The organism is Haemophilus sp. HMSC61B11, from assembly GCF_001838615.1.
GTDB classification, from domain to species: domain Bacteria; phylum Pseudomonadota; class Gammaproteobacteria; order Enterobacterales; family Pasteurellaceae; genus Haemophilus_D; species Haemophilus_D parainfluenzae_AD.
On the sequence record NZ_KV837996.1, the window covers coordinates 1 to 42,048 of the forward strand.

Annotated in this window: 28 protein-coding genes and 1 riboswitch; of the genes, 14 read left to right on the forward strand and 14 right to left on the reverse strand. The window is 38.4% G+C overall.

Annotated elements, in window-relative coordinates; all coding sequences use genetic code 11:
* Positions 1 to 79: 79 nt before the first annotated feature.
* The 4 genes from HMPREF3263_RS08000 (at position 80) to mfd (ending at position 7,420) form a co-directional block, all read left to right on the forward strand.
* Positions 80 to 1,846 (forward strand): ATP-binding protein, encoded by a 1,767-nt coding sequence (locus HMPREF3263_RS08000; RefSeq protein ID WP_005697283.1) that lies wholly within the window; start codon positions 80 to 82, stop codon positions 1,844 to 1,846.
* A gap of 3 nt (positions 1,847 to 1,849) precedes the next feature.
* Positions 1,850 to 3,694, forward strand: a complete 1,845-nt coding sequence (locus HMPREF3263_RS08005; RefSeq protein ID WP_032803870.1) for a tRNA(Met) cytidine acetyltransferase TmcA — start codon at positions 1,850 to 1,852, stop codon at positions 3,692 to 3,694.
* Complete coding sequence (locus tag HMPREF3263_RS10760) at positions 3,691 to 3,864, forward strand: DUF5363 domain-containing protein (RefSeq protein WP_005697264.1); 174 nt, start codon at positions 3,691 to 3,693, stop codon at positions 3,862 to 3,864. Before HMPREF3263_RS08005 ends, HMPREF3263_RS10760 begins: the two co-directional genes overlap by 4 nt.
* 118 nt (positions 3,865 to 3,982) lie before the next feature.
* Entirely contained in the window at positions 3,983 to 7,420 is a 3,438-nt protein-coding gene (gene mfd / locus HMPREF3263_RS08010) for a transcription-repair coupling factor (RefSeq protein ID WP_032803875.1), read from the forward strand.
* A gap of 50 nt (positions 7,421 to 7,470) precedes the next feature.
* On the opposite strand, the gene gltS is transcribed toward mfd, so the two are convergent.
* From gltS to queC, 7 genes are all read right to left on the reverse strand, one after another.
* Positions 7,471 to 8,685 (reverse strand): sodium/glutamate symporter, encoded by a 1,215-nt coding sequence (gene gltS / locus HMPREF3263_RS08015; RefSeq protein WP_005697247.1) that lies wholly within the window; start codon positions 8,683 to 8,685, stop codon positions 7,471 to 7,473.
* Positions 8,686 to 8,721: 36 nt separating this feature from the next.
* The gene (parC, locus tag HMPREF3263_RS08020; RefSeq protein ID WP_070853179.1) at positions 8,722 to 10,977 is read right to left on the reverse strand and encodes a DNA topoisomerase IV subunit A; all 2,256 of its coding nucleotides are present in this window, start codon (positions 10,975 to 10,977) and stop codon (positions 8,722 to 8,724) included.
* Positions 10,978 to 10,988: 11 nt separating this feature from the next.
* Positions 10,989 to 12,182 carry a copper-containing nitrite reductase gene (gene nirK / locus HMPREF3263_RS08025; protein ID WP_070853180.1) on the reverse strand — a complete coding sequence of 398 codons (1,194 nt, stop codon included), beginning with the start codon at positions 12,180 to 12,182 and terminating at the stop codon, positions 10,989 to 10,991.
* 16 nt (positions 12,183 to 12,198) lie between these two features.
* A complete protein-coding gene (gene parE, locus HMPREF3263_RS08030; RefSeq protein ID WP_005696352.1) occupies positions 12,199 to 14,097 on the reverse strand; it encodes a DNA topoisomerase IV subunit B in 1,899 nt (632 codons plus the stop codon).
* 164 nt (positions 14,098 to 14,261) lie between these two features.
* Entirely contained in the window at positions 14,262 to 14,891 is a 630-nt protein-coding gene (locus tag HMPREF3263_RS08035) for a 7-carboxy-7-deazaguanine synthase QueE (RefSeq protein ID WP_049380355.1), read from the reverse strand.
* A gap of 5 nt (positions 14,892 to 14,896) precedes the next feature.
* The gene (gene queD / locus HMPREF3263_RS08040) at positions 14,897 to 15,322 is read right to left on the reverse strand and encodes a 6-carboxytetrahydropterin synthase QueD (protein ID WP_049357348.1); all 426 of its coding nucleotides are present in this window, start codon (positions 15,320 to 15,322) and stop codon (positions 14,897 to 14,899) included.
* A complete protein-coding gene (queC, locus tag HMPREF3263_RS08045; RefSeq protein ID WP_070853181.1) occupies positions 15,315 to 16,001 on the reverse strand; it encodes a 7-cyano-7-deazaguanine synthase QueC in 687 nt (228 codons plus the stop codon). The genes queD and queC overlap by 8 nt, the downstream gene beginning before the upstream one ends.
* A 1-nt stretch (position 16,002) precedes the next feature.
* Positions 16,003 to 16,047, reverse strand: a riboswitch (PreQ1 riboswitch).
* A 122-nt stretch (positions 16,048 to 16,169) separates the two neighbouring features.
* Here queC and HMPREF3263_RS08050 point away from each other — a divergent pair.
* A complete protein-coding gene (locus tag HMPREF3263_RS08050; RefSeq protein ID WP_032822400.1) occupies positions 16,170 to 16,313 on the forward strand; it encodes a hypothetical protein in 144 nt (47 codons plus the stop codon).
* Between the two features lie 44 nt (positions 16,314 to 16,357).
* On the opposite strand, the gene ribA is transcribed toward HMPREF3263_RS08050, so the two are convergent.
* The gene (gene ribA / locus HMPREF3263_RS08055) at positions 16,358 to 17,005 is read right to left on the reverse strand and encodes a GTP cyclohydrolase II (RefSeq protein WP_070853182.1); all 648 of its coding nucleotides are present in this window, start codon (positions 17,003 to 17,005) and stop codon (positions 16,358 to 16,360) included.
* A gap of 66 nt (positions 17,006 to 17,071) precedes the next feature.
* Between ribA and HMPREF3263_RS08060 the strand changes: the two genes are divergently transcribed.
* From HMPREF3263_RS08060 to HMPREF3263_RS08075, 4 genes are all read left to right on the forward strand, one after another.
* On the forward strand, positions 17,072 to 17,812 hold the full coding sequence (locus HMPREF3263_RS08060; protein ID WP_005696346.1) for a phosphatase PAP2 family protein: 741 nt from the start codon (positions 17,072 to 17,074) through the stop codon (positions 17,810 to 17,812).
* A gap of 248 nt (positions 17,813 to 18,060) precedes the next feature.
* Positions 18,061 to 25,719, forward strand: coding sequence for a YadA-like family protein (locus HMPREF3263_RS08065; protein ID WP_083327601.1), 7,659 nt, complete (start codon positions 18,061 to 18,063; stop codon positions 25,717 to 25,719).
* Positions 25,720 to 25,903: 184 nt separating this feature from the next.
* Positions 25,904 to 26,821 (forward strand): N-acetylglucosamine kinase, encoded by a 918-nt coding sequence (gene nagK, locus HMPREF3263_RS08070; protein WP_049370490.1) that lies wholly within the window; start codon positions 25,904 to 25,906, stop codon positions 26,819 to 26,821.
* A gap of 135 nt (positions 26,822 to 26,956) precedes the next feature.
* The gene (locus HMPREF3263_RS08075; RefSeq protein WP_070853183.1) at positions 26,957 to 28,396 is read left to right on the forward strand and encodes an alanine/glycine:cation symporter family protein; all 1,440 of its coding nucleotides are present in this window, start codon (positions 26,957 to 26,959) and stop codon (positions 28,394 to 28,396) included.
* Positions 28,397 to 28,475: 79 nt separating this feature from the next.
* Here the strand turns inward: HMPREF3263_RS08075 and HMPREF3263_RS08080 are convergent, their stop codons facing one another.
* The 4 genes from HMPREF3263_RS08080 to HMPREF3263_RS08095 all read right to left on the reverse strand — a co-directional run bounded on the left by HMPREF3263_RS08080 (position 28,476) and on the right by HMPREF3263_RS08095 (position 32,793).
* Positions 28,476 to 30,002: a catalase gene (locus tag HMPREF3263_RS08080; protein WP_049380332.1), complete on the reverse strand. Its 1,527-nt coding sequence runs from the start codon at positions 30,000 to 30,002 to the stop codon at positions 28,476 to 28,478.
* Positions 30,003 to 30,254: 252 nt separating this feature from the next.
* Positions 30,255 to 31,454, reverse strand: a complete 1,200-nt coding sequence (locus HMPREF3263_RS08085) for a Bcr/CflA family multidrug efflux MFS transporter (RefSeq protein ID WP_005697286.1) — start codon at positions 31,452 to 31,454, stop codon at positions 30,255 to 30,257.
* Position 31,455: 1 nt separating this feature from the next.
* Positions 31,456 to 32,154, reverse strand: a complete 699-nt coding sequence (gene rsuA, locus HMPREF3263_RS08090) for a 16S rRNA pseudouridine(516) synthase RsuA (RefSeq protein WP_049370486.1) — start codon at positions 32,152 to 32,154, stop codon at positions 31,456 to 31,458.
* Positions 32,155 to 32,163: 9 nt separating this feature from the next.
* The gene (locus HMPREF3263_RS08095; RefSeq protein ID WP_005696338.1) at positions 32,164 to 32,793 is read right to left on the reverse strand and encodes a DUF1919 domain-containing protein; all 630 of its coding nucleotides are present in this window, start codon (positions 32,791 to 32,793) and stop codon (positions 32,164 to 32,166) included.
* Between the two features lie 201 nt (positions 32,794 to 32,994).
* On the opposite strand from HMPREF3263_RS08095, the gene HMPREF3263_RS08100 reads away from it, so the two are divergent.
* Both HMPREF3263_RS08100 and HMPREF3263_RS08105 read left to right on the forward strand, forming a co-directional pair.
* Positions 32,995 to 34,269 (forward strand): malic enzyme, encoded by a 1,275-nt coding sequence (locus tag HMPREF3263_RS08100; protein ID WP_005697259.1) that lies wholly within the window; start codon positions 32,995 to 32,997, stop codon positions 34,267 to 34,269.
* 134 nt (positions 34,270 to 34,403) lie between these two features.
* On the forward strand, positions 34,404 to 36,341 hold the full coding sequence (locus HMPREF3263_RS08105) for an LTA synthase family protein (RefSeq protein WP_070853184.1): 1,938 nt from the start codon (positions 34,404 to 34,406) through the stop codon (positions 36,339 to 36,341).
* Between the two features lie 69 nt (positions 36,342 to 36,410).
* Here the strand turns inward: HMPREF3263_RS08105 and ytfE are convergent, their stop codons facing one another.
* Complete coding sequence (gene ytfE, locus HMPREF3263_RS08110; protein ID WP_005696334.1) at positions 36,411 to 37,085, reverse strand: iron-sulfur cluster repair protein YtfE; 675 nt, start codon at positions 37,083 to 37,085, stop codon at positions 36,411 to 36,413.
* Between the two features lie 210 nt (positions 37,086 to 37,295).
* On the opposite strand from ytfE, the gene HMPREF3263_RS08115 reads away from it, so the two are divergent.
* Positions 37,296 to 38,147 (forward strand): endonuclease/exonuclease/phosphatase family protein, encoded by an 852-nt coding sequence (locus tag HMPREF3263_RS08115; RefSeq protein ID WP_070853185.1) that lies wholly within the window; start codon positions 37,296 to 37,298, stop codon positions 38,145 to 38,147.
* Between the two features lie 59 nt (positions 38,148 to 38,206).
* Here the strand turns inward: HMPREF3263_RS08115 and HMPREF3263_RS08120 are convergent, their stop codons facing one another.
* Positions 38,207 to 39,682, reverse strand: a complete 1,476-nt coding sequence (locus HMPREF3263_RS08120) for a leucyl aminopeptidase (RefSeq protein WP_070853186.1) — start codon at positions 39,680 to 39,682, stop codon at positions 38,207 to 38,209.
* Positions 39,683 to 39,786: 104 nt separating this feature from the next.
* On the opposite strand from HMPREF3263_RS08120, the gene lptF reads away from it, so the two are divergent.
* Positions 39,787 to 40,878, forward strand: coding sequence for an LPS export ABC transporter permease LptF (lptF, locus tag HMPREF3263_RS08125; RefSeq protein ID WP_005697287.1), 1,092 nt, complete (start codon positions 39,787 to 39,789; stop codon positions 40,876 to 40,878).
* 11 nt (positions 40,879 to 40,889) lie between these two features.
* Complete coding sequence (gene lptG, locus HMPREF3263_RS08130) at positions 40,890 to 41,963, forward strand: LPS export ABC transporter permease LptG (RefSeq protein ID WP_176747775.1); 1,074 nt, start codon at positions 40,890 to 40,892, stop codon at positions 41,961 to 41,963.
* The last annotated feature ends 85 nt before the right edge of the window (positions 41,964 to 42,048 follow it).

Here is a 42,048-nt window from a genome sequence, read left to right on the forward strand (position 1 = left end):
AGAGCTTGGGGTTTTTGTTTATGGATTTTTATTAAAAATTATATAGAATGATCTCAATTTTTATTTCTCAATATAAACAATGAAAAACTTTAGATATTTTGCGCAACGTTATGTTGATTGGGTTATTCGATTAGGTCGAGTTCGCTTCTCTTTACTTGGTATCGCTATTCTTGCTATTTTAGCTATCTGTATACAAATCCTATTAAGCACGCTCCTTAGTGATGGTATTCACTGGAGTGACATTGCTCGCTCAATTACTTTTGGTTTATTTACCGCTCCTTTTGTTATTTATTTTTTTACGCTGCTTGTTGAGCGACTAGAACGTTCCCGTTTAGAGCTGTCTAAAACGCTTGCTCGATTAGAAAAAAATAGTCGTGATAAAAGTACCTTACTGGCAACAATTAGCCATGAGTTACGTACACCTTTAAATGGGATCATTGGTCTAAGCCGAATTTTATTGGATGATAAATTAACAGAACAACAACAAAATTATCTTAATACAATTAACCTAAGCGCGGTCAGTTTAGGCCATATTTTTAGTGATATTATTGACCTAAATAAAATCGACTCCAAGCGCATTGAATTGAATATTCAACCCTGCGATTTCCATTCATTACTTAATGATTTTTATAATTTTGGTACCTTGATGGCAGAACAAAAGGGGCTAAAATTTTCTTTAAAACAGGATGAGAATTTACCTAATTGGCTTTATCTCGATCGTGCTCGCCTTAGCCAAATTCTTTGGAATTTAATTAGTAATGCCGTCAAATTCACTGAGAAAGGTGAAGTTATTCTAAGAGTGCAGAAGATGCAAGATAATCACTATCAATTTAGTGTTACTGATACGGGAGCCGGTATTGCGCCTTGTGAATTAGATAAGATTTTTACCATGTATTATCAGGTTAAAGATAATATTCATCGTTCCGCAGGGAGTGGCATCGGTCTTGCGATTTCTAAGAATCTTGCGCAGTTAATGCAAGGGGATTTAACGGTTGAAAGTGAATTGGATAAAGGTTCAACCTTTTACTTAACGATTATTGCAGATCAAGCTCAAGCTCATGATGGAAACGTTGAAAAAGCCATGCAGCATCTTTCTATTTTATTAGTAGAAGACGTTGAATTGAATGTGATTGTAGCCAAAAGCATTCTTGAAAAGCAAGGTCATTATGTTGATGTTGCGATGAATGGTGAAGAGGCGATCCAATTATTTGAGAAAAATACTTATGATATTGTTTTTCTTGATATTAAGTTACCAGATATGTCAGGTTTTGATATCGCATACTATTTACGTAAAAACTACGAAGAAGGGATTTATGATTTTCTTCCACCTTTAATTGCTTTTACGGCAAATGTGATGCACAGCGAAGAGGAATATCAAAATCAGGGGATGGATGGCGTGTTGCGTAAGCCTCTTTCTCTGACGGAATTACGTCAGTGTTTTAAAACCTTTTTAGGTGATGATATCGAGATTACCTCTGATGAAGAAGATCTCCCTCAAGTTCAAGAAGGTATTAATATTTCACTTATTGAGTTAATTGGAAAATCACAAGCTAAAGCTAATATAGAGTTATTCAAACAGTGGATGCCAATTTATTTAGATGAATTAGAAACAGCGTATGGCGATTATCTTGCAAACGCAGATATGCAACAAATGGTGTCAGATGTGGCACATAAAATAAAAGGCGCGGCAGCATCAGTGGGGCTTGTTAATGTTCAAAATATCGCAAAACAGGCTCAAGATACCTCATTATCAAATTGGGTATCCGATATTGCTTCATGGATAAAGCAACTCAGTAATGAATGGCCTCAAAATGTAGCTGAATTAGAAGCGTATTTAGAAAAGTAATTCATGACACGACATTTTCAAATTTTAGTCAGTGAGAATATGCCGTCTAATTTGCCGGCAAATACCTTGATCATTAATGAGTTTTCTAAAATTCAAAATCTTCTAGGGCAAGAGTTTGAGATTATCTTGTTTGATGCGCGGAAAGGTATCCATTTAGAGGCGCTCGCCATTGCGGCCGGTACATTGAAAATGAATGGTACCTTAATTGTCTTGCTATCAAATTGGGAGAAACTTCATTCTCAAATAGACGAAGATAGTCTTCGTTGGTCAGGTTCGCTTGAGTCAATTACGACGCCAAGATTTATGACATATTTTAAACATTGTATTCATAAATATGGTTTCCCCGTCCTTTATCATCAAAATGATTTAAAATTTGACCGAACTTTTCAGCAGTCATTTGTAAATCACAACGCGACCTTAGATCAGCAGAAAATTATTGAGCAGATCTTACAAAAAGAATCTGAACTTTACTTTCTTACTGCCAAACGAGGAAGAGGAAAATCAGCTCTTGCAGGCTTATTAGCGAGTCAACTGGATACTAAAATTTACCTCACCGCTCCAAATAAAAGTGCGGTCAATATTTTGGCTGAATTTTCACAAAAAGAGATTATCTTTATTGCACCAGATGCGCTTTTCCTTGCTTTGCAAAATGATCCTTCTTTTTCTGAAAATGCTTGGCTTTTTGTTGATGAGGCGGCAATGCTGCCGATTGCTCAACTTAGCGCTTTTTCCCAGCATTTTAAGCATATTTTATTTACGACAACCATTCATAGTTATGAGGGAACCGGGCGAGGCTTTGAGCTTAAATTTAAGCAAAAAATTAACCGCACTTTCTCTGACTTTGAGCTTATTGAACCGCTACGTTGGTCTAAAGATGATGTTTTAGAGGCGTTTATTGATGAGCTTTTATTATTGAATGTAGAGGATGGCTTTAAACAAACACTATACGATAAAAGCAAAATATGCCAAATTACTGAACGCTCACAAGAGGAAATACTTTCGTCATTGTCTCAATTCTATGGCTTGATGACATTAGCCCATTATCGTACATCACCATTAGATCTACGGCGATTGTTTGATGCTAATTCACAGCGTTTTTTTACCGCTGAAAATGAACAAGATTTATTAGGTGCAGTTTGGGCATTAAAAGAAGGCGGGATTGAAGATTCAGCCCTCATTGAAGCGATTCAACAAGGTAGTAGACGCCCGAAAGGCAATCTCGTCCCGCAAGCACTTTGTTTTCATGCGCAGCTACAAAAGGCTTGTGAATTGCATTCTTTACGTATTTCGAGAATTGCGGTTCAGCCTATGTGGCAGCAACATGGTATTGGTAGACAACTCATTGAATATATTACACAAAATTACGATGTGGATTATTTATCAGTGAGTTTCGGTTATACAAAAGAACTGGCTCAATTTTGGCTGAAATGTGGTTTTTCTCTTGTTCATTTAGGCGAGCATTTAGAGGCGAGTAGTGGTTGTTATTCAGCTATTGCTCTAAAAGGGCTTTCTGCACAAGGGATTGAATTAGAAAGAGAAGCAAAGCAATCTTTTCAACGGAATATGCCTTTGTCTTTCCATCCACTTGCTCAGGAATTTAATACCACATCAGTAGATTGGGAATTGCTTGATGAAGATTGGTTAAGCCTAAAAAACTTCGCTTATTTTCACCGCTCTTTAGCTTCCGCTTTGCCGGCAATTCGTCGATTTTTAATGAATTTAGATGAAAAAGATTGTCCTTTAATGCGAGATTATTTCATCACAAAACAGATACCCTATAACAAGAAAAATGGGTTAAAATTATTACGTTCGGAAATTGCACAAAAATTAAAAAAGGAGGCAAGATGAGCGAACAAGAAAAAAAAGGTTGGTTTCGCAAAGCCGTAGATGAATATAATAAGTTTTGTAAAGAGCTTGGTTTAGATAAAGGCTCTTGTAGAGGCTGTATGCCACGTATCGAATTCGATGATGATGGGCATGTAAAAAAAGAGAAACCACTAGAACCACTCAAAAAATAAAAGAAAACAGGGTTAAGATAACCCTGTTTTTTTATACAGATAATTATTGAAAACTAGATTGAATTTGCTAAACTAATCAGCTATTCACACAAAAATGAGATAAAAATTGACCGCACTTATGAAAACAACCTATTTTAATTTTGATATTCCCACTCAGCCAAATGACCACAAAATTCTTGGCAATGTATTAACGGGTGCTGATGCACTTGCTGTCAGTGAAATTGCTGAGAAATATGATGGATTAACAGTGGTTGTGACACCGGATACCAAAAGTGCGGTTCGTTTATCACAAGTTTTACCGGATTTAACTTCTCAACCCGTTCAGTTTTTTCCTGATTGGGAAACGTTGTCTTATGATTCTTTTTCGCCTCATCAAGAAATTATTTCTTCTCGTTTAAGTGCGCTATTTCATTTGCAAAATACTAAAAAAGGTATCTTTGTTTTACCGATTAGCACGTTAATGCAACGTGTGTGCCCGCCGAAATATCTACAGCATAATGTCCTTTTGATTAAAAGAGGCGACCGTCTTGTTATTGAAAAATTGCGATTACAATTAGAGTCAGCTGGATATCGTTCCGTAGAACAAGTACTTGAACATGGTGAATATGCTGTGCGCGGATCACTTTTAGATCTTTTCCCGATGGGAAGTGCGGTTCCATTTCGCTTAGATTTTTTTGATGATGAAATTGATTCGATTCGTACTTTTGATGTCGATACGCAGAGAACGTTGGATGAAATTCAATCCATTAATTTATTACCTGCACATGAATTTCCAACAGATGAAAAAGGTATTGAGTTTTTCCGCACACAATTTAGAGAAACCTTTGGTGAAATTCGTCGTGATCCTGAGCATATTTATCAGCAAATCAGTAAAGGCACATTAATTTCAGGGATTGAATATTGGCAACCGTTATTCTTTGATGAAATGGCAACGTTGTTTGATTACTTGCCCGAAAAAACGTTGTTTGTGGATATGGAAACAAATCAAGCACAAGGTGAACGTTTTTATCTTGATGCCAAACAGCGTTATGAGCATCGTAAAGTCGATCCTATGCGTCCTCTTTTGCCTCCAGAACGTTTGTGGTTAAGTATTGATGCAGTAAATCATGCATTAAAAAATTACCCTAAAATTAATTTTAAAGCAGAAAAAGTGCGGTCATCTGTTCGTCAGAAAAATTTAGTGGTGTCTGCATTACCAGCAGTGACCATTCAATCACAGCAAAAAGAACCGTTATCGCAACTTCGACAGTTTATTGAACATTTCAAAGGCAATGTTTTATTTTCAGTTGAAACTGAAGGACGACGTGAAACTTTAGTAGATTTGCTTTCACCATTAAAAATTAAACCTAAACAGATTAAAACCTTATCTGAAGCCAATCAAGACAAGTTTAATTTGTGGATCAGTCGTCTTGAGCAAGGTTTTATTCTTGATGAGGCCAAATTAGCTGTCATTACTGAACATGAAATTTTAGGCGAGCGAGTACAGCAACGTCAGCGTGATAAACGTAAGGCGGTGAATCCAGATACCTTAGTGCGCAATCTGGCTGAATTAAAAATTGGGCAGCCTGTGCTACATTTAGATCATGGTGTTGGGCGTTATGGCGGCTTAGTGACACTCGATACTGGGGGCTTAAAAGCAGAGTATTTGCTAATTAACTATGCGAATGAATCTAAGCTTTATGTGCCGGTTGGTTCTCTTCATTTAATTAGTCGCTATGTAGGCGGCTCAGATGAAACAGCGCCATTACATAAGTTAGGCAATGAATCGTGGGCGAAAACGCGTCAAAAAGCCGCAGAAAAAATTCGTGATGTGGCCGCTGAATTGCTTGATGTGTATGCTCAACGAGAAGTGAAAAAAGGCTTTGAGTTTAAATATGATCGTGAGGAATTCCAGCAATTTGCTGCAACCTTCCCTTTTGAGGAAACGCACGATCAAGCCATGGCGATTAACGCCGTTATTTCGGATATGTGCCAACCTAAAGCGATGGATCGTTTGGTTTGTGGTGATGTGGGCTTTGGAAAGACCGAAGTAGCAATGCGTGCAGCATTTTTGGCGGTAATGAATCATAAACAAGTCGCCGTATTGGTTCCAACAACCTTGTTAGCTCAACAGCATTACGAGAATTTTAAAGATCGTTTTGCTAATTTGCCGGTTAATGTGGAAGTGCTTTCTCGCTTTAAAACAGCTAAAGAGCAAAAACAAATCTTAGAAAATTTAGCCGAAGGAAAAGTCGATATTCTGATTGGCACTCATAAATTGATTCAATCCGATGTGAAGTTTTCTGATCTTGGCCTACTCATCATTGATGAAGAACATCGTTTTGGTGTGGGACAAAAAGAAAAAATTAAACAACTTAGAGCGAATATTGATATTTTAACGCTTACCGCAACACCAATTCCTCGTACTTTGAATATGGCGATGAATGGTATTCGCGATCTTTCTATTATTGCGACACCACCAGCTCGCCGAGTGAGTATCAAAACGTTTGTTCGCCAGAAAGATGATTTAATTATTCGTGAAGCGATTCTGCGTGAGATTTTGCGTGGCGGGCAAGTTTATTATTTACATAATGATGTGGCGAGTATTGAAAATACGGCTGAAAAACTGACCGCACTTGTACCAGAAGCTCGAGTCGTGATTGGTCATGGTCAAATGCGAGAACGAGAACTTGAACGTGTGATGAGTGATTTTTATCATCAACGTTATAACGTTTTAGTCTGTTCCACCATTATTGAAACAGGGATTGACGTACCAACGGCAAATACAATCATTATTGAACGTGCAGATAATTTTGGTTTGGCTCAGCTTCACCAGTTGCGTGGTCGAGTAGGGCGTTCTCACCACCAAGCTTATGCCTATTTGCTTACACCGCCACCGAAGTTAATGACGAAAGATGCGAAACGTCGTTTAGAAGCATTAGAAAGTTTAGATAACTTAGGTGCTGGATTCATTCTTGCGACGCACGATTTAGAAATTCGCGGCGCCGGTGAATTATTAGGGAATGAACAAAGCGGGCAAATTGAAAGCATCGGTTTTTCACTTTATATGGAATTACTTGATGCGGCAGTGAAAGCCTTAAAAGAGGGCAGGGAACCTTCGTTAGAAGAGATTACACATCAACAAGCTGAAATTGAGCTACGTGTTCCAGCCCTATTGCCTGAGGATTATCTGGGAGATGTGAATATGCGTTTGTCGTTCTATAAACGCATTGCAGCAGCAGAAAGCAAACAAGAGTTAGACGAATTAAAAGTTGAATTAATCGACCGTTTTGGTTTATTACCTGAAGCAACGAAAAATCTTTTACAAATTGCTGAAATGCGTTTAATGGTGAAACCATTAAAAGTACTGAAGATTGATGCGGGAGCTCAAGGAGGCTTTATTGAATTTTCACCTTCCGCAAAAGTTGATCCAGAAAAATTCATCAAATTAATTCAACAAAATCCAATTGTTTATCGTTTTGATGGCCCATTAAAATTTAAGTTTGTAAAAGCCCTTCCAGAAAACAAAGCGCGGTTAGAATTTGTGATGGATTTAGTCAAGACGCTGACTGAGTAGCAAGTAAATAAAAAGGCTGACAAAATGTCAGCCTTTCTTTTTATATTTTATTAGTGAAGGTATTTAACAAGGCTTAAGAACATTTTTAAAATACCATTATTTAATAAGTCGATAAAGAATGCCCCTACCATTGGTACGATTAAGAACGCTTTGTGAGAAGGTCCGAAACGACTAGTAATCGCTTGCATGTTAGCAACGGCTGTTGGTGTTGCACCGAGACCGAAACCACAGTGACCCGCACTTAATACAATCGCATCATAATCTTTACCCATCATACGGTATGTGACGTAGACGGCGAAGAAAGCCATGAAGGCAACTTGAACCGCTAAAATAATGAGTACATCTGCTGCAAGACCTACCAATTCCCAAAGCTTGAGAGACATTAGGGCAATAGCTAAGAAGATAGATAAACCTACACTACCTAATACGTCAATCGCTGAATCAGCGACTTGGAATTTGAATAAATTGGTTAAGCTGTTACGAATAATTACCCCAGTAAATAAACACCATACGAATGTTGGTAATTGCATTTGTGTACCTTTTGTTAAGCCATCTAAATATTGACCGATGAGTAAACATAAAGAAAGCATTGCAATGGTCTCAATGATTGAGCGCGCATTTATTTTACGTTTATAAGTTGGGTGCTCAAATGCTTCTTGTACGTCATCTACTTCATCATTCTCTGGGTTCTCACCTTGTTTTTGATGATTTAATAAATAACGAGATACTGGACCACCTAAGATACCACCAAAGACTAAACCGAATGTGGCACATGCCATGGCGATTTCTGTCGCAGCCGGTAGATTAAATTCTTTAGTGAATGTTTCTGCCCATGCCGCACCGGTACCATGACCACCTGTTAGGGTAACTGAACCAGCAAGTAAACCGTAAGCAGGATCAATGCCTAATAATTCAGTACCTAAGATACCGATAACATTTTGGCAAACAATGAGTATTCCAGCAGCGAATAAGAAGATAACTAATGGTTTTCCTCCTTTAATTAAGCGAGAAAAGTTTGCGCTTAAACCGATAGAGGAGAAAAATACCAACATCATGGATGTTTGTAAGCTTTTCTCAAAAGTAAATGAGGTACCGTTTACTTTATATAAAATTGTTAATGCAATAGCCACAATAAAGCCGCCAACAACAGGCTCAGGGATATTGAATGTTTGTAAAACTCGAATGCGTTTTACTAGAAAATAACCGAGTAATAATACAAAGCTTGCTAAAGCAAGTGTTTGATAAGTATCAAAAACAATATTCACGAAATATCCTCCTATTTAGTTTGGTTCCGAGAATTCTTATGAGTTGTGTTCAGGTTCAACCACCACAATGTCAACATTGCTATGTAATCCACGTGGTAATTGGGAGCCTTTTCTGCCGCGTTCCGCTCGGAATTTTTGCAGATCTTCCGGTTTTAATGTGATTTTTCGTTTACCGGAATGGAACTCAAGGCTGGCTTGCTCTGAAATTAAGAACAATTTCACCAATAATTCTGACCGCGCTTTTGCATTCGCTGCTGGAATACTGATGATTTTGTTGCCTTTCCCTTTTGATAATGCCGGTAAATCCCGTACCGGAAAAATCAGCATTCGACCCGCTGAAGTGAGGGACACAAGAAGTGAGGCCGACTCGGAAAGTTTCTCAGGTTTCAAGACTTTCGCATTTTCTGGCAAAGAAATCAAGGCTTTTCCTGCTTTATTGCGTGCAATTAAATCTTCAAATTTGCAAATAAAACCGTATCCTGCATCTGATGCCATCAATAATTCTTGTTTTTCAGGTTCCATAATAACCTGTTCAATCGTCGCACCGGCCGGTAATGTGAGTTTACCAGTGAGAGGTTCACCTTGTGAACGCGCAGAAGGTAGGCTTAATGGATCTAAAGCATAGCTACGACCAGTACTATCAATAAAGATCACTGGTTGATTGCTTTTACCGCAAGCGTGAGCAAGATATTTATCACCTGCTTTATAGCTTAATCCTGCCGGATCAATATCATGACCTTTTGCACAGCGTACCCAGCCCATTTCAGATAAGATAACAGTGACAGGTTCTGCTGGCGTCATTTCACTTTCAGAAATAGCTTTCGCTTCTTCACGTTCAACTAATTGAGACATTCTAGGACTGGCGTATTTTTTCGCATCTTCTTGAATTTCTTTTTTGATCAAGGTATTTAAGCGACGTTCAGATCCCAAAATTAACTCTAAATTTGACCGCTCTTCTTCAAGTTTATCTTTTTCAGCTTGTAATTGATGTTCTTCTAATTTGGCTAAATGGCGCAAACGTAAGTTTAAAATGGCTTCTGCCTGTTCATCACTTAAGTTAAAACGAGCCATTAAAACTTGTTTAGGTTCATCCTCAGTACGAATAATCTCAATGACTTCATCAATATTGAGGAAGGCAATCATCAAACCATCTAAAATGTGTAAACGAGCGAGTACTTTATCTAAACGATGTTGTAAACGGCGTGTCACGGTAGTACGACGGAATGTCAGCCATTCTGTGAGAACTTGAAGTAAGCCTTTCACGGCTGGTTTATGATCAAGTCCGATCATATTCATATTCACACGATAGCTTTTTTCGAGATCCGTCGTCGCAAATAAATGCGCCATCAAGGCATCCATGTCTACGCGATTTGAACGTGGTACAAGCACGATACGCACAGGATTTTCATAATCTGCTTCATCACGAATATCTTCCACCATTGGCAATTTTTTCGCTGTCATTTGCTCAGCGATTTGTGCAATGATTTTAGAGGGGGAAGATTGATGAGGAAGTGCACTAATGATGATTTCACCGTCTTCTTTATGCCATGTTGCACGCATTTTGATGGAGCCACGGCCGGTTTCGTACATTTTGCGAATATCATCTTTTGGCGAAATAATTTCCGCTTCAGTTGGGAAATCAGGGCCTTGAATGATATTGAGTACATCATCCAATCCAGCTTTTGGATTATCTAATAACAGGACAGCTGCATCCGCCACTTCATTAATATTGTGTGGTGGAATATCGGTTGCCATCCCGACGGCAATCCCCGTGGTGCCATTCAATAGAATATGAGGCAAACGAGCTGGCAAATATTGTGGTTCTTCTAAAGTACCATCAAAGTTTGGTTGGAAATCAACAGTACCTTGACCTAATTCAGATAATAGAATTTCAGAGATTTTGGACAAGCGAGATTCTGTATAACGCATCGCCGCGAATGATTTAGGATCATCTGGCGCCCCCCAGTTTCCTTGGCCATCCACCAAAGGATAGCGGTAAGAAAAGGGCTGAGCCATTAATACCATGGCTTCATAACAAGCGGAGTCGCCATGCGGATGGAATTTACCTAACACATCACCGACGGTACGGGCGGATTTTTTAAATTTCGCCGCAGCATTTAAACCTAATTCAGACATTGCATAGACAATACGACGTTGAACAGGCTTTAATCCATCGCCAATAGAAGGCAAAGCACGATCCATGATGACGTACATTGAATAGTTAAGATAAGCCTTTTCTGTAAAGGTGCGAAGTGGCATCTGCTCGATGCCTTCGTAGTTAATATTGCTCATATTCTTCTAATTTATTTTCTTGTTGCACCGGAATTCGCATCAGACTGTTCGTGATGAGAATGTCCCATATCCATTCCTTTGTGACTATCAATTTCGTAAGGAACGGGTTGTGGTTTTTGTGGGTTAGCTTCTTTAAAGGCTTCGTTTTTTAGTTTTCCAGAATAAATATTCGAATTTTTTTCACCTTCAACCACAATATGTCCCATTGTGCCTTTATTTACTGCGCGGAAAATGGAGTGATCCATAAAGACATAAGTGCCAGGTACATCAATTCGAGTTTCCACCATGGTGGCGCTACCGGATGGAATCAATGTAGTTTGAACATTATGATTAACAAGCGTACCACCTTCCACATATACATTGTCAAATACTGCACCGATTAAGTGGAAAGAAGAGCATAAATTCGGTCCTGCATTTCCTACGAATAGACGAATGGTTTCACCGGTTTTCGCTTTTAAGGCATTTTCATCCATGGTTGAACCAACTTTGCCGTTGAAGAGGACATATTCAGGGCGCTCATCAATGGCTTTTTTCATACTGAACGGTTGCAAGCCAGGATCGCCAAATTCACCTTTGGTATAGAATTCACTTTGCATAATGTAAAATTCACGATCTACTTTTGGTAAGCCTTCTTTCGGCTCAACTAAAACTAAACCATACATTCCTTTAGCAAGGTGAATATCCACAGGCTGGCTACCGCAGTGGTATAAATAAATACCCGAACGTAGTGCTCTAAATTGGAAGGTGGATGTCCGAGTTGGTGGGGTTTCACTTGCCATTGCCCCTCCCATTGGTACAGGTGCTGCATGGAAATCAAGACTATGTGGCATCATGGAACTTGCTGAGTTGGAAAGTTGAACTTCTACCATATCACCTTCGCGTACACGAATAAATGGTGCAGGCACGCTACCGTTTAATGTCCAAAATTTAAATTGCACGCCATCCATTAAATCCATAATTTGTTCAAGTGCGGTCAGTTTTACTACGACTTTTGCAGGATAGTTACGTTCAATCGGTTTTGGCACATTGGGCGCGAGCGTCAATTCTGCTTCAATCTCAGGTAAATTTTCAACTGCAGTAGCTGCCACATTTGAGGCTTTTTCTTCCGCTTGAGCAGAAGGAATGAGACTAAAACCTGCACCTAATGTAATCGTTGCTAAGCCTAATGCGCTGTTTCTAAAAAAATCTCGACGTTGTTCGTTCATGATTGACCTCGAATACTTAAACTATTAAATCCACTTGATCGCCATTAGTTTGCAACCAATTTTTGCGATCTTCCGCTCGTTTTTTAGCGAGTAACATATCCATTAATTCTAATGTCGCTGCGCCTTGATCTTCCTCAAGATCGTAAGTTAATTGAACTAATCGGCGAGTATTCGGATCCATGGTGGTTTCACGTAATTGTGACGGATCCATTTCACCCAAACCTTTGAATCGTTGTACGTTTAAAGTGCCTTTTTTACCTTTTAAACGTTCTAAAATAGCTTCTTTCTCATTTTCATCAAGGGCATAAAACACTTCTTTGCCTAAGTCGATACGATAGAGTGGTGGCATTGCCACATAGACATGCCCATCTTGCACTAATTTCGGAAAATGACGTAAAAAGAGGGCGCAGAGTAGGGTAGCAATATGTAAACCATCGGAGTCCGCATCGGCTAAAATACAGACTTTCCCGTAACGAAGTTGAGATAAGTCTTCATTATCAGGATCAATACCTAGTGCCACAGCAATATCATGAATTTCTGTTGAGCCAAGTACTTGATCGCTAGCGACTTCCCAAGTATTTAAGATTTTTCCGCGTAACGGTAGGATCGCTTGATATTCACGGTCTCGCGCCTGTTTGGCTGAGCCGCCTGCAGAGTCACCTTCCACTAAGAATAATTCGGTTTTTTCTAAATTTTGTGATGCGCAATCTGCCAATTTACCCGGTAGAGCAGGACCGCTCACTAATTTTTTACGCACGACTTTTTTGGCTGCATTTAAACGACGTTGTGCAGAGCTAATAGCCATTTCAGCTAAGCGATCGGCATCTTGTACGTTTTGATTCAACCATAAACTGAAGGCATCTTTTAAAACACCCGCAACAAAGACCGCACTTTGACGGGAAGATAAACGTTCTTTTGTTTGGCCAGCAAATTGAGCATCTTGCATTTTCAGTGAAAGAATATAAGCACAGCGATCCCAAATGTCGTCTGCAGTTAATTTCACGCCACGTGGTAATTTATTGCGGAATTCACAATATTCAGTCATGGCATTGAGCAAACCTTGACGAAGACCATTTACGTGTGTTCCGCCTTGTACCGTTGGAATCAAGTTTACATAGCTTTCTGCAATCAGTTCACCACCTTCCGGTAACCATAATAATGCCCAGCTTACTGCTTCGGTGGAGCCTTTAAATTCACCGACAAAAGGTTTTTCAGGCAAGGTTTCAAAACCATTCACTGCTTCGGTTAAGTAATCCGATAAACCATCTTGATAACACCACACATCTTCGGTGTTATTCACTTTATCGACAAATTTAATCTCTAAGCCTGAACAAAGCACCGCTTTCGCACGCAATAAGTGGCGTAAACGGCTGACAGAAAAATTCTTGCTATCAAAATATTTTGGATTCGGTTTGAAGTGAACGGTGGTGCCGGTTGTACGTCTTCCACAAGTCCCGATGACTTCTAATTCTTCTACTTTCACCCCATTTTCAAAGGCAATTTTATACACTTCGCCGTTACGCTTAACTTGAATATCAACGCGTTCAGAAAGGGCATTCACGACAGATATCCCCACCCCGTGTAAGCCCCCGGCGAATTCATAGTTTTTATTCGAGAATTTACCGCCAGCGTGAAGTTTGGTTAAGATTACTTCAACACCTGAAACCCCTTCAGTTGGGTGAATATCCACTGGCATTCCACGGCCATTATCAATGACTTCAAGTGATTGATCCGCGTGTAAAATCACTTCAACTTTGGTGGCAAACCCAGCAAGGGCTTCATCCACACTGTTATCGATAACTTCTTGAGCAAGGTGATTGGGACGGGTGGTGTCCGTGTACATGCCAGGACGAATTTGCACCGGTTCGAGGTCCTTCAGAACCGTAATTTCTTGAGCTGAATAATTTGTAGTCATTTTTAAAATTAAATACTTATTTATAAAAAATTAGCGTGATTTTATCAAAAAATGATGCGTTTATAAAATTAAAGATATGAAGAGAAAGGAGATATAACATGGAAGTAAAGTGCAGTTAAAGTTTGACATGCATGATAACCGCACCTAGAACAGAGAAATGATAGCTATTCCATTCCAATTAATTTATGTGTTTGTAAACTTAATAGCCATCTGGGTTTATTCGTTCTTTGATTTAATTTTCCTAATTGTGTAATCGTTTCTAATAGATTCATATTACCATGAACTTCACAAGGAGAAAGATAGTAATATTTTGCTTGAATTTTATTTTCAATCATTTCACAAAAAGGAATAATATTGTCATCAGCAACAATACGAACTTCGTGTGCAAATGAAATACAACGCTTTTCGTATTTATGCGCATATAGACGTTTTGGACTAGTGGCAATAAAATCGATTTGACTAGGAACACTACGAAGACCATTAGTTTCAATTGCTAAAAAATAACCTAAACTTTTTAATTGATTAAGTACAATTTCTAATTTAGGCACAATGGTCGGCTCACCACCCGTGATAATAATATTCTTTGCAGAAAATGACCGCACTTTATTGAGAATTTGTGACAATGACCAATGTTTAAATTGATGATAATTAGTATCACACCAAGGACAGGCAAGATTGCATTTACCAAAACGAATAAAAATGGCGGGCATACCGGTATTAAAACCTTCTCCTTGAAGGCTTTCAAAAATCTCAACAATATTATAATACGGTTCTGAAATAGGTCGTTTTTCCACCGCACTTATTCCTGATATTCACAAAATGATGTTGGCGTTTCCCATAATCGGATAGCAGAAATAGGTAATTTTTCATCATATTTTAGACGATGAAAAATAAAACGAGCCATTTCTTCAGCGGTACTACGAAAATTCACGCCAAAGGTTTTTGATTGTAATTCTTCTAGAAGTATGGCAATTTTACTTTCACGTTTACTGGTTTGATCGTAAATAAATGCATGATCCATGGGATCTAAAATGGATTTTTTCACAATAGATTTTAAATCTGAAAAGTCCATCACCATTGATTTTTTTGCGCCATGAGTAATTAAATGACCCGTTATTTCTACTTGAAGTTTATAGGTATGACCATGTAGATTTTGACATTTTCCATCATGACCATCTAATAAGTGGGCCATATCAAAACTAAATTCTTTGGATACTTTAAACATTTTTATTCTCAGCTTTGATTGACAGGTATTCTTGTAAACCTTTATGACGTAATTGACAGCTTGGACATTCACCACAGCCCCCTTCAACACCTTCATAGCAAGTGTGGCTGTGTTGACGAACATAATCTAAAGCATCTAATTCATCTGCGAGAGCCCAAGTTTGTGCTTTGGTAAGATACATTAACGGTGTTTTTAAATTGAACGGATAATCCATGGCTAAATTGAGGGTGACATTCATGGATTTAACAAAAACATCACGACAATCCGGATAGCCACTGAAATCCGTTTCACATACACCAGTGATAATATCGTGGATTTCTTGCCCTTTTGCATAAATTGCCGCATATAATAAGAAGAGTGCATTTCGTCCATCCACAAAGGTATTAGGTAATTCACCGTCTTTTTGCTCGATGTTTGTGTTTGCATCCATTAAAGCATTATGAGTGATAGATTTAATAACGGATGTATCAATCAACGTTTGTTTTACGCCGAGATCTTTCGCTATCCAACGCGCTTTTTCTAATTCAATTGCGTGGCGCTGGCCGTATTGAAAGGTGACGGCTTCGACATTTTCTACGCCATATTCAGCAATAGCTTGAATTAAACAGGTTGTGGAGTCTTGTCCACCAGAGAAGATCACAAGGGCTTTACGATTGTGATTAGGATTTGAAATATTCATAGGATACCTAGTTTTTTTATGTAGGAGGTTTGCGAACTACAAGTTAAAAATGTGGTGTTATTGTAGAAGCTAGGCATGAATTTTGCAAGAAATCAGCTAATTTAAGTAGGAAAAGTTAATAAAAGTTATGATACAATTTTGGCAAGTCAGTTTAAAAAGGTAAATATAATGAAAAAATTACTTCTTATTGTTATTGGTGCATTAGTGATTTCAGCTTGTGCAAATAAAGACGTTTATTTTAATGGTTCAGAAGGATCTCATTCAGGCATGAAATTTGATAAAGACACGCGCCATTGGGGCGTTAATCAATAATTGTTTTGATAAAAGAAAAGCCATACAGTTGTATGGCTTTTTTATTAAATCACTTCTTCTTGGCAATGTGGGCAAGTCATTAAATGCTCTTCATTATTATGCACAATATAATGGCCCATTTTTTTCGCTTTGGTATCAAGATATTTGGTGTTGTAACGATTTTCACCCACATTCAACGGTACACGTTCTACGATATTAATGCCCGCTTTTTTCATGGTTTCTACTTTTTGTGGGTTGTTTGTCATCAAGCGAACTTGCTTCACACCTAATAATTCAAACATATCGGCACACACATTAAAGTTACGTTCATCAGCTTTAAAACCTAATGCAAGGTTGGCTTCAATAGTATCCATCCCTTGATCTTGTAATGAATAAGCGCGAATTTTATTGATTAAACCAATGCCTCGGCCTTCTTCTCGGTGGTAAATCAATACGCCACGACCTTCTTCACTAATTTGACGTAATGCGGCTGCTAGTTGGAAACCACAATCGCATTTTAAACTGTGTAATGCATCGCCTGTTAGACATTCAGAATGAATGCGGGCGAGCACAGGCTCATCTTGGTTTGAAATATCACCCATCACTAACGCGACATGTTCTTTTTTTGTATCGGGAAATTCAAATCCGACCATTTTAAATATGCCATATTCAGTAGGCAAATTGGCTTGAGCAACCAGTTGGATTTTTGACATAACTTATCCTTTTTCAACTTTATTCTGCTAAAATGTGCACTTTATTTTTATTATCAAGAGGCAACAATGTTTAAAAGGCTGTCATTATATACGTTATTCCTTTGTCTTGTACCATTTTTTGTTTGGGGTTTTGCTTATCATTGGCATGGAAACAACCAATTAATGGAATGGGATTATTGGCTTTATCTTTTAACCGAAACCGGTAGTGTGCCTTATGCTTTAATTACCTGTGGTGTGTTTGCTTTACTTTTCCGTTTTCTTTTTGAAAATCGTAAACAGTGGATTATGGGCGTGATTGTAATGGGCTTGTCGGTATTATCTACACAAGTGATTAAAACGGGCTTAAAAACGGTTTTTGCTGAGCCGCGTCCTTTCACTGTCTATTTAGCGGAAAAAACAGAAAGCACTACAGATGCTTTTTATCATCAAGATCGTTCAGAGCGTGCAAAATTAGTGGATAAATTTTATTCTACACAAGCAGATACGCCAGCCTGGTTAAAAGCGCATTATGAAGATGAAACGGGTTATTCTTTTCCATCAGGGCATTCTATTTTCGCAGCGACTTGGCTTATGTTAGCCGTAGGGTTTAGCCAATTATTGGGCAATCGTTCTTTTAAAGCAGAATTGCTTATTGGAGCGATGACAATTTGGGGCGTATTAATGTTGATTAGTCGAGTGCGTTTAGGTATGCATTACCCAATTGATCTGTTGATTGCAATAATTTCAGCATGGGTTGTACATGTTGTTATTTTCAATTTTTTACAACGGAAAAATATCTTTTCTACAAAAGAGGAGTTGACTAGTTAAATCAGCAAACTATTTCCTCATTGTTGATTAACTAGTTGATAATGATTGGTAATTAAATATTTGGTCAGGAAATGTATATTAAAAGTTTATTTTTGGAATGTAATGTCAAGAAATGTAAATGTTGGTAAATTAGATGTTATTGGTGGCTAATTGATCTATAATACCCCCCGCGAATAATGATGAGTTATTTGTAATTTAACAAATTTTAGCAATATTTTTATGATTTTAATTTTATGAGGATGAATTAAATGAACAAGATTTTTAAGGTAATTTGGTGTAGTTCTAGCCAAGTATGGGTCGCTGTATCTGAATTATCAAAAGTAAAACCGGTATCTTCAGTTTCTAGCGTGAAGAAAACCTCTTCAGCAGTTTCAACGTTATTAAAAACAACCGCACTTGCGATACCATTTGCGTTATCGCCACTTGCTGCGCATGCATATGTAGCAATTGGTGGAACCGCCTCTAACAATAATGGTTCGTGGTTTTCTGAGAGTGGAGCAACAGCTACCCCTAAACAAGGAGCCGCGTTGACTTGGGCATATGATTACAAGAATCCAGGTAATAAGTCTTATGCTAATGCTAATGGAGCTAGTAACAGAGCTGATTCATATGCAGATAATGGATTAACAGCATATGGTGTTGCTATTGGTAACAAAAGTAATGCATTGGATGATGCTGGTTCATCTAATGGTATCGCAATTGGTGATTACTCAGATGCATCAGGTGGGTTAGCAACATCTATTGGTGCATTTTCTCATGCAACGAATACAGGTTCTACCGCTATTGGTACAGCTTCACGTGCAGCAGGCTTTAACTCATTAGCAATGATGCGTCAATCTGCAGCAATTGGTGATTATTCTGCTGCTATTGGTTCTGTGGCATATGCAAAAGGTTCTGCTAGTTTTGCATTTGGTGCATCCGCTACAGCAAATGGTGATCAATCTATTGCAATTGGTAATACAGCACCTAAAACATTAGATGGTTTACCAGGTTCTGGTAGTGAAGCAAGAAGAACTAGATATGATGGTGAAAATAATACACAAACAAATGGTGATCGTTCTGTTGCAATTGGTTCTGGTGCTAAAACCAATGGTGATGACTCTTTTGCTTTTGGTTCTCTTGCAAAAACTGGTGAATTTTCTCTTGGTAAAGATGCTTATATTGAAGGAAATGTAACTCGTCCAAACACACCTGCTGCGAAAGCGATTGCATTCGGTACAAGTTCATCAGCATCGGGCAATAAATCTATTGCGTTTGGTTATAATACATTAGGTGGTAGCGAGAATTCTATTGCATTTGGTGTAGAAGCTAAGGCTCATAAGAAAGATGGTATTGCATTTGGTAGTAGTGCAAATGCCAGTGAGGCTAACTCGATTGCATTTGGTGGTAATGCACAAGCTTTACATGAAAATGTAATCACTATCGGTAAAGATTCTAAAGCAACTAAAAAAGGTGCAATGACTATCGGTGAAGGCGCTCAATCTAATGCGAATAACTCATTGGCTTTAGGTAATGGCACCATTATCAATCAAGAAGATATCAAAAATAAAAATGCAAAATATACGAATGATGGCTTTGAAATTGAAAACGGTGTAGTTGCGATTGCAAATAAAGGTAAAGAGCGTCGTTTAGTAAATCTTGCTGCTGGTCGTGAAGATACTGATGCGGTAAATGTTAAACAATTATCTGAAGTAAATGATAATCTTGCGAAATCTATCGCAGGACCAAATTACAATGGTTATACCGTTGATGGTAATGGTCGATATACCTATAAAGCGCCTGATTTTGAAATTAAGAATCAAACCCTTCATAATGTAAAAGAAGCGGTTGAATTGGCACAAACAAACTATGTAAGTGTTAAATCAACAATTGATCCAAAAACTGCAGGTAGTAACTACGATAATAAAGGTGCACAAGGTGCAGGTTCTATTGCATTAGGTGAATCAACAGGAACAAACGCTGCTGCTGTAGATTCAGTTGCTATCGGCCGTAATACGAAAGTAAATGGTAAAAATACCGTTGCAATTGGTGCAAATATTACCGCTGCGACAAATGGTTCAGTGATCTTGGGTGATAGCTCAAAAGCTGATGGTTCGCATGCAACTGAAACTGTAGCAAGTAAAGAAATTGATGGCCACACTTATACTTTTGAAGGTAAAGCAAAAGATGCAGGTCGTTTTGTAAGCGTTGGTGAAAAAGGCAACGAGCGTCAAATTAAAAATGTAGCTGCAGGTCATGTAGAATCTAATTCAACAGATGCGATTAATGGTTCTCAATTATATGCCGTAGCATCACGTGTTGAACAAGGCTGGAAAATTACAGCAGCGCAAACAGGTACCGGTGAAGTAAGCGGTAATGCTGAGAAAAAAGTTGCAATGGGTGATACCGTTACATTTACAGCTGGAAATAACATTAAGATTACTCAAAATGAGAAAAACTTAACTGTTGCGACAAAAGAAAATGTCACTTTCACTAATGTCACTACTGGCAATACTTCTTTAGATGATAAAGGCTTAACTATTAAAAATGGTCCAAGCGTAACTAAAGATGGCGTTAATGCTGGCAATAAGAAAATTACTAATGTAGAAGATGGTAAAATTTCTGCAGACAGTAAAGATGCCGTAAATGGTTCACAGCTTCACGCAACTAACCAAAATGTGACTAACAATGCGAATAATATCGCAAATAATGCACAAAATATTACTAAAAATGCGCAAAATATCACCAAGAATGCAGAGAATATTGCTAAAGGTTTAAACTTTAAAGGTGATAATGCAGATGTAACAGTAAATCGTCAATTAGGCGAAACATTGAATGTCACTGGTGGTGCTGATAAAAACAATCTATCTGATAACAATATTGGTGTTATTGGTGAGAGCAATCCAAGTGCTGCTACAGGTGGTTTAGCAATTAAATTAGCAAAAGATCTTAAAGGTTTAAACAGTGTTGAAACCAAACAGATTAAACTTGGCGATAACAGTAGTAATACCACAATTAAATACGAGGGTGATCGTATTAAATATGGCGATAAAACTGTTGCTAATTTAGATGATGAAAAACATATTACTAATACTACTTATGCAGTAGGTAACGATGGTAATGTAAGTTTAACTTACACAGATGGTAAAGGTAATGTTGTTAATGGTATGACAGCAACGATTACTGGTGTGGCTAAAAATGATCTTTCTAACATCAATAATGATGGCAAAAAAGTGATTACTGGTTTAGGAACCATCGTTGAAGCCGCTGATAGTTCTGTTACTGTAACGAATACAACTGATGCTGTAGGTCGTACTACATATAAAGTAAAAGCGAATGTACCGGGAGCTGATGCATTTAATATTAAATACAAAGCAAATGGTGCAAATGAGCAAACTGTAACATTAAATAAAGGTTTAGATTTCACTGATGGTAACTTCACCACTGCATCAGTAGCTGAAAATGGTGTGGTCAAGTATGATGTGAAGACTGGTAATATCACAAATGGTGTAGATGGTAAAACTGGTGTCAATGGTAATGATGGCTTAGCAACTGTGAAAACTGTTGTTGAAGCAATCAATAACAGTGGTTGGTTAGCAAATGCAACTAAATCAACAGGTGAACTTGATGGCACATCAACCGCAACGAAAGTGAAACCGGGTGCAGTGGTAAACTTCGACGCAGGTAAAAACTTAAAAGTTAAACAAACGCTTAATGGTGATGATCATACTTATACCTATTCCTTAGATAGCAACTTAACTAACTTAGATAAAGTTGTGGTTAATAGTAAAGATGGTGTTGATGGTAAAGATGGTGTAACTATCACTGGTCCAAATGGTGCTAAAGGTGAAGATGGTAAAGTCGGAATCACTGGCAAAGATGGTAAAGACGCTGTATCTATTGCAGGTAAAGATGGCGTTGGTCACATCGGTTTAACTGGTCCTAAAGGCGCAGATGGTAGCGACGGTAAATCTGTTGATATCTCAACAAATGATGGTACACAAACTTTAGTGAACCAAGAGCCAGGTACAGATAAATCACAACGTATTGTTTACACACCGAAAGATAAAGACGGTAATCCAATTAAAGGCAAAGACGGCAAAGATATTGTTCGTGAAGTTGCAACAATGGATGATGGTTTGAAATTCGCAGGAGATGATGGTCAAACAGATGACTCTAAAGTAATTGCGAAAAAACTTAACCAAAAAGTTGATATTGTAGGTGGTGCAGATAAAACTAAATTGACAGAAAACAACATTGGCGTGAATAACAAAGATGGTAAGTTAAATGTTCAATTGTCTAAAGATATCAATTTAACTGATGCTGGTTCAATTAAGTTTGGCGATGATTTAACAATTAACAATAATGGCTTAACTATTAAAGATGGTCCAAGTATAACTAAGACTGGTATCGATGGTGGTAATAAGCAAATTAAAAATGTTGCTGAAGGCACAGAAGATAATGATGCTGTGACTGTTAAACAGTTAAAAGATTCAAAAACAGCACTTGTAAATGGTAAAAACACAACTGTAACAGGCACTGGTACAAGTGTAGATCCATATAAAGTGAATGTTGAGGGTGCATTAACTGATATTACATCAATCACAAACAAAGATGGTAACGGTAAAGTTGAATTTGCAGCTGATCAAGTTGTTAATGTCGCAGGTGATAATCCAATCAAATTGGATGCGAAAACAGGTGATATTACAAGCTTAACTAACAAAACTATTGATGGTTCTGATTTTGCGACTAAAGGACGTGCCGCAACGGAAGAACAATTAAAAGCTACAGGTGATCAAATTACCAATAATTTAACTAAAAAAGGTTTAAATTTTGGTGCACAATCGGGTGAAGTTATTCACAAAAATTTAGGTGATCAACTTGATATTGTGGGTGAAGGCACTAAAGCTGATGATCGTTATGATGCAACTAACATCAAAACCATGACTAAAGATGGCAAAGTTGTAGTTGGTCTTGCTAAAGATCTTACTGCAGACAATGTAACTGTCGGCCAAAAAGGTGAAAATGGTAAAGACGGTGTTGATGGCCAAATTGGTGTGAATGGTAAAGACGGTTCAGGTGTCGCAATTAATGGTAAAGATGGCTCAATCAGCTTGAAAGGCAAAGATGGAGAGAATGCTGTAACCATTAAGACTGCTGAAGGTCCTGCAGGTGTGAACGGTAAAGATGGTGAAACTAAACCTCGTTTAGTTGTGAATAATGAAAAAGTTGCTACCTTAAAAGATGGCTTAAAATTCAAAGGCGATAAGGGTGATTCTATTGCTAAAGAACTAAATGAAGAGCTAGAAATTTTAGGTAAATTAGATCCGAATGCTGCAGTGACAGATAAAAACTTACGTGTTGACAACGATGCTGGCAAGCTAGTTCTGAAGATGGCTAAACAGCTACAAGACTTAACTAGCGCAACATTCATTGATGAAACAACAGGCAATAAATCTGTTATCAATGGCAATGGTTTAACTGTGACACCAAAAGATGCAGATAACACTAAAACAGTTAGTGTAACTGATAAGGGCTTAAATAACGGTGGAAACCAAATCGTTAATGTTGATAGTGGCTTGAAAGACGCAACAGGAAATAAAGTTGCCTTGGAAGATGCTACTGGAAACACTTTAAATAATGCAGTTAATGTTGGTGATTTGAAAGATACTATTGGTAATATTACTAATAATGGCTTTGGTTTAACTGACGAAAATGGTAATGATGTTAAAGCTAAACTTGGTGAGACTGTAACAGTTAAAGGTGACGGTAGTGTAACCACTAAAGTTATCGAAGAAGGCGGTAAAGCGAAATTACAAGTTGGCTTAAACAAAGATGTCACCATTGGTAATGATAAAGAACCTGGTACTATCACAGTTAAAGGTGAAAATGGTAAAGATGGTATCTCTATCAACGGTAAAGATGGCACTATCGGCCTGAAAGGTGAAGATGGTAAAGACGGCATTGCCTTAAATGGTAAAGACGGTACTATCGGCATCAACGGTAAAGATGGTTCTAACGGTAAAATCACTGTTGCGCAAGGTCAAGCAGGTCTTGATGGTAACGATGGTAAAGACGGTAAAACTAAGACCCGTATCGTTTACGAAAAACCAAATGGTGATAAGGAAGAAGTGGCAACACTTAACGATGGCTTGAAATTTACAGGCAATAATGAAGTCGTTAATAGCCATAAATTAAATACGTTAGTCACTATTAAAGGTGAAGGCATTGATAAAGCTGCATCTGATGCATTTAAATCAGCATCAGGTAACGTCAATGTTAAAGCCGATGGTAAAGGTACCTTAGAAGTTCAACTTGCTAAAGACTTGAAGAATATTGATTCTATCTCAAATAAAGATGGTCAAAAAATCGAGTTTAAAGATGGTGGAACAACAATCTCTGGTGGAAATGTAAGCGTTGATGGTAACAAAATTACCGATGTCAAAGCTGGTGAAGATGACACCGATGCTGTGAATGTTAAACAGTTGAAAGACGGTATTGCTCAAGCTACAACGAAAGTAGCTGCAGGCAAAAACGTGACTGTTGAACCTAAGAAAAATGCAGATGGTAGTACAACCTATACTGTTGCAACTAAAGATGATGTTGACTTTACTTCAGTAACCACAGGTAAAACCACAATGAATGATGGTGGAATTACTATCAAAGCAGCTGAAGGTGGTAAAACTAACGTTACCTTAACCAATAAAGGTTTAGATAACGGCGGTAATAAAGTAGTAAATGTTGCAGATGGTGATATTAGTGCAACATCTAAAGATGCTGTAAACGGTTCACAATTGCACAACACTAAAGTAGAGCTTACTAATAAAGGTTTAGACTTTGGTGCGCAATCCGGTGCTGATATTCACAAAAACTTAGGTGAAAAACTTGAGATTGTGGGTGAAGGTACTAAAGCTGATGATCGTTATGATGCAACTAACATCAAAACGATGACCAAAGATGGTAAAGTCGTTATCGGTTTAGATAAAGACTTGAAATCTGATTCTGTAACAGTTGGTTCAGTTGGTAAAGATGGTAAACCAGGCGTCGATGGTAAAGTTGGCGTAAACGGTAAAGATGGTTCATCAGTCGTGATTAACGGCAAAGATGGTTCTATCGGCTTAACTGGTCCTAAAGGTGCTGATGGCAAATCTCCATCAATTACAGTAAGAACCGAAAATGGTACAACAACTGTAAATGAGAAAGATGCGGGTAAACCTGTTGAACGTATTAAATATACAGATAGCAACAATAATACTCGTGAAGTAGCAACTTTGGATGATGGCTTGAAGTTTACCGGTGACGATGGTAAAACAGTTAATCGTACTCTTGGTTCTAACTTGAATATCAAAGGTGGTGCAAAAGATGCAACCTCTAAAGATAATATCCGTATTACTAATGATGGTAAGAATGGGTTAAAAGTTCAGTTAGCTAACAATGTTACACTTGATAACAATGGTAGTGTGAATATTGGTGGAACCCGAGTTGATGATAACGGTATTACAACCAACAACGGTAAAGGACCTAGCGTAACCAATAACGGTGTTAATGCGGGTAACCAAAAAATTACTAACGTGAAAGACGGTGCAGTTAACGCGACATCAAAAGATGCAGTTAATGGTTCACAATTACATCGAGCTGTTCAAAACATTGACAATAAATTTGGTGATGTTTACGGTAAGATGAATAAGATCAATAAAGAAGCTCGTGCAGGAATTGCCGGTGCGAATGCCGCAGCTGGTTTACCACAAGTTTACTTACCGGGTAAATCAATGGTTGCAGCATCAGCAGGTACCTTCAAAGGTCAAAATGCACTAGCAATTGGTTATTCACGTTCAAGTGATAATGGTAAAGTTATCTTGAAACTTCAAGGTAATGCCAATACCCAAGGTGATGTGGGTGGTTCTGTAGGTGTTGGTTACCAATGGTAATAGCCATTTAGTAATAATATCTATTAGATAATAGTTAAAGACTGGTTTTAGAGATAAAACCAGTCTTTTTTTATTTTTCAGTGTTTATTTAAAATATGATTTTTGTCATAGATTTTCATTAAAATATCAAGGAAAATACGGTGAGAAAATTCTGTTAATTTTGACCGCTCTTTAAGGAGACAATATGTATTACGGTATTGATATCGGTGGCACAAAGATTGAATTGGCTGCTTTTAATGCAAAATTAGAAAAGCTTTATACCGAGCGCGTGCCAACGCCACAAACAGATTATCAAGATTGGTTACAGGCGATCAAAACGCTAGTAGAACGTGCTGATGCCCACTTTGGTGAAAAAGGCACAGTAGGTTTAGGCTTGCCAGGATTTGTTAATTTAACAACCGGGCTTGCTGAAGTGACGAATATTCGTGTTGCAGATAATAAGCCGATTTTAGCCGATCTTGAACGCGTTTTAGATCGTGAGGTGCGAGCAGAAAATGATGCAAATTGTTTTGCGCTCTCGGAAGCTTGTGATGAGGAAAATACTCAATATCCTTCTGTATTAGGGCTTATTTTGGGGACAGGCTTTGGTGGTGGTTTTGTAATTAATGGCAAAATTCACTCAGGACAAGTCGGGATGGCAGGGGAGTTAGGCCACCTTCAATTAAATTATCATGCCTTAAAATTATTAGGCTGGGATAAAGCGCCAATTTACCAATGTGGTTGTGGCAATCAGGCTTGTTTAGATACGTATATTTCTGGTCGTGGTTTTGAAATGTTATACCGTGATTTAAAAGGAGATGCATTATCAGCGAAAGAAATTATCGACCGTTTTTATGAAGAAGAGGAAAGTGCGGTTGATTTTGTCCGTATTTTTGTTGAATTAGCGGCGATTTCTATCGGTAACATTATCACTGCATTTGATCCTCATATGATTGTGTTAGGTGGTGGCTTATCGAATTTTGATTATCTTTATGAAGCCTTACCCAAAGCATTGCCTGCTCATTTAATGCGTAGTGCAAAAGTGCCACCAATTAAAAAAGCAAAACATGGTGATTCGGGTGGTGTTCGTGGAGCCGCTGCATTATTTTTAAACTGCAGATAGATTTAATTTAAAAATGCAGTAAAAATTTAAATAAATTTTATTTTATAAGACAAGAATCCAGTTTTTCTTTAAGAAAACTGGATTTTTTCTTTTGTTTCTCTACAATCAGAACATTGATTTTTTAGTGAGGTTTTTATGCTGACAGAATTAGGGAACTGGATTGAACAAGGATTAACATGGGTTATCGAACATCTTGATGAGCCATTGTGGAATATAACCATTGTTATTTTATTAGGTGTAGGTCTATTTTTTACGATTACGACAGGCTTAGTACAGCTACGTCTTTTCCCAGCAAGTATACGCGAAATGTGGTTTGGGCGTGCGGCAGAAAGTAATTCTTTAACGCCATTCCAAGCTTTTGCAACTGGGCTAGCAAGTCGAGTTGGCGTGGGTAATATCAGTGGTGTAGCAACAGCCATTGCACTTGGTGGTGAAGGTGCGGTGTTCTGGATGTGGGTAACGGCATTTATTGGGATGTCGAGTGCTTTTGCAGAATCGACTTTAGCACAGGTATTCAAAATTCAAGATAAAGATGGCTCTTTTCGTGGTGGCCCAGCCTACTATATTACACAAGGTTTAAAATCTCGATGCTTAGCGGTAGCGTTTGCCCTATCACTGATTTTCACCTTTGGTTTTGCATTTAATTCAGTACAAGCAAACTCAATTGTGGAAGCAACGAAAAATGCTTGGAATTGGCAAGGTGAATATGTTGGTCTTGTTTTAGTGATATTGACCGCCGCCATTATTTTCGGTGGCGTAAAACGTATTGCGACCATTTCTAGTAGCGTAGTGCCGATGATGGCACTCTTTTATTTAATCATGTCGGTAATTATTTTAGGTATGCATATTGATATAATCCCGACTGTAATTACCAATATTTATAAAAGTGCCTTTACTTTTCAATCTGCCGCTGGTGGGATGTTTGGTGCTTTGGTCTCTAAAGCTATGATGATGGGGATTAAACGAGGATTATTCTCTAATGAAGCAGGGATGGGCTCAGCACCAAATGCGGCCGCTGCGGCTCACGTAAAACACCCTGTTAGCCAAGGTTTAGTGCAAATGCTCGGTGTGTTTGTGGATACCATGATTGTCTGTACTTGTACAGCGGTGATTATCCTGCTTTCTGATAACTATGGTAGCGAAACGTTAAAAAGCATTTCTTTAACGCAAAATGCATTACGTTATCATGTCGGCGAATTTGGTGTGCATTTTCTGGCTTTTATTTTATTACTTTTTGCTTATTCTTCTATTATTGGTAACTATGCTTATGCAGAAAGTAATATTCGTTTTATTAAAAATAAGCCGTGGTTTGTATGGGCATTCCGTTTATCGGTATTATTCTTCGTTTATTTCGGTTCGGTAAAATCAGGTAATGTGGTCTGGAATTTTGCGGACACTGTGATGGCTGTGATGGCAATTATTAACCTAGTCGCGATAGTTTTACTTTCCCCGATTGTGTGGACGCTAATGAAAGATTATCAGCGTCAATTAAAAGAGGGGAAAGAGCCTGAATTTAAAATTGACCTTTATCCAGAAATTAAGAAGCGAGTATTAGAGCATCGAATTTGGAAATAAGTGTTCAATGAAATATGAAAGGCGGGGAATTCCCGCCTTTATTTTTAGATTTAAAATCTGCCTATAAAATTGACCGCACTTATAACAATCCACCTTGACCTAATGCTGGGTCAGTTTCACGTGCTTTTAATGCATCTTCAACGGTTAAGCCCAATGCTTTTGCAACACCATCGCCATATGCTGGCTCACACCAGTAGCAGTTACGGATATGACGGTATTTGATGAACTCAGGTGCATCACCCATTGCAGCCGCAGTATTGTTGAACAATGCTTGTTTTTGCTCTGGATTCATTAAGTTAAATAATGCACGCGGTTGGCTGAAGTAGTCGTTATCATCGTTCCGATAATCCCAGTGTGCTGCATCACCATTAATGCGAAGTGGTGGTTCAGCAAAGTCTGGTTGTTGTTGCCATTGGCTGAAGCTGTTTGGCTCGTAGTGCGGTAGGCTGCCATAGTTACCATCTACACGACCTTGTCCATCACGTTGGTTGCTATGAACAGGGCAACGTGGACGGTTTACTGGAATTTGACGATAGTTCACACCTAAACGATAACGTTGCGCATCTGCATAGTTGAATAAACGAGCTTGTAACATTTTATCTGGGCTTGCACCGATACCTGGAACTAAATTGCTTGGTGCAAATGCAGATTGCTCTACGTCAGCAAAGAAGTTTTCAGGATTACGGTTAAGCTCAAACTCTCCTGCCTCAATTAACGGATAATCTTTTTTCGGCCACACTTTAGTTAAATCGAATGGATGATAAGGTACTTTTTCTGCATCCGCTTCAGGCATAATTTGTACATATAATGTCCATTTAGGAAAATCGCCACGTTCAATTGCTTCATATAAATCACGTTGGTGGCTTTCACGATCATTTGCAATGACAGCTGCTGCTTCTGCATCTGTTAAGTTTTTAATACCTTGTTGGGTGCGGAAGTGGAATTTTACCCAGAAACGCTCACCTGCTTCATTCCAAAAACTGTAAGTGTGTGAACCAAATCCATGCATATGGCGATAGCTTGCTGGAATACCACGATCACTCATAACAATGGTTACTTGGTGCAATGCTTCAGGTAATAATGTCCAAAAATCCCAGTTGTTAGTGGCTGAACGCATATTGGTACGTGGATCGCGTTTTACTGCTTTGTTTAAATCTGGGAATTTACGAGGATCACGTAAGAAGAATACCGGTGTGTTGTTACCCACTAAGTCCCAGTTACCTTCCTCAGTATAAAATTTTAATGCGAAACCACGAATATCACGTTCAGCATCAGCTGCACCACGTTCACCCGCAACAGTGGTAAAGCGTGCGAACATTTCTGTTTTCTTGCCTACTTCGCTGAAAATTTTTGCACGAGTATATTTAGTAATGTCGTGTGTGACAGTAAAGGTACCAAATGCACCGGAGCCTTTAGCGTGCATACGACGCTCAGGAATAACCTCACGTACGAAATCAGCTAATTTTTCATTAAGCCATAAATCTTGAGAAAGTAATGGACCTCGAGGACCGGCAGTCAAACTGTTTTGGTTATCAGCTACCGGTGCGCCATTGCCCATAGTCAAGTTTGTAGTAGATAAATGCGAAAAAGGGCATTTTGAACTCATAGTTAACTCCTTGTATGAATAAATAGAGGGATAAATTTCGTAAATATCATACAAAAAGGTTTTGACGATTAAAATCTATTAAATTAATCAAGGTAATCTATTGGTGTGGGATTGATTTGAGTTTTGTGTAAAATTTAATGAAAGACTGTTGTATTCACTTTAAATTACACAAAAATACTATTCTAAATGAAACAATTGCTCCCATGCATACCTAATAATTATTTTATTAGCTATGAACAAAATTTTTAGTATTTAGCTGCTTGAATTAGAATGTCGATAAGTCAGAAAATAGTAAGAGAGGGCTGAAATAAACACGCAAGCTGTCATTGTATAGAGCATTGGTGCAGCTGTTTCCATTTTAAAGCTTGCTACTAGAGAACCCATCACCGCGCCAACACCAAAACGAACACTTCCCATTAATGAGTTTGCGGTACCCGCCATCGTTGGGAATTTTTCGAGAATAGAGGCTGTGGCATTGGACGATATGAGCGGGTTTTGTCCGACAAAAAAGGCTACGCCAATAGCCATTGACCAAAAACCGAAATCCAAAAGTGCGGTTAAAAATAACCAAATTCCAGAAATAAATTGTACCGCAATACCAATTTGTAACATGGTTTCCGCACCTAACTTCAGCACAAACTTCCCATTTAAATAAGACGTGGCTGTCATAATAGCGATATTAATCATAAAGAAATAGCCGAATTGATCGACTGGAATACCATAAATACCGATATAGACAATCGATCCCGCAGTGACGAAAGCAAATAAACCACCAAAACCAAAAGAGGCGGCCGCCATATAACCTAATACTTCTTTTTGTTTTGAAAGCATCATGAAGTTACGGGCAATGATATTTAGGCGAAGTGGAATACGATTTTCTTGTTTATGGGTTTCAGGAATAATGAAAAAGACGAGCAATGCTGCAAGAAATCCCATCGCACCGATCACATAAAAGATCATGTGCCAATGGAAAAATTTCACAATATATCCGCCAATTACTGGTGCAACAAGCGGTGCAATCATAAAGACAAGTGTAATGGTGGACATGACTCGAGAAAGCTGATCCTTGCTAAATAAATCCCGTAATAATGCCCCTGAAAGCACAACGGGTGCAGCACCAAAGAAACCTTGAATGAAACGCAGTGCAGTGAAGCTACCAATAGAATGAATGCCGGTTAAAATAATAGCGGTGATAGCACCAATAATGACACCTAATAAAATAATCGGTTTGCGACCAAAACTATCGCCAAAGGGCCCCCAGAATAATTGTCCTGCCGCCATGCCGTAAGCAAAGAATGTCAGCGTGTACTGAACTTGCTCGGAGTTGATATTTAAGTCTTCAGCAATATTTAAAAAGGACGGAATATACATATCCACGCCCAAAGGCGGTAGCATCGAGAGGATGCCGAGCGTGGCGATAAAAATAAAGGTAGGTTTAATATTTTGGCTCATATTATTTCACTAAATTGTCGATTTCTTCCTGAGTGAGTGGACGAAATTCGCCTTCTTCTAAGCTTTCATCTAATTCAACGTTGCCAATTCTCCAACGATGTAGCCCAACGACTTTATTACCCAGTGCGGCAAACATTCGTTTCACCTGATGATAGCGCCCTTCAGAGATAGTCAGATTCACGTTGTAATCATCTAATACCTCTAATTTGGCTGGTTTAGTCGGTTCTTTTTCGCCACGTAACAGAATGCCTTCTTCACAGGCTGAAGCATAATGGTTTTCAACCGGATCGGCTAAGGTCACTAAATAGGTTTTTTCGCATTGATGCTTTGGTGAAGTAATACGATGTGACCATTGACCATCATCCGTTAATAGCACGAGTCCTGTGGTATCCACATCTAACCGTCCAGCACTATGTAATTTGCTAGAAAGAGGCGGTTCAAAGAATTGATAAATAGTAGGATAGTCGTCATCATCATGAGAGCAAACATAGCCCTGAGGCTTATGCAACATAAAATATTGGCCTTCTTCTACCCAAGGCAACAATTCATCTTCAAAATAAATCTCATCTTCTTGGCTAACTTTGGTCGCCCCATTTTTCACAATTTCATCATTAATTTTGACCGCACTTTGGCGAATGGCCTTGGTGGCTTGTGAACGGGTTAAGCCTGTATTCTCGGCAATAAATTTATCTAGTCGCATCGTAAACTCTTATTTTTGATTGAACCAGCTGACGTAATCAAACTGATCGTAATATTTTTCACCATTCCAACCGGAAAAAGTAAATAAATCGCCCACTTCGCCTTCGTTTTCAAAGCCTTTAATGTAGAAAGCGGATTTTAATTCGGGATATGGCTTATGGGTAAAGACGACTTTGTTTGGATAAGGCAAGTTATCGAAGGCTTGCAAATCCTCATATTTTGCACCTTTTCCACCATCTTTATCTGTCATCATTATAAATAAGTTATCGAAATCTAAACGCTGTGAGCGCGCATCCCATTTTTCCTGAGCTTCTTGTTCGGAGTGGTAGTGCATAAAGTGCACTTTAAGATCACCTAATAGGCCAACTGGATACGGTTTTTCTGTTTGTATAAATTGAAGCGGTTGTGCTTGATAGAATGTGATATTTTGTAGATATCGAACAAAATCGCTTGGGTCTAAATAAAGGTTAACAAACGGAGAATTAAAAGGCTGATTGAGGTCGTGCAAAATAAATGCACCGACACAGTTTGCAGAAATTACTGACATGCCTTGGTTGGTTAACCGTTGTTGGAAGGTTTTGTTAATCGCTTTCCGTTGTAATTTATTGATGGCACTTCTAAATTTAGAAAACAAACTCATTATTTACATCCTGCATGTTTTTTGCGACATAGTAACGTTTTTGGTTCGAAATGTGAAGAAAAGACAAAAAGTGCGGTCGATTTCACTCATATTTTTGTAATAAATTTGTAAAATTTTTGCGGTATGTCACAAAATTCTCTTAAAAAGAGAGTATAATGGCGCAAATTTTATTTAACCTAAGTGAAAATGGAGTATATTTATATGAGCGAACAATTGCGCCAAGCTGCATTAGATTTTCATGAATTCCCAATTCCAGGAAAAATTGCTGTCACCCCAACCAAATCGTTAGAAACCCAACATGATTTAGCCCTTGCTTATTCTCCAGGTGTTGCAGAGCCTTGTCTCGAAATTGAAAAAGATCCTTCAGCTGCAAGCCGTTATACTGCACGTGCTAATTTAGTGGCTGTGATTTCAAATGGTACTGCTGTATTAGGTTTAGGAAATATTGGGGCACTTGCCTCCAAACCTGTTATGGAAGGGAAAGGGGTATTGTTCAAAAAATTTGCCGGTATCAATGTATTCGACATTGAAATCAATGAACATGATCCAGATAAATTAATCGATATTATCGCTTCATTAGAACCTACTTTTGGTGGGATTAACCTTGAAGATATCAAAGCACCGGAATGTTTCCACATTGAAAAAGCATTGCGTGAACGAATGGGAATTCCGGTATTCCATGATGACCAACATGGTACTGCCATTATCGTCGGTGCAGCAGCATTAAACGGTTTAGAAATTATTGGTAAAAATATTGCAGATGTTCGCTTAGTAGTAAATGGCGCAGGTGCTTCAGCTATTGCTTGTACTAACTTGCTTCGTGCATTAGGTTTCAAAAAAGAAAATATCACCATGTGTGACTCTAAAGGTGTGATTTTCAAAGGCCGTGGCGATAACATGGATGAAACTAAACAATTTTATGCCATTGAAGATAATGGTTGGCGCACATTAGCTGATGCCGTTAAGGGAGCCGATGTGTTCTTAGGTTGTTCTAAAGCGGGTGCGTTAAAACCTGAAATGGTGAAAACCATGGCGGAGAATCCATTAATTCTTGCATTGGCTAACCCAGTACCTGAAATTACGCCTGATGAAGCGAAAGCAGTACGTCCAGATGCGATTGTTTGTACTGGTCGTTCAGACTTTCCAAACCAAGTTAATAACGTGCTTTGTTTCCCATTCTTATTCCGTGGTGCACTAGATGTAGGTGCAACAGCGATTAATGAAGAAATGAAATTAGCGGCTTCTCATGCCATTGCGAGTCTTGCGAAAGAACCGGTTCCATTAGAAATTATTGCTAATTATGGTGCGTTATCATTTGGGCCGGATTATGTAATTCCGACTCCGTTCGATCCTCGTTTATTATTTACAGTGTCTTCTGCTGTAGCGAAAAAAGCAATGGAAACAGGTGTGGCAACCCGTCCAATTACCGATTGGGCAGCTTATGAAAAACAATTAAAAGCATTAGTTGCAGCTTAATCCTTCTCTTTCAAAGTGCGGTCAAAAATGATGATGTTTTTAACCGCACTTTGTGTTTTTTTATCTGTCTATGGAAAGAATGGCACATTAATGTGCTTTAAATTAATCAACGGGTAGTGATTCCCTTAGGACTTATGAGTGTCAAAATAAAACAAACACGTTCTCCTTTATATCCGATTTTTCTCTTCGTCATCATTAATCTGATTATTTTCACCTTGTCTCGTCTTGGGCTTGCGATTTGGCAGGCAGACCGCGTCTCTGCGGTAGCGGGCTGGGGGCAATTATTCTTACAAGGCTTGCGTATGGATATCGTGGCTTTGTGTTATCTATTTGGTGTGCCAGCATTATTTACGGTGTTATTTCATAATAGCCGTATTTGGAAAATGATTTTACGTATCTGGCTTACCCTTGGTAGTGTGTTTATTCTGTTTATGGAACTCGCGACACCGGCATTTATCGAAACCTATGATTTCCGTCCAAACCGTCTGTTTATCGAATATTTAATTTATCCGAAAGAAGTCTTTTCAATGTTGATGGAAGGCCATTTAACTGCGGTCATTTTTAGCCTTATTTTTACCGTTGTTGCATTCGTTTGCTATTGGAAACTGTCTGGTTATGCGGTGAAAAATTTACGCCCAATGAGCTGGAAATTACGTCCTGTTGTAGCCTTGCTTGTGGTTGCAGTTGCTTTTTTAGGTGCACGTTCTAGTTTCCAACACCGTGGTGTCAACCCTGCAATGGTGGCTTTTTCTTCCGATGGTTTAGTGAATTCTCTTGTGTTGAATTCAGGCTATTCAGTTCTTTATGCGGCACAGCAATTTAAAGATGAAGGTTCATCTTCCGAGGTGTACGGCAAAATGGATACCGATGAAATGTTGCGTATTGTTAAAGCAAGCCGTGGCCGTCCTGAAAGTGATTATATTTCAGATAAGATTCCAACCTTAACGAAAAACCAAGCCACTTACCAAGGTAAACCGAAAAATATTGTCATTATTTTGGAAGAAAGTTTTGGCGCGCAATTTGTTGGTACATTAGGCGGAAAACCACTTTCACCTGAATTTGATAAATTAGCCAAAGAAGGCTGGTTATTTGAAAATCTCTATGCGACTGGTACGCGTTCTGTACGTGGTATTGAAGCTACTACAGCAGGTTTCACACCAACTCCAGCACGTGCGGTAGTGAAATTGAATAACAGTCAAAGTGGTTTCTTTACCATTGCAGATTTACTTGCTAAACAAGGTTATAACACTTCTTTCATTTATGGTGGTGAAAAGCACTTTGATAACATGGCAAGCTTCTTCTATGGCAACGGCTTCCAAAATATTATCGATCAAAAGGATTATCAAAATCCGAAATTTACTGCGACTTGGGGCGTGAGTGATGAGGATTTATTTGATAAAGCGAACGAAACCTTTACCCAATTACAGAATGAAGGAAAACCATTCTTTAGCTTAGTATTCAGTTCAAGCAATCACGATCCTTTTGAATTTCCGGATGGTAAAATTGAGCTTTACGAACAACCAAAAGCAACCCGTAATAACAGCGCAAAATATGCGGATTATGCCATTGGTTATTTCTTCAAATTAGCGAAACAATCTAATTATTGGAAAGATACCGTGTTCTTGGTGATTGCAGACCATGATTCCCGTGCAGCGGGTGCAAGCTTAGTACCAATTAAGCATTTCCATATTCCAGCGTTAATTTTAGGGGATCATGTTGAGCCTCGCCGAGACAGTCGTTTAGTGAGTCAAATTGATATGCCGACGACTTTGCTTTCTATTGCGGGCGTAAGCGGTAATTATCCAATGATTGGCTTTGATTTAACGCAAGATGTGAATCCTGATCGTGCCTTTATGCAATTCGATCAAACGCAAGCGTTAATGAAAGGTAATCATGATGTCGTTATCCAAACCCCAAATAGCAAAGCAAAAGGTTATGTTTACGATAAGGAAAAAGACACATTAACTGAAAAAGAAGTGCCGGAAAAAATGAAAAAAGAAGCACTGGCGCATGCTTTACTTGGCAGCTATTTGTATAAAAATCGTTTATATAAAGGCAGTGAAGAGAAATAAAGTGCGGTCAGTTTTAGGCTAATTTTAAAGGGCGAATGATTTCGCCCTTTTTCTTTATATGATTTTCGCTTAGTGATTTTCAGCAATCACACGTGGGAATAAAATATTATTTTCACGATGAATATGCATCATTAAATCGTCAATAAATTCTTGGATACCGCTGTAAAGTGCAAGCCATGTATTACAAGCATCTGCCGGAGGCGTCATATTGTTTGTTAATGATTTCAAAACTTCCAAATGTTCGCCATGTTCAGCATGTTCCATTTCCATCATACGAATTGGCATTTGTGCCATCATATAATTACCCGCTTTGATCATTGGGAAAAGCACATGCTCTTCTTTCATCATATGGTTGCTCAAATCCTCATAGACATTGCGTAATTCAGCCGCAACACCCATTGGACAATCTTCACGATCGCCATGAACACTTTCTACACGATCCGCTAAGACGATTAATTCTTGAAGTTGTTCACGATGGCGTTGATGGTAGCGAACTAAAATATGATCGATAATTTCAGGATAAGTTGCATTAACCCAATATTCTTCAGGGTTTTCTGCTTTGCTATTTTGAAGCTCGGTTAAACGGGTTTCAATTTCTGCTAAATTTAATCCTTTTTCTGCCGCTGCATTTGCAAGTGTATCGGAACCACCACAGCAGAAATCCAAATCGTATTCACGAAGTAGGGAAGTTGAGCCGGGTACGCTGACAGCGATTTCACTTAATTTTTTATCTCCAAAAGACATAATGAATCTCCTTATTGATGAGGTAGAGTTAGAAGTTGAGTAAAATACTAAGATAATAAAAGGAAAATGCAACGGTTTTTTTAGCAAAGTATGATTTAAATCAAAGCTAAAAGTTAAAGTTACCGTGTTGTAGGTATCGAGGAGTATTAAAAGTGAAAGTTGCATTGCTTTGATGAGGTGTTATTATTCGAGCATAGAGAGAGGATAATCATGAAGCGAATCTATCGATTTTTATCTGCTGGCTTGATGCTAGTAGTTTTAGGGGCTGGATATTTTTTTACGAATTTAACGATTTTTGACCGTACATTTATTCAACTAAAAACGTCACAAAAAGTGAGTTATATTCCTTTTAAAAACAAATTAAATATGAAATGTGACAAGGCTGATTATTCGGTGCCTAAATTAGCCAGTTCTCGTTTTAATTTGATAACTTGGAATGTACATAAAGGGCAAGATAAAGGTTGGCAAGAGGATTTAGAACGACTCTCTAAACAGGCTGATTTTGTGTTATTGCAAGAGGCGACACAATATCAAAATTTAAGTACATTTTCGACCGCACTTTTTGTGTCCTCTTTTTCTTTTAATGAGCTCTTATCAGGTGTCAAGACATTCACCCAAACACAACCCGAATGGTATTGCGGTGGTGGTGTAGCAGAACCAATAATTCAAATTCCTAAAGTGGCAAGTGTAATGAATTTGCCATTAGAAAAAGGCAATAGCTTGCTGCTTATCAATGTGCATTTAATTAATTTTGAATGGGAGATTTCAGCTTATCAAACCCAGTTAGAACAGCTTTTCTCACTTATTGAAAATTATCAAGGCTCCATCGTTATTGCGGGGGATTTTAATGCATGGAATGAAGATCGTCTTAATTTAGTGAATAATCTGATGCGAAAATACGGACTAGATTCTGTGGCGCTCTCTCAAGATGAGCGAGTGCGATTTTTAGGCTATCCACTGGATTATATTTTTACGCGAGGCGTAAAAGTGGTCAGTGCGACATCAGAAGTGGTTACTTCATCAGATCATAATCCATTATTGATGACGTTTGAATTGGAATAAAGTGCGGTCAGGTTTTGGGGAAATTTTAGGGCTAACGTTATGTTAGCCCTAGGTCTTAATTATTTAGTTTGGTTAATTAAGAATTGCGTTAATAAAGACACCGGACGACCCGTTGCACCTTTATTTGCACCTTGAAGCCAAGCTGTCCCCGCAATATCTAAATGCGCCCAAGTGTATTTTTTCGTAAAATTAGAGAGGAATGTGCCCGCAGTAATTGCACCGCCCCAACGACCGCCAATATTAGCTAAATCGGCAAATGGTGATTTTAATTGCTCTTGATATTCTTCACTTAATGGTAAACGCCATGCTTTATCGGTGGTTTGCTGTGCTGCTTGTAATAACTGTTCGGCTAAGACATCATCAGTTGAAACTAAGCCGCTGTTATGTTGACCTAAGGCAACTACGCAAGCACCTGTTAGGGTTGCGACATCAATCACATATTGCGGTTCAAAACGTTCTACATAGGTGAGCACATCACAAAGTACTAAACGTCCTTCCGCATCGGTATTTAATACTTCTACGGTTAAACCGTTCATCGTGGTGAGAATATCACCTGGGCGATAGGCATTGCCATCAGGCAAGTTTTCACAACCCGCTAATACGCCGATAACATTGAGTGGGAGATTTAATTCTGCAATGGCTTTCATTGTACCGAAGACAGAAGCTGCGCCACACATATCGTATTTCATTTCATCCATATCTGCGGCAGGTTTTAAAGAAATACCGCCCGCATCAAAGGTCAAGCCTTTACCCACTAACACGATTGGTTTCGCATTTTTATCAGGCGCATTGTTGAAATGTAAAATAGACATATAAGCTGGGTTTTGCGAACCGCGAGATACCGCTAAATACGCATTCATGCCAAATTTTGTCATGTCTTCTTCATCAATCACATCGAGGGAAAGTGCGGTTGATGTTTCAGCTAATTTTTTAGCTTGTTCTGCTAAATAAGCAGGTGTACAAATATTGGGCGGCATATTTGCGATATTACGCGCAGCTTTTACACCATTTGCAATGGCTTGCGCTTCTGCAATAGCTTGCTGAGCTTGTGAATCATCGGTATTAAAAACGATTTCTTGAAGTGCGATAGCATCCGCTTTTTTGCTCTTAAATTCATCAAATTGATAAAGGCTATGTTCGATGGTTTCAACAGTAAAACGCACATTCCAAAATAGATTGCGATCTTTAATTTCCACATCTGTTAAATTATTTACCGCTTGTTGAATAGTTAATTCTTTTAATGTTTGGGTAACTCGTTGGATTATTTGTTTAAATTGGCGTTCAGTCGTTTCCCCTTTTTTGCCACAACCTGCGACTAACACGCGTTTAGCTGCCAGATTCGGTAACGAATGAAGCAGAGTCGCTTGGCCAATTTTACCTGAAAGATCTTGGCTTTGAGCTAATTGACTGAGGTAGCCTTTTGTGATTTTATCGATTTCATTGAAACTTTTTGTCAATTCATTGTTCTCATAAATGCCGATGATAAGGCAATCGGTTGATTGAGAAAGTGCGGTTGAGTTTGCTTGATATTTCATGTTATTTCCTTATGTTGCTAATTTGCTATTTAAATCAGTCGAAATAAGGTATCATACGCCATCTAAATTAGCCAGTTTCCCATGTGTTTTAGTTAGAAAAAAGAATGATATTAACCCGATACTTAACAAAAGAAGTCTTTAAAAGCCAGATTGCGATTTTATTTATTTTGCTTTTAATTTTCTTCAGTCAACAACTTGTTCGCGTGCTTGGTTCAGCGGCAAATGGTAAAGTGCCAGCTGATCTTGTATTCTCTTTACTCGGATTAGGGATGCCGACAATGGCACAATTAATGCTGCCATTATGTTTATTTATCGCTATTTTGCTAACTTTCGGTCGTCTTTACGCAGAAAGTGAAATTACGGTGATGCGTGCCTGCGGTGTAGGCCAACGTATTCTTGTTCGCGTGGCGTTAATTCTTTCTTTACTCACAGCGGGCTTGGCTGCTTACAACGCTTTGTGGCTTTCCCCATGGGCGATTCAAAAACAAGCGGCAATTGTTGAAGATGCTAAAGCAAATCCCACCATGGGCGCGTTGACTTCGGGGCAATTTATGTCCACGAGCAACAATAATTTTGTTTTATTTATTGATAAGATCAATGGTAATCAAATCAATGATGTTTATCTTTTCCAAATGAAAGCCAAAGGCCAAACGAAGCCATCAGTGGTGACTGCTGAAAAAGGCGAATTAAAAGCCTTACCGAATGGCGACCAAGTACTGAATTTACAAAATACCTTGCGTGTAGAAGGTACATCGGTACTGCCTGATTTCCGTATTACGCATTTTGATGATTACCAAGCGTATTTAGGCCATCAAGAGACAAATACAGAAAGTGATGAAGCGGCTGAATTATCTTTTGAACAATTATTAAAAGATAAAAGTGCGGCGGCAAAAGCAGAATTGCATTGGCGCATTACCTTAATTTTAGCGGTGCCTTTAATGGCGCTCATCGCCGTGCCAATGAGCAAAGTGAATCCTCGTCAAGGTCGTTTTGCGAAAATCTTACCGGCATTATTGCTTTATTTAATTTACTTCTTATTACAAAGCTCGTTTAAATCTGCGGGTGGTGCAGGTAAGCTTGATGCAGGTTTATTAATGCCATTGGTAAATATCGCCTTTTTAATTTTAGGGATTGTGCTGAATAGTTGGGATAGTACCGCTATGCATAAATTCCGTCGTGTATTCAGAAAAGGATAATAACAATGTTGATGAATACTCTTGATCGTTATATCGGTAAAAGCATCTTAGGGGCAATTTTTGCCACGCTATTTACGTTGGTTGGCCTTTCGGCAATTATCAAATTCGTAGAGCAATTTCGTAGCGTAGGTAAAGGCTCTTATGATATTTGGCAAGCAGTGGCTTATACAGGTTTAACGATGCCAAAAGATGTAGAAACTTTTTTCCCGATGGCTGCTTTGTTAGGTGCCTTAATTGCTTTGGGTAATTTAGCCAGCCGTAGTGAACTAGTGGTAATGCAATCTGCGGGTTTTTCTCGCTTTAAAATTGGATTAGCCGTCATGAAAACGGCACTTCCATTGGTACTTTTTACCATGATTATTGGTGAGTGGGGAATTCCACAAACTGAACAGTTTGCCCGTGATATGCGTACTCGTGCACTTTCTGGTGGTTCAATGCTTTCAGTGAAAAATGGTGTATGGGCTAAAGACGGTAATAATTTCGTGTATGTGCGTCGAATTAAAGATGATGCGAAATTAGAAGATATTTATATTTATACTTTTGATGACCAGCGTAATCTCACGCATTTGAAGCATGCGAATCAAGCGCAATATTCTGCAGAAAATAATCAATGGCAGTTACGTCAAGTGAATAATTCAGCGGTATCAAAAGAGCAAATTACCACAACAAACCGCTTAACTGAAGATTGGGCAACAAGCTTAACACCAGATAAATTGGGGGCCGTTTCATTACGTCCAACATCATTATCCATTTCAGGTTTGTATGAATATATTGCTTTCTTAAAGCAAACGGGACAGGATTCTCGTCGTTTTGAATTAACCTATTGGCGTAAGATTTTACAGCCGGTTTCTGTGGGGGTAATGATGATGCTTGCATTGTCTTTCATCTTTGGTTCATTACGTAGTATCACCGCAGGAGCGAGAATTGTAACGGGGATTTGCTTTGGATTCTTGTTCTATGTCGTTAATGAAATTTTTGGACAAATGAGCGTGGTGTTTAATGCACCAGCTTTTTTAGGTGCGCTGATGCCAAGTCTCCTATTTATGGCAATCATTTGGTGGTTACTTGCGAGAAAACGAGATTAATTAACAAACATTAATCAAAAAGGCGAACTGACAAGGTTCGCCTTTTTGTTAGCTAAAAAAAGTGCGGTCAAAATTGACCGCACTT

Excerpts from the sequence above, each read along its gene's own strand:
- HMPREF3263_RS08065 (WP_083327601.1), top strand. The coding sequence starts at position 18,061 with ATGAACAAGATTTTTAAGGTAATTTGGTGTAGTTCTAGCCAAGTATGG.
- nagK (WP_049370490.1), top strand. The coding sequence starts at position 25,904 with ATGTATTACGGTATTGATATCGGTGGCACAAAGATTGAATTGGCTGCT.
- HMPREF3263_RS08000 (WP_005697283.1), top strand. The coding sequence starts at position 80 with ATGAAAAACTTTAGATATTTTGCGCAACGTTATGTTGATTGGGTTATT.
- HMPREF3263_RS08095 (WP_005696338.1), bottom strand. The coding sequence starts at position 32,793 with ATGAGTTTGTTTTCTAAATTTAGAAGTGCCATCAATAAATTACAACGG.
- mfd (WP_032803875.1), top strand. The coding sequence starts at position 3,983 with ATGAAAACAACCTATTTTAATTTTGATATTCCCACTCAGCCAAATGAC.
- HMPREF3263_RS08115 (WP_070853185.1), top strand. The coding sequence starts at position 37,296 with ATGAAGCGAATCTATCGATTTTTATCTGCTGGCTTGATGCTAGTAGTT.
- HMPREF3263_RS08105 (WP_070853184.1), top strand. The coding sequence starts at position 34,404 with ATGAGTGTCAAAATAAAACAAACACGTTCTCCTTTATATCCGATTTTT.
- queD (WP_049357348.1), bottom strand. The coding sequence starts at position 15,322 with ATGTTTAAAGTATCCAAAGAATTTAGTTTTGATATGGCCCACTTATTA.
- parE (WP_005696352.1), bottom strand. The coding sequence starts at position 14,097 with ATGACTACAAATTATTCAGCTCAAGAAATTACGGTTCTGAAGGACCTC.
- HMPREF3263_RS08085 (WP_005697286.1), bottom strand. The coding sequence starts at position 31,454 with ATGAGCCAAAATATTAAACCTACCTTTATTTTTATCGCCACGCTCGGC.
- nirK (WP_070853180.1), bottom strand. The coding sequence starts at position 12,182 with ATGAACGAACAACGTCGAGATTTTTTTAGAAACAGCGCATTAGGCTTA.
- HMPREF3263_RS08050 (WP_032822400.1), top strand. The coding sequence starts at position 16,170 with ATGAAAAAATTACTTCTTATTGTTATTGGTGCATTAGTGATTTCAGCT.
- lptF (WP_005697287.1), top strand. The coding sequence starts at position 39,787 with ATGATATTAACCCGATACTTAACAAAAGAAGTCTTTAAAAGCCAGATT.
- ribA (WP_070853182.1), bottom strand. The coding sequence starts at position 17,005 with ATGTCAAAAATCCAACTGGTTGCTCAAGCCAATTTGCCTACTGAATAT.
- HMPREF3263_RS10760 (WP_005697264.1), top strand. The coding sequence starts at position 3,691 with ATGAGCGAACAAGAAAAAAAAGGTTGGTTTCGCAAAGCCGTAGATGAA.
- HMPREF3263_RS08120 (WP_070853186.1), bottom strand. The coding sequence starts at position 39,682 with ATGAAATATCAAGCAAACTCAACCGCACTTTCTCAATCAACCGATTGC.
- queC (WP_070853181.1), bottom strand. The coding sequence starts at position 16,001 with ATGAATATTTCAAATCCTAATCACAATCGTAAAGCCCTTGTGATCTTC.
- HMPREF3263_RS08075 (WP_070853183.1), top strand. The coding sequence starts at position 26,957 with ATGCTGACAGAATTAGGGAACTGGATTGAACAAGGATTAACATGGGTT.
- ytfE (WP_005696334.1), bottom strand. The coding sequence starts at position 37,085 with ATGTCTTTTGGAGATAAAAAATTAAGTGAAATCGCTGTCAGCGTACCC.
- lptG (WP_176747775.1), top strand. The coding sequence starts at position 40,890 with ATGAATACTCTTGATCGTTATATCGGTAAAAGCATCTTAGGGGCAATT.
- HMPREF3263_RS08080 (WP_049380332.1), bottom strand. The coding sequence starts at position 30,002 with ATGAGTTCAAAATGCCCTTTTTCGCATTTATCTACTACAAACTTGACT.
- HMPREF3263_RS08100 (WP_005697259.1), top strand. The coding sequence starts at position 32,995 with ATGAGCGAACAATTGCGCCAAGCTGCATTAGATTTTCATGAATTCCCA.
- parC (WP_070853179.1), bottom strand. The coding sequence starts at position 10,977 with ATGAGCAATATTAACTACGAAGGCATCGAGCAGATGCCACTTCGCACC.
- HMPREF3263_RS08005 (WP_032803870.1), top strand. The coding sequence starts at position 1,850 with ATGACACGACATTTTCAAATTTTAGTCAGTGAGAATATGCCGTCTAAT.
- HMPREF3263_RS08060 (WP_005696346.1), top strand. The coding sequence starts at position 17,072 with ATGTTTAAAAGGCTGTCATTATATACGTTATTCCTTTGTCTTGTACCA.
- rsuA (WP_049370486.1), bottom strand. The coding sequence starts at position 32,154 with ATGCGACTAGATAAATTTATTGCCGAGAATACAGGCTTAACCCGTTCA.